The organism is Pseudoalteromonas sp. MMG024 (genome assembly GCF_021654175.1).
Classification (GTDB): Bacteria; Pseudomonadota; Gammaproteobacteria; order Enterobacterales; family Alteromonadaceae; genus Pseudoalteromonas.
This window is the reverse complement of the sequence record NZ_JAKFZO010000003.1, coordinates 115,344-173,014: the sequence shown is the minus strand read 5'-3', so window position 1 is coordinate 173,014 and position 57,671 is coordinate 115,344. Positions and strand designations below refer to the sequence as shown.

At 40.8% G+C, this 57,671-nt stretch carries 61 protein-coding genes and 1 pseudogene (2 of these 62 cut by a window edge); 34 read left to right on the top strand and 28 right to left on the bottom strand.

The genetic code is table 11. The features are described from left to right. Positions 1-222, bottom strand: the beginning of a protein-coding gene (locus L1068_RS04140) for an FHA domain-containing protein (protein ID WP_237129224.1). It extends 702 nt beyond the left edge of the window; the window shows 222 of its 924 coding nt (coding positions 1-222); the start codon lies at positions 220-222; the stop codon falls past the left edge of the window. 98 nt (positions 223-320) lie between these two features. On the opposite strand from L1068_RS04140, the gene L1068_RS04135 reads away from it, so the two are divergent. After that, positions 321-2,951: a serine/threonine-protein kinase gene (locus tag L1068_RS04135; protein WP_237129223.1), complete on the top strand. Its 2,631-nt coding sequence runs from the start codon at positions 321-323 to the stop codon at positions 2,949-2,951. Here the strand turns inward: L1068_RS04135 and L1068_RS04130 are convergent. From L1068_RS04130 to L1068_RS04120, 3 genes are all read right to left on the bottom strand, one after another. Next, the gene (locus L1068_RS04130) at positions 2,938-3,414 is read right to left on the bottom strand and encodes a hypothetical protein (RefSeq protein WP_237129222.1); all 477 of its coding nucleotides are present in this window, start codon (positions 3,412-3,414) and stop codon (positions 2,938-2,940) included. The two genes, L1068_RS04135 and L1068_RS04130, sit on opposite strands and share 14 nt — an antisense overlap. Positions 3,415-3,502: 88 nt before the next feature. Next, the gene (locus L1068_RS04125) at positions 3,503-3,667 is read right to left on the bottom strand and encodes a hypothetical protein (RefSeq protein ID WP_171043603.1); all 165 of its coding nucleotides are present in this window, start codon (positions 3,665-3,667) and stop codon (positions 3,503-3,505) included. An 8-nt stretch (positions 3,668-3,675) separates the two neighbouring features. Beyond that, complete coding sequence (locus L1068_RS04120) at positions 3,676-4,128, bottom strand: hypothetical protein (RefSeq protein WP_237129221.1); 453 nt, start codon at positions 4,126-4,128, stop codon at positions 3,676-3,678. Between the two features lie 381 nt (positions 4,129-4,509). Between L1068_RS04120 and L1068_RS04115 the strand changes: the two genes are divergently transcribed. Beyond that, positions 4,510-6,456, top strand: a complete 1,947-nt coding sequence (locus L1068_RS04115) for a tetratricopeptide repeat protein (RefSeq protein WP_237129220.1) — start codon at positions 4,510-4,512, stop codon at positions 6,454-6,456. Here L1068_RS04115 and L1068_RS04110 read toward each other — a convergent pair. From L1068_RS04110 to L1068_RS04080, 7 genes are all read right to left on the bottom strand, one after another. Further along, positions 6,443-6,637: a hypothetical protein gene (locus L1068_RS04110; RefSeq protein ID WP_237129219.1), complete on the bottom strand. Its 195-nt coding sequence runs from the start codon at positions 6,635-6,637 to the stop codon at positions 6,443-6,445. The genes L1068_RS04115 and L1068_RS04110 overlap by 14 nt on opposite strands. Positions 6,638-6,728: 91 nt before the next feature. Next, entirely contained in the window at positions 6,729-6,923 is a 195-nt protein-coding gene (locus L1068_RS04105) for a hypothetical protein (RefSeq protein ID WP_237129218.1), read from the bottom strand. 1,082 nt (positions 6,924-8,005) lie between these two features. Beyond that, positions 8,006-9,184: an AGE family epimerase/isomerase gene (locus L1068_RS04100; protein ID WP_237129217.1), complete on the bottom strand. Its 1,179-nt coding sequence runs from the start codon at positions 9,182-9,184 to the stop codon at positions 8,006-8,008. A 9-nt stretch (positions 9,185-9,193) separates the two neighbouring features. After that, positions 9,194-10,186, bottom strand: a complete 993-nt coding sequence (locus L1068_RS04095; RefSeq protein ID WP_237129216.1) for a carbohydrate kinase — start codon at positions 10,184-10,186, stop codon at positions 9,194-9,196. After that, entirely contained in the window at positions 10,183-11,391 is a 1,209-nt protein-coding gene (locus L1068_RS04090; RefSeq protein ID WP_237129215.1) for a sugar MFS transporter, read from the bottom strand. The genes L1068_RS04095 and L1068_RS04090 overlap by 4 nt, the downstream gene beginning before the upstream one ends. Then, on the bottom strand, positions 11,391-13,907 hold the full coding sequence (locus tag L1068_RS04085; RefSeq protein WP_237129214.1) for a GH92 family glycosyl hydrolase: 2,517 nt from the start codon (positions 13,905-13,907) through the stop codon (positions 11,391-11,393). The genes L1068_RS04090 and L1068_RS04085 overlap by 1 nt, the downstream gene beginning before the upstream one ends. Before the next feature lie 20 nt (positions 13,908-13,927). Continuing rightward, entirely contained in the window at positions 13,928-16,261 is a 2,334-nt protein-coding gene (locus tag L1068_RS04080; protein ID WP_237129299.1) for a GH92 family glycosyl hydrolase, read from the bottom strand. Between the two features lie 185 nt (positions 16,262-16,446). On the opposite strand from L1068_RS04080, the gene L1068_RS04075 reads away from it, so the two are divergent. Further along, complete coding sequence (locus tag L1068_RS04075) at positions 16,447-17,478, top strand: substrate-binding domain-containing protein (protein ID WP_237129213.1); 1,032 nt, start codon at positions 16,447-16,449, stop codon at positions 17,476-17,478. A 54-nt stretch (positions 17,479-17,532) separates the two neighbouring features. Here L1068_RS04075 and L1068_RS04070 read toward each other — a convergent pair whose 3' ends face one another. Further along, positions 17,533-19,044 (bottom strand): serine hydrolase domain-containing protein, encoded by a 1,512-nt coding sequence (locus L1068_RS04070; protein ID WP_237129212.1) that lies wholly within the window; start codon positions 19,042-19,044, stop codon positions 17,533-17,535. A gap of 203 nt (positions 19,045-19,247) precedes the next feature. On the opposite strand from L1068_RS04070, the gene L1068_RS04065 reads away from it, so the two are divergent. Continuing rightward, positions 19,248-19,628, top strand: a complete 381-nt coding sequence (locus tag L1068_RS04065) for a MerC family mercury resistance protein (protein WP_237129209.1) — start codon at positions 19,248-19,250, stop codon at positions 19,626-19,628. A 94-nt stretch (positions 19,629-19,722) separates the two neighbouring features. Here the strand turns inward: L1068_RS04065 and L1068_RS04060 are convergent, their stop codons facing one another. Beyond that, entirely contained in the window at positions 19,723-20,895 is a 1,173-nt protein-coding gene (locus tag L1068_RS04060) for an MFS transporter (protein WP_237129208.1), read from the bottom strand. Between the two features lie 120 nt (positions 20,896-21,015). Here L1068_RS04060 and L1068_RS04055 point away from each other — a divergent pair, with 120 nt between their 5' ends. Beyond that, positions 21,016-21,813 (top strand): helix-turn-helix transcriptional regulator, encoded by a 798-nt coding sequence (locus L1068_RS04055; protein WP_237129206.1) that lies wholly within the window; start codon positions 21,016-21,018, stop codon positions 21,811-21,813. 21 nt (positions 21,814-21,834) lie between these two features. On the opposite strand, the gene L1068_RS04050 is transcribed toward L1068_RS04055, so the two are convergent. Beyond that, positions 21,835-22,578, bottom strand: coding sequence for a transporter substrate-binding domain-containing protein (locus L1068_RS04050; protein WP_237129204.1), 744 nt, complete (start codon positions 22,576-22,578; stop codon positions 21,835-21,837). A gap of 178 nt (positions 22,579-22,756) precedes the next feature. Here L1068_RS04050 and L1068_RS04045 point away from each other — a divergent pair, with 178 nt between their 5' ends. The 4 genes from L1068_RS04045 to L1068_RS04030 all read left to right on the top strand — a co-directional run bounded on the left by L1068_RS04045 (position 22,757) and on the right by L1068_RS04030 (position 26,141). Next, entirely contained in the window at positions 22,757-23,446 is a 690-nt protein-coding gene (locus L1068_RS04045; RefSeq protein WP_237129202.1) for a hypothetical protein, read from the top strand. 193 nt (positions 23,447-23,639) lie between these two features. After that, entirely contained in the window at positions 23,640-24,377 is a 738-nt protein-coding gene (locus L1068_RS04040; protein WP_010559453.1) for a hypothetical protein, read from the top strand. A 16-nt stretch (positions 24,378-24,393) separates the two neighbouring features. Next, positions 24,394-25,392 (top strand): histidine kinase, encoded by a 999-nt coding sequence (locus tag L1068_RS04035; RefSeq protein ID WP_237129200.1) that lies wholly within the window; start codon positions 24,394-24,396, stop codon positions 25,390-25,392. A 5-nt stretch (positions 25,393-25,397) separates the two neighbouring features. Then, a complete protein-coding gene (locus tag L1068_RS04030; RefSeq protein ID WP_237129198.1) occupies positions 25,398-26,141 on the top strand; it encodes a LytTR family DNA-binding domain-containing protein in 744 nt (247 codons plus the stop codon). An 18-nt stretch (positions 26,142-26,159) separates the two neighbouring features. Here L1068_RS04030 and L1068_RS04025 read toward each other — a convergent pair whose 3' ends face one another. After that, positions 26,160-27,089 (bottom strand): LysR substrate-binding domain-containing protein, encoded by a 930-nt coding sequence (locus tag L1068_RS04025; RefSeq protein ID WP_237129196.1) that lies wholly within the window; start codon positions 27,087-27,089, stop codon positions 26,160-26,162. 125 nt (positions 27,090-27,214) lie between these two features. Between L1068_RS04025 and L1068_RS04020 the strand changes: the two genes are divergently transcribed. After that, positions 27,215-27,985, top strand: coding sequence for an isocitrate lyase/phosphoenolpyruvate mutase family protein (locus L1068_RS04020; protein ID WP_237129195.1), 771 nt, complete (start codon positions 27,215-27,217; stop codon positions 27,983-27,985). Positions 27,986-28,049: 64 nt separating this feature from the next. On the opposite strand, the gene L1068_RS04015 is transcribed toward L1068_RS04020, so the two are convergent. From L1068_RS04015 to L1068_RS03985, 6 genes are all read right to left on the bottom strand, one after another. Beyond that, entirely contained in the window at positions 28,050-28,445 is a 396-nt protein-coding gene (locus L1068_RS04015; protein WP_237129194.1) for a biopolymer transporter ExbD, read from the bottom strand. Between the two features lie 267 nt (positions 28,446-28,712). Further along, the gene (locus L1068_RS04010; protein WP_237129193.1) at positions 28,713-29,048 is read right to left on the bottom strand and encodes a 5-carboxymethyl-2-hydroxymuconate Delta-isomerase; all 336 of its coding nucleotides are present in this window, start codon (positions 29,046-29,048) and stop codon (positions 28,713-28,715) included. Between the two features lie 44 nt (positions 29,049-29,092). Further along, on the bottom strand, positions 29,093-29,395 hold the full coding sequence (locus tag L1068_RS04005; protein ID WP_237129192.1) for a hypothetical protein: 303 nt from the start codon (positions 29,393-29,395) through the stop codon (positions 29,093-29,095). Positions 29,396-30,141: 746 nt separating this feature from the next. Continuing rightward, complete coding sequence (locus L1068_RS03995) at positions 30,142-30,462, bottom strand: DUF2513 domain-containing protein (RefSeq protein ID WP_237129191.1); 321 nt, start codon at positions 30,460-30,462, stop codon at positions 30,142-30,144. Between the two features lie 223 nt (positions 30,463-30,685). Next, complete coding sequence (locus tag L1068_RS03990; protein ID WP_237129190.1) at positions 30,686-31,819, bottom strand: PepSY-associated TM helix domain-containing protein; 1,134 nt, start codon at positions 31,817-31,819, stop codon at positions 30,686-30,688. A gap of 479 nt (positions 31,820-32,298) precedes the next feature. Beyond that, positions 32,299-32,694 carry a VOC family protein gene (locus L1068_RS03985; RefSeq protein WP_237129189.1) on the bottom strand — a complete coding sequence of 132 codons (396 nt, stop codon included), beginning with the start codon at positions 32,692-32,694 and terminating at the stop codon, positions 32,299-32,301. A gap of 15 nt (positions 32,695-32,709) precedes the next feature. Here L1068_RS03985 and L1068_RS03980 point away from each other — a divergent pair, with 15 nt between their 5' ends. Both L1068_RS03980 and L1068_RS03975 read left to right on the top strand, forming a co-directional pair. Beyond that, positions 32,710-32,982: a ribbon-helix-helix domain-containing protein gene (locus L1068_RS03980; RefSeq protein ID WP_237129188.1), complete on the top strand. Its 273-nt coding sequence runs from the start codon at positions 32,710-32,712 to the stop codon at positions 32,980-32,982. A gap of 134 nt (positions 32,983-33,116) precedes the next feature. Beyond that, positions 33,117-33,395 (top strand): superinfection immunity protein, encoded by a 279-nt coding sequence (locus L1068_RS03975; RefSeq protein ID WP_237129186.1) that lies wholly within the window; start codon positions 33,117-33,119, stop codon positions 33,393-33,395. Between the two features lie 86 nt (positions 33,396-33,481). Here the strand turns inward: L1068_RS03975 and L1068_RS03970 are convergent, their stop codons facing one another. Together L1068_RS03970 and L1068_RS03965 are read right to left on the bottom strand one after the other, a co-directional pair. Continuing rightward, positions 33,482-34,054, bottom strand: coding sequence for an outer membrane beta-barrel protein (locus L1068_RS03970; RefSeq protein WP_237129185.1), 573 nt, complete (start codon positions 34,052-34,054; stop codon positions 33,482-33,484). A gap of 187 nt (positions 34,055-34,241) precedes the next feature. Continuing rightward, positions 34,242-35,321: an endonuclease/exonuclease/phosphatase family protein gene (locus tag L1068_RS03965; protein ID WP_237129184.1), complete on the bottom strand. Its 1,080-nt coding sequence runs from the start codon at positions 35,319-35,321 to the stop codon at positions 34,242-34,244. Between the two features lie 458 nt (positions 35,322-35,779). On the opposite strand from L1068_RS03965, the gene L1068_RS03960 reads away from it, so the two are divergent. From L1068_RS03960 to L1068_RS03950, 3 genes are read left to right on the top strand one after another with little or no spacing between them, the layout of a single operon-like run. Then, positions 35,780-36,097, top strand: coding sequence for a DUF883 domain-containing protein (locus tag L1068_RS03960; RefSeq protein ID WP_237129183.1), 318 nt, complete (start codon positions 35,780-35,782; stop codon positions 36,095-36,097). A 15-nt stretch (positions 36,098-36,112) separates the two neighbouring features. Beyond that, on the top strand, positions 36,113-36,538 hold the full coding sequence (locus L1068_RS03955; RefSeq protein ID WP_237129182.1) for a hypothetical protein: 426 nt from the start codon (positions 36,113-36,115) through the stop codon (positions 36,536-36,538). Position 36,539: 1 nt separating this feature from the next. Further along, a complete protein-coding gene (locus L1068_RS03950; RefSeq protein WP_237129181.1) occupies positions 36,540-36,794 on the top strand; it encodes a hypothetical protein in 255 nt (84 codons plus the stop codon). A 10-nt stretch (positions 36,795-36,804) separates the two neighbouring features. Here the strand turns inward: L1068_RS03950 and L1068_RS03945 are convergent, their stop codons facing one another. After that, positions 36,805-37,242 carry an MgtC/SapB family protein gene (locus L1068_RS03945; protein WP_010559434.1) on the bottom strand — a complete coding sequence of 146 codons (438 nt, stop codon included), beginning with the start codon at positions 37,240-37,242 and terminating at the stop codon, positions 36,805-36,807. A 326-nt stretch (positions 37,243-37,568) separates the two neighbouring features. Between L1068_RS03945 and L1068_RS03940 the strand changes: the two genes are divergently transcribed. Together L1068_RS03940 and L1068_RS03935 are read left to right on the top strand one after the other, a co-directional pair. After that, positions 37,569-38,864, top strand: a complete 1,296-nt coding sequence (locus tag L1068_RS03940) for a Glu/Leu/Phe/Val dehydrogenase (RefSeq protein ID WP_237129180.1) — start codon at positions 37,569-37,571, stop codon at positions 38,862-38,864. A gap of 176 nt (positions 38,865-39,040) precedes the next feature. Continuing rightward, positions 39,041-39,730, top strand: coding sequence for an alpha/beta hydrolase (locus L1068_RS03935; RefSeq protein ID WP_237129179.1), 690 nt, complete (start codon positions 39,041-39,043; stop codon positions 39,728-39,730). 19 nt (positions 39,731-39,749) lie between these two features. Here L1068_RS03935 and L1068_RS03930 read toward each other — a convergent pair. The 3 genes and pseudogenes from L1068_RS03930 to L1068_RS03920 form a co-directional block, all read right to left on the bottom strand. Further along, a pseudogene (locus L1068_RS03930) lies at positions 39,750-40,155 on the bottom strand (DUF3291 domain-containing protein). A 90-nt stretch (positions 40,156-40,245) separates the two neighbouring features. Further along, the gene (locus L1068_RS03925) at positions 40,246-40,617 is read right to left on the bottom strand and encodes a VOC family protein (RefSeq protein ID WP_237129178.1); all 372 of its coding nucleotides are present in this window, start codon (positions 40,615-40,617) and stop codon (positions 40,246-40,248) included. A gap of 57 nt (positions 40,618-40,674) precedes the next feature. Further along, on the bottom strand, positions 40,675-41,505 hold the full coding sequence (locus L1068_RS03920) for a mechanosensitive ion channel domain-containing protein (protein ID WP_237129177.1): 831 nt from the start codon (positions 41,503-41,505) through the stop codon (positions 40,675-40,677). A gap of 179 nt (positions 41,506-41,684) precedes the next feature. Between L1068_RS03920 and L1068_RS03915 the strand changes: the two genes are divergently transcribed. From L1068_RS03915 to L1068_RS03905, 3 genes are all read left to right on the top strand, one after another. Then, positions 41,685-42,011, top strand: a complete 327-nt coding sequence (locus tag L1068_RS03915; protein ID WP_100914956.1) for a hypothetical protein — start codon at positions 41,685-41,687, stop codon at positions 42,009-42,011. An 81-nt stretch (positions 42,012-42,092) separates the two neighbouring features. Continuing rightward, the gene (locus L1068_RS03910) at positions 42,093-42,539 is read left to right on the top strand and encodes a YaiI/YqxD family protein (RefSeq protein WP_054980777.1); all 447 of its coding nucleotides are present in this window, start codon (positions 42,093-42,095) and stop codon (positions 42,537-42,539) included. A gap of 31 nt (positions 42,540-42,570) precedes the next feature. Beyond that, positions 42,571-43,950, top strand: coding sequence for an MATE family efflux transporter (locus L1068_RS03905; protein WP_237129176.1), 1,380 nt, complete (start codon positions 42,571-42,573; stop codon positions 43,948-43,950). 26 nt (positions 43,951-43,976) lie between these two features. Here the strand turns inward: L1068_RS03905 and L1068_RS03900 are convergent, their stop codons facing one another. After that, positions 43,977-46,568: an EAL domain-containing protein gene (locus L1068_RS03900; protein ID WP_237129175.1), complete on the bottom strand. Its 2,592-nt coding sequence runs from the start codon at positions 46,566-46,568 to the stop codon at positions 43,977-43,979. Positions 46,569-46,793: 225 nt separating this feature from the next. Between L1068_RS03900 and L1068_RS03895 the strand changes: the two genes are divergently transcribed. The 14 genes from L1068_RS03895 to L1068_RS03830 form a co-directional block, all read left to right on the top strand. Continuing rightward, positions 46,794-48,020: an alpha/beta fold hydrolase gene (locus L1068_RS03895; RefSeq protein ID WP_237129174.1), complete on the top strand. Its 1,227-nt coding sequence runs from the start codon at positions 46,794-46,796 to the stop codon at positions 48,018-48,020. Between the two features lie 154 nt (positions 48,021-48,174). Continuing rightward, positions 48,175-48,906 carry a beta-ketoacyl synthase chain length factor gene (locus L1068_RS03890; protein ID WP_237129173.1) on the top strand — a complete coding sequence of 244 codons (732 nt, stop codon included), beginning with the start codon at positions 48,175-48,177 and terminating at the stop codon, positions 48,904-48,906. After that, positions 48,900-49,673, top strand: coding sequence for a lysophospholipid acyltransferase family protein (locus L1068_RS03885; protein WP_237129172.1), 774 nt, complete (start codon positions 48,900-48,902; stop codon positions 49,671-49,673). Before L1068_RS03890 ends, L1068_RS03885 begins: the two co-directional genes overlap by 7 nt. Continuing rightward, positions 49,666-49,920 (top strand): phosphopantetheine-binding protein, encoded by a 255-nt coding sequence (locus tag L1068_RS03880; protein WP_010559422.1) that lies wholly within the window; start codon positions 49,666-49,668, stop codon positions 49,918-49,920. Before L1068_RS03885 ends, L1068_RS03880 begins: the two co-directional genes overlap by 8 nt. Before the next feature lie 13 nt (positions 49,921-49,933). Then, positions 49,934-50,182, top strand: a complete 249-nt coding sequence (locus L1068_RS03875) for an acyl carrier protein (protein WP_054980773.1) — start codon at positions 49,934-49,936, stop codon at positions 50,180-50,182. 5 nt (positions 50,183-50,187) lie between these two features. Then, positions 50,188-50,787: a hypothetical protein gene (locus L1068_RS03870; RefSeq protein WP_237129171.1), complete on the top strand. Its 600-nt coding sequence runs from the start codon at positions 50,188-50,190 to the stop codon at positions 50,785-50,787. 6 nt (positions 50,788-50,793) lie between these two features. Next, positions 50,794-52,107, top strand: a complete 1,314-nt coding sequence (locus L1068_RS03865; RefSeq protein WP_237129169.1) for an AMP-binding protein — start codon at positions 50,794-50,796, stop codon at positions 52,105-52,107. Continuing rightward, complete coding sequence (locus L1068_RS03860) at positions 52,100-52,456, top strand: thioester dehydrase (protein ID WP_237129168.1); 357 nt, start codon at positions 52,100-52,102, stop codon at positions 52,454-52,456. The genes L1068_RS03865 and L1068_RS03860 overlap by 8 nt, the downstream gene beginning before the upstream one ends. 4 nt (positions 52,457-52,460) lie before the next feature. Continuing rightward, on the top strand, positions 52,461-53,195 hold the full coding sequence (locus L1068_RS03855) for a glycosyltransferase family 2 protein (protein WP_237129167.1): 735 nt from the start codon (positions 52,461-52,463) through the stop codon (positions 53,193-53,195). Between the two features lie 13 nt (positions 53,196-53,208). Further along, the gene (locus L1068_RS03850; protein ID WP_237129298.1) at positions 53,209-54,123 is read left to right on the top strand and encodes an acyltransferase; all 915 of its coding nucleotides are present in this window, start codon (positions 53,209-53,211) and stop codon (positions 54,121-54,123) included. Positions 54,124-54,136: 13 nt separating this feature from the next. Further along, positions 54,137-55,690 (top strand): aromatic amino acid lyase, encoded by a 1,554-nt coding sequence (locus L1068_RS03845; protein ID WP_237129166.1) that lies wholly within the window; start codon positions 54,137-54,139, stop codon positions 55,688-55,690. Further along, on the top strand, positions 55,683-56,114 hold the full coding sequence (locus tag L1068_RS03840; protein WP_010559414.1) for an acyl-CoA thioesterase: 432 nt from the start codon (positions 55,683-55,685) through the stop codon (positions 56,112-56,114). The genes L1068_RS03845 and L1068_RS03840 overlap by 8 nt, the downstream gene beginning before the upstream one ends. After that, positions 56,107-56,646, top strand: a complete 540-nt coding sequence (locus L1068_RS03835; RefSeq protein WP_237129165.1) for an outer membrane lipoprotein carrier protein LolA — start codon at positions 56,107-56,109, stop codon at positions 56,644-56,646. Before L1068_RS03840 ends, L1068_RS03835 begins: the two co-directional genes overlap by 8 nt. 1 nt (position 56,647) lies before the next feature. Further along, positions 56,648-57,671, top strand: partial view of an MMPL family transporter gene (locus tag L1068_RS03830; RefSeq protein WP_237129164.1) — the beginning only. The gene runs 1,220 nt beyond the window's last position; the window shows 1,024 of its 2,244 coding nt (coding positions 1-1,024); its start codon is at positions 56,648-56,650; the stop codon falls past the right edge of the window.

Sequence of the window (57,671 nt, the reverse complement as noted above, 5' to 3'; positions counted from 1 at the left end):
GTGTTTGATGTTTTTAGCAACGCGTTTGCCATTAATGTAAGTACCGTTGGCACTGATGTCTTGTAAAAACCAATTACCTTGTTGCCATTCAATTAAACAATGGCTACGTGAAACCGCAGTTTCTCTAATTAAGGTATGTGCTGTTTCTGGGTGACGGCCAATAATGTGGTGGTCTCGCAGCTGAATTGTTTGCTCTGTAACCGAATTTGTAAATGTACCCATTTTTCCCTCATATCAACGCTTGGTATTGGAATCTTTTGCCGTTATTATGTGGTGTAACTTTGCTTAATTACAATCAACAATAATAAAAGCTTTGCACTATGAGTAAATTATGCCATCACTGTGGCAACGCGTTAGATCTTTCAACCGCTACTTGCACTCGTTGTAACGAAACTAACACGGGCGGTGATATAGAAATAACACAAGTTATTACACCCGCAAGTGATGTGGTAAAAGAAGCTGCTATTGTCACCCACAGAAACCTCAGTGACTTTGAAGTTTTAGGCACGGTTTCAGGTGGTTTTGCCACAATTTTAAAAGCTAAAGATCCTGTGTTGGATCGTATTGTCGCCCTCAAACTTGTACCAAACACGGATAAGCAAAGCGACTTAGTGCAAGAAGCCAAACTCGCCAGTAAATTAAGCCACCCCAATATTGTTACCATCCATGAAATTATTCAAAATGATGAACAGCTTGCCATCGTGATGGAGTGGGTTGACGGCGATAACCTAAAAGCAAAAATCGCCACACAGCTACCATTAAAAGAAAAAGCCCATATTGCGCTGCAGCTGTGCAATACCATTGATTACGCTCATAAAAATGCTATTTTGCACTGTGATATCAAGCCCGATAACATTATGTTTGATATACATAACCAGCTTAAAGTACTCGATTTTGGTTTATCTCATGTACTCGGTGGTGAGTCACAGGCAGCAACAATCGGCTCGCCTGCTTATTTAGCACCTGAGCTGTATTTAGGGCAAAACGCCAGCAAACAAAGCGATTTATTTGCCCTTGGCGCCGTGTTATTTGAGTTATTCTCAGGTGAAAAAGCCTTTGATGGAAAATCACTTGAAGTGATAAAAGCACAAATCACAACAGGTGAAGCCAAAAGTTTAGCTGATAAACACACCCAATTACCTGAAACGATAATCACCCTTATTCAAAACTTGCTGGTGGTTGAGCCATCAAAAAGACCGCCACTTTCAGATTTAATCGATGCATTTACCGATTTAAATGAAGCCTTAGTGCAAAAACCCAACTGGTGGCAGCGACGTGCGCCTTGGCAAAAAGTCAGTCTATCGGCGATGTTATTAGGTGGGATGGCAGTACTTTTACAGCCTATTTTATTTCCACCTACAAATCAGCAGATACTTGAGAAGCGCATTAGCGAGAATAAACGTATTGCAGTATTGCCATTACAAAACATCAATGATGACCCGCAAGTACAGCTGTTTAGCCAAGGCTTAGCGGTAACGTTGAGTACTGAGCTCGGTAAAGTGGGTCGAGAAAAAACCAATAGCTGGGTTATTCCAAGCGCCGAAGTAGCCAAACTGAAAAATTTAACCGTTAACGATGTACATACTCGTTATGGTGCCGATTTAGTATTAACCGGCAGTATTCAACACTTAGGCTCTCAGCGCTTAATCAATTTAGAGCTGATAGACGGTGCATCAGGTGTTGCACTAAAGCAGCAGCAATTTAAGGTAAATGTAAAAGATTTATTTGCCTCAAACCAAACTGTGTTTGCAAAAACAATTACTATGCTAAAGTGGCCAAAAAGTGATATGGCGAGTAAAGGTACTGAGTTTGATGGTGCCTACAAACATTATATTACGGCGATTGGATATTCGTTTCGCTCTGATCAGAAAAATTATATCGATAATGCCATCGAACAGTTTAAACAAGCTATTGACTTAGATAAATATTATGTTGATGCCTATGTGGACCTAGCTTATGCGTATTTGAATAAATTTCATGACACCAAAAGTGAGCAATGGTTATTACATTATGAACAAACTATTAACCAGCTTGCCAAAATCGAACCAACACACATACAAGTTCGTTATTTGTCACATACGCTTGCATTAAGGCGTGGCGAGGCTGAAAAAGCAAGTAAATTGTTAAAAGCTTTAGTGAATGAAAATCACGAAAATGAATATCTGCATTTTGAATTGGCGCGTGCCTACCAGCAACTAAAAGAAAATGCATTAGCAGAGGAAAGTTATAAAGCAGCACTTAAAATCGTGCCTAATCATTGGAAAGTGCTTAATCAGTTAGGGCGCTTATACTATCGGACTGCGCAATACGATAAGGCGATTGCAACCTATCAGCGATTAGTTTCCATAACGCCAAAAAATAGCAACGCCTATATTGGTCTTTCGGCAAGTTTCTATGGCAAAGGTGATTTGCAATCGGCATTAAGCTATGCAAAAGAGGGTAATACTTTAAACCCAACCGCAGCAGGTTATTCTAATATTGGCGGATTTCACTTTATATTGGGTCAATATTCAGAGGCAATTGCAGCCTATAAAATGTCAATTGCAATAGATAAACAAAATTACGTCAGTTGGGGCAATTTGGCGGATTCGTATTGGTTAACTAAACACCCAGATACAAGCTCTACCTACAAACAAGCGGCTGATTTAGCGGAAAAAGTATTTTCAATTAATAAACAAAACAGCCGTGCTAAACTTGCTTGGGCTTATTATAAAGCACGCATCGGTGAAAGCGCGGATGCGTTACAAATACTAGATTCATTATCTCACAGAGACAATGCCACCGAGTTTTATCTTGCCGCGCAGGCTTATGATGCGCTGAATGATACTAAAAGCGCACTTAAAAAATTAAAGTTGGCGATAGCAAAAGGTTACCCAAAAGAGGAGGTGATAACTTCTCCTCTTTGGAAAAACTGGAATGAGCGTGAGCTCAGGTCAATTATTGCGGATTAACATCTTTAACTACAATAATCGGATCCCAACCAATCGTAAACTCTTCTGATTGGCCTTGAATATCAAATTGAGCAATGATAGTCATTGTTACATCTACCGGAAATTGCACATGTGGCAGTGCTTGATAACGAGTAGCATTTGGTTTAACACCTAAGCGTAATGCTTTAAGCGCTGGGTCATGAAACCACTCAAAATAAACTGGTTGACTATCATTATCCGTTGGGTTAACAACAAAATCGACTGTTGTGCCTGGTTTAATCTTAATTGTTGGTGGCTCAAAAGACTTTTCTGACGCATCAATAATTTCGATTAAGTTTTGTGGATCAGTACCTTCTGCAATTTCATAGTTAATGAAAATGTCACCTACCATTGCAAAATTATCTTTGCAATAAACCGTTTGATTTTGGATATTTGTAAAAATACCATTAAGGTCAACGAGTACGTTAACTGTAGGGTTACTCATAAAATTCGTCCTTATTATTCAATGTTTTTTGTTATATCGTTAAGTTGTTATACAACACCTAACATTAACGGCAATTTATTGATTTTCTTTACTTATATTTGAAAATCAATTCTGATGGTACCAACACTTTGTGACGTTTAAACATTTGCGCCAAGGTTTCAGCTTGCTTTGATGGTGCAGATTGCTGCGTTGATTTATTTGGGAATGTCAGCTGAATAAGGGTGTCGTTAATTACCGTATAATGGGTGTTCATAATGGATCCTAAATGACGTGGTAGCTTAAACGCACTGCAATGTCATCAATGTTTTCAGCATTCACTTTCTTAATAATGCCCTGGTATGGTGCGCTGGCGTTTTTTAGCCACTCGGAATAAAGCCCTGTTAAAAACGCGTCACCGTATTCTTGGTGTTCGGGTTTTAAAATAGCACAGAGCGGTGAAATGTAATGTTCAATTACTAAGCCATTGTCTTTTTCAAAAATATTGCAGTGACCCCAGCGACGTTCAAACCAAAATTGGTTTATGTGTTCATTGAGTTCTACTAATGTTAGCTCAGGGTGAATGTCTAACGAGCGGCTGGCATGTTTGCCCATTTTAGTTAAAAACGAAACTCGCTCTTGTGCGGGATAAGATGCTTCTAAGGTATCGAATAACGAACTTACAAAAAATTGCCACTGCCCTGAAATATTTTGTTTTACTAATGATTTTAAATGCATAGCGTATTGCAAAGTAACCTACTCACAGATATAAATCTTATGCATCCAAGAATAGGATAAGGTGCGCATTGGGTGTATCACGTTTTATTACACCAAGGTGATTTGTAAACTGCGACATTATGTCGCATCAAAAAGTAGTAACAGATAAATACAATAAACACTAAAAATTAATAATTAAATTAGTCATATGATTAAATCATTTTTGGTGTGGCATAAGCGATTTGCGTTATTTGCATGTGTGCCATTTATGCTGTGGGCTGCGTCGGGTTTACTGCACCCTTTTATGTCTCATTTTACTAAAGCGGAACGCATTGTTCCCCAGCCAGTTAAGATCAATTCTGCTGCTATTGCACATGATAGAGTGCTAGTAAAGAAAGCGACTTGTTTGCCCTTGGCGCCGTGTTATTTGAGTTATTTTCGGGTGAAAAAGCCTTTGATGGAAAATCACTTGACGTTATAAAAGCACAAATCACAACAGGTGAAGCCAAAAATTTAGCCGATAAAGATACCCAATTACCTGAAACGTTAATCACCCTTATTCAAAACCTGCTGGTGGTTGAGCCTTCAAAAAGGCCAGTTCTTTCAGATTTAATCGATGCATTTACCGATTTAAACGACGCCTTAGTACAAAAACCCAACTGGTGGCAGCGACGCGCACCATGGCAAAAAGTAAGTCTTTCGGCGATGTTTTTAGGTGTGATGGCAATACTTTTACAGCCTATTTTATTCCCGCCTAGCAATCAGCAGATACTTGAGAAGCGCATTAGCGAGAATAAACGTATCGCGGTATTGCCACTACAAAATATTAACGACGACCCGCAAGTACAGCTGTTTAGCCAAGGCTTAGCGGTAACGTTAAGCACTGAGCTTGGCAAAGTGGGTAGAGAAAAAGCCAATAGCTGGGTTATTCCAAGCGCCGAAGTAGCCAAACTTAAAAAATTAACTGTTGATGATGTGCATAAGCGTTATGGTGCCGATTTAGTATTAACGGGCAGTATTCAGCATTTAGGCTCTCAGCGCTTAATCAATTTAGAGCTGATAGACGGCGCATCAGGTGTTGCACTAAAGCAGCAGCAATTTAAGGTAAATGCAAAAGATTTATTTGCTTCAAACCAAGCGGTATTTGACGAAGCTATTACCATGCTGAAGTGGCCAAAAAGTAATATGGCAAGTAAGGGTACTGAGTTTGATGGTGCCTACAAACACTATATTGCTGCAATTGGTTATACTTTTCGCTCAGACCAAAAAAATTATATCGATAATGCCATCGAACAGTTTAAACAAGCTATTGACTTAGATAAATATTATGTTGATGCCTATGTGGACCTAGCTTATGCGTATTTGAATAAATTTCATGACACCAAAAGTGAGCAATGGTTATTACATTATGAACAAACTATTAACCAGCTTGCCAAAATCGAACCAACACACATACAAGTTCGTTATTTGTCACATACGCTTGCATTAAGGCGTGGCGAGGCTGAAAAAGCAAGTAAATTGTTAAAAGCTTTAGTGAATGAAAATCACGAAAATGAATATCTGCATTTTGAATTGGCGCGTGCCTACCAGCAACTAAAAGAAAATGCATTAGCAGAGGAAAGTTATAAAGCAGCACTTAAAATCGTGCCTAATCATTGGAAAGTGCTTAATCAGTTAGGGCGCTTATACTATCGGACTGCGCAATACGATAAGGCGATTGCAACCTATCAGCGATTAGTTTCCATAACGCCAAAAAATAGCAACGCCTATATTGGTCTTTCGGCAAGTTTCTATGGCAAAGGTGATTTGCAATCGGCATTAAGCTATGCAAAAGAGGGTAATACTTTAAACCCAACCGCAGCAGGTTATTCTAATATTGGCGGATTTCACTTTATATTGGGTCAATATTCAGAGGCAATTGCAGCCTATAAAATGTCAATTGCAATAGATAAACAAAATTACGTCAGTTGGGGCAATTTGGCGGATTCGTATTGGTTAACTAAACACCCAGATACAAGCTCTACCTACAAACAAGCGGCTGATTTAGCGGAAAAAGTATTTTCAATTAATAAACAAAACAGCCGTGCTAAACTTGCTTGGGCTTATTATAAAGCACGCATCGGTGAAAGCGCGGATGCATTACAAATACTAGCTTCATTATCGCATCGGGAAAATGCTACCGAATTTTATCTTGCCGCACAGGCCTATGATGCACTAGATGATAACAAGCGCGCACTTATTAAACTAAAGTTGGCGATAGCAAAAGGTTACCCAAAAGAGGAGGCGATAACATCTCCTCTTTGGAAAAACTGGAATGAGCGTGAGCTCAGGTCAATTATTGTGGATTAACGTCTTCCACTTCAACAATCGGGTACAAGGTTGGCATTTCGGTGCTTAGGTCAGCCGTTCCTTGATTAGAACCACCTGTTACTAACGCTATATCGTTGTTAGTAAGGGTAGTAAAAGCTCGCTGTGAGTTAACAGTGTTTGTACTCTTTTTCTTTTTACTGAAAATACGACTAATGTTCATAGTTATATCCTTTTAGTTATGGGTTTTTCCAAAGAGGAGATTGAGATATCACCTCTTTGGAAAAATTAGGATGAGCGTGAGCTCAGGTCAATTATTGAGGATCAACATCTTTAACTACAACAATCGGGTACAAGGTTGGCATTTCGGTGCTTAGGTCAGCCGTTCCTTGATTAGAACCACCTGTTACTAACGCTATATCGTCGTTAGTAAGGCTAGTAAAAGCTCGCTGTGAGTTAACAGTGTTTGTACTCTTTTTCTTTTTGCTGAAAATACGACTAATGTTCATAGTTATATCCTTTTAGTTATGGGATTAGGCAATTGCGTGTAGGCGCAAACTCAAATAAAAAGTCCAGCTGTTCTATTGATAACATTTAAGTAATTAGCTAAAGCTATGTTTTCAAAAACTACCTAATGGCGACTTCTATTATTTTGAAGCCTATCACAACGTTATGATAAATGGTAACTTTTCCTTTGAAGGTGTTTTCTATTTAATGAGATTGGAACTGGATTTTAAAGTGGGTAGGCATGGGAGTGAAAGTGGTAAATGTAGGATGAGAATATAAATGAGCCGTTCATATGCCGTTTGCAGAGAATGCTTGGGGTACTCTCTGGCAGCAATAATAATATATGTGTTGTACATTGATTAAAACCAGTTTAACACCATATTACACCAAATAATCTAATAGTTTGACTTGGTTGCTAGGAGAGACTTCGAGCCTAATTTCCATACTATTTACGCTCTAAAAGCAAGGTACTGCAAATGGGCAATTATTGAGCTTGTTTTCTATATAGCGAATTCGATTTCAACTTTATTGTTAACCACGTATTAGTGGTTGATGTGAACTCAAGATGTTATTATTGGCTGATTATGTCTTTATAAAAAATATTTAATTTCATGGTGTTATAATTTTTTCGTAAGTTTGACGTATGTCTTTCATAATAGTTTTAGGAGATTTTCTGCGAATATTAGTTTGTTATTGCGAGGCAGGAGATGACTATGGAAATTAAAATAGATACAGAAAATTAAAACAGTTAAGAAAATCAAGAACGTGGAGCCAAATGTATTTTGCTGAGGTGAGTGGGCTAAGTTTACGTACTATTCAGCGTATTGGAAAGACAGGCAACGCTTCTCAAAAAAACGGTCAAATCATTATGTGCGATATTAGTACTGAAAGTTGATAATTTGTGTTTACCAGAGCGAACAGAGCAAGTAAGTGGTAAATTGAAAAGCAATATTCTCGCAGTTAGGCTTCATACCGTTAATTGGCGTGCCACGCTAATTGCTTTTCCTATCGCTTTTGCAATCGGCTTTTTACTAAATCGTTAAATATTGGCAAAGCCAAAGTTGTTTTGGCTTTGCCATCTAGATTAGATTGCGATGTCTTCGAGCACATCAAAGCACGCCCCGAGTGTGTGATAATCACATTTAGCACCGGCTTCACTTTTCTTATTACTATATCGTTTGTTATCTTGGGTTAATACACGGAACCAAGCGCCAAATTTATGATCAACAAAATGTTGCCAACAATAAAGCCAAATTGTTTCATAGTATGTTTTAAACTTTTCTTGCTTGGTTACTGTATATAAAAGGGCAGCGGCGGCAAAGCTTTCGGCTTGCACCCAAAAATATTTATCGCTGTCGCAGGTGATGTAATGTGTATCAAAGCCATACACTAAACCGCCATGAGTGTTATCCCATGCGTTAGCAAAGGCAACATCAAATAAGTGCTGCGCTTTTTCAACAAACTTTGGTTTTGCTTCAAAAAAATTAATTTGAAGTAACAACTTAGCCCATTCTGTTTGGTGACCTGGCTGAAAGCCCCATGGGCGATACAGGTTTTTCGCATCGTCTTTGTTGTAGTTAAAATCAGGCAAAAGGGCTGGCGTAAAATGCTCATATACCAAGCCTAAGCTCTGTTCAGATAGTTCAAAACAAAAACGCTCGGCAAGGTGTTGTGCTCGTTTTAAATAGCGGCGTTCATTAGTTGCACTGTAGGCACTAATAAGTGCTTCGCAAATGTGCATATTGGCATTTTGACCGCGGTATTGGCACAGTTCACCATTGACATAAATGGTATCTGCGTAAATGCCTTCGCTCGCTTGCCAAAAACGCGACTCTAATAGCTCAAAGGTTTCATCAATTTTTCGATCGGATGAAATCACGCCAGCTTTGTAGCAATGGGCATAGCACAGTAACACAAAGGCATAGCCATAGGCTTGCTGGGTCATATCTTGTGGTTGGTTATCATCAAGTGTCCACGCGTATTGCTTGGTATTTTCAATCCAATGATGGTTTTCAATGTAATCAAGGCCATGTTTTGCAAGGGCTAAGTATTCGTTATTTTTAAAATGCTTAGCGGCGCGGCAAAAGTTAATCACCATGCGTGTACTGCTCACAAGTTGGCGAAAGCCAGTTTTAAATAATGAGCCATCGTCTAAATAGTTTTGGTAGTAGCCGCCAAGGTCGTTATCGACACATCGGTCGGTATAAAAGTTAACAATCGACTGACTGTGATGTGTTAAAAAATCAGCGTTATAAAAGTTCACGTGCGTTCTCTAAAAAAATGCGCCGGTGAGGGCGCTAAATTGCTGGTTAAAAAGGGTGTCTACCTCGTTTAATGAGGGCAATGCAGGGAATGCGCCTTGACGACTTACGGCAAGCGCACCGGCACAACTGGCAAATGTAATGGCGCTTTTAAGCGCGTTTTCATCGTTTAAAAGTGCGTCTAGGGTGATGCGTTCACTTAATAAATACAAAATTGCACCTATAAAACCGTCACCGCCTGCGGTGGTATCAACCACCTTTGCTTTGGCTGGGCTAATACTGCCTCGGCAATGTTTGGTTATGTATTCAATATCGTCACCGCCATTGGTGATAAGCAGTAGCTCACAAATGCCTTTGAAACAGCGGTTTATATAGCCTTCGGGTTCATTTTGACAAAGTAGTTCGAACTCTTCGCGAGCAAATTTCACCACATGGGCTTTAGCTACAAACTCATTAATAAGCTCGATATTGAGTGTTGAATTTGGCCATAAATTCGCGCGTAGATTGACATCAAAACAGATGGTTAAATTGTTTTCGCTTGCGCGTTCAAGTACCGTTTTTGTGGTGTTTACAGCGTTTTTTTCAGTGAGCGTATTACTGCAAAAATGAACTAATGAAGCGTCTGTAAACCACTGCGATTTGATTTCTTCTGGGCGCAGTTTTAAATCGGCGCTGTCTTTTCGCATAAAGGTAAAACTGCGTTCACCGTGATCATCTAAATGCACAAATGCAAGTGGTGTAGGCGCACGTTTGTGAATAAGCATACAGTCGGTATTTACACCATAATGACGAAGGCTGTTTATTAAAAAATGGCCAAACTGATCATCACCTACTTGCCCAATAAAATGCGCCTTACCACCGAGTTTGGCAAGGGCAACCGCTGCGTTTGCCGGTGCACCGCCTGGAAACTGGCGGTAATCCGATAAATTATTGCCATCTTGGACTTGTTGATTAATTTGTAGAAAATCAATCAAGGCTTCACCGTAACAGAACACCTTGCTCATGCAGGTAACTCCTTTTGAGCGCTAACGCGGTGCTGGCTAATGGCAAAAAATACAATATACAGATACGCAAATACGGGCACTAAAAAGCTAAGTTGTACTGAAAATGCATCGGCAACAACTGCTTGGATTAACGGGAATACCGCACCACCAACAATAGCTTGACACAGTAACCCTGAACCTTTTGCTGTAAGCTGCCCTAAACCGCGAATAGCTAAACTAAAGATGGTTGGGAACATAATCGAGTTAAAAAAGCCAACAGCCAGTACGCTCCACATTGCGATTTTACCGCTGCTAAATACTGTAACAATTAACAGCACAACCGCCATAATGGCATTAAAGGCGAGCACATAACTTGGCGAGAATTGGCGCATTAACGCAGAGCCAATAAAGCGGCCAATCATTGCGCCACCCCAATAATAGGCCACCATATGACCTGCCTGTGCGGTGGTTAAGCCACCGATTTCAGGTGATTCAAAATAGTTTACTAAAAAGCCGCCAATCGATACTTCAGCACCTACATATAAAAAGATGCCAAGCGCGCCTAAAACAAGGTGCTTATGCTGCCAAATTGACTCTTTAGTTTGCGCAGAAGTTTGCTCTTCAAAATCAAGTTTTGGTAATTCAATAAACTTAAAGCAACAAGCAATGGTTATCGCTGTAAGGGCGATTAAAAAATAAGGCAGTTGTACTTGTTCGGCGCCTGCATTTTGCGAAGTCGCCGACAAAATAAAGTAAGTACCAAATAATGGCCCTGCGGTATGACCTAAGGAGTTAATTGCTTGTGCGAGGTTTAAACGACTTGCAGCGTGTTTTTCCTCACCCAAACAGTTCACATATGGGTTTGCCGATACTTGCAGCACGGTAATACCGCCTGCAAGTACAAACAATGCCGCTAAAAATAGCGCATACTCTTTAATGCTGGCTGCCGGAATAAACAGCAGACAGCCAAGGGCAAGGGTGGATAAGCCAATAAACACACCATTGCGATAGCCAAACTTAGCAACCACGCGCCCAGCTAGCGGCGATACTAAAAAGTAAGCACCAAAAAAGCAAAACTGCACCAACATGGCTTGGGTATAACTGAGCGAAAACTCGGCTTTTAAAAACGGGATTAAAATATCGTTAAGTGCAGTGATAAAGCCCCAGATAAAAAACAAGCTGGTCATGGCGTAAAACGCCATGGTTTGATTAATTTGCTTGGCCATTAGGGGTTATCTCCAACAAGCTTAGTTGATGATGTTGAAAACGATGGCGGACGATGCACTTCAGCTTGGCCAAACGCTTTATTTGGCGTAGTGCTCAAGTTAAATTCAAGGTGCTGTGGCGCGCTTACATGGTTTTCGTTAATCCAGCTTTGCATCGACGGTTGGCCGTTTACAGTTAGCGTATCAATGTAAATGTGATCTGCGCTTGCGTTTGGTGCGCTAATGCTAATATTGCCAATTTTTGCTTTCTCAAACGCTGGGCTTGAAAGCACCATATCGGCGCGACCTGGATAAAACGGGTACATGCCAAGGGCTGAGAATACATACCATGACGACATTTGACCTAAATCATCTTGCCCCGGAATGCCAGATACCGTGTTATGCCAAAGTTGTTTCATGGTTTCGCGCACAGTTTGCTGCGTTTTATAGGCTTTACCGGTATACAAATACATCCACGGAGTGGCAATCGACGGCTGGTTTGAGACATCGGCATACTCAGCTGAATCTCGATACAGCACCCAACTACCATCGGGCTTACGGAAGTGATTATCTAAACGTGATGCCATTACCTCATCGCCACCAAGCAGCTCGTTTAGGCCTTGGCCGTTAAACGGTAGCATCCATAAATATTGTGCTGGACTGCCTTCAACAAACAGGTGGCCGCTAAATGGATCAAATTTTTCTTTCCAGCTGCCGTCTTGATTGCGCCCTTGAATATAACCTAATTGCTCTGTGGCATTTGGGTTATAAAGGTTTTTCCAGTAGCTTGAACGTTCAAGCAGCGTTTGACTGTGTTTGGTTTTGCCAAGGCGCGCTGCCAGTTGTGAAAGTGCAAAATCAGCGGATACTTGCTCTAGTGTTTCGCTGGCACCTTCCCACGAATTAGATTGATCTGATAAGTAGTTAAGGCTTAACCATTCATCAAGTGATGGCTTTTGACCGCGACAAAATACTGGGCAGCCAACGTTTGATAAATCATATTCGGTTGGCTCTGTGGCGGCTTTATAAAGCGATTGATAAGCCCCTGCAACATCAAATTTATCAGCGCCAAAGGCTTTAAAGTTGGCAATCGCAATGGTTGATGGGTCGCCACTCATTACCCCTGTTGGGCCATTGTTGTGCGTCCATCTATCCCAAATGCCGTTAAACTGATTGGCTTGATTAAATAGCGATTGGGCAATATCACTTGCCACATTTGGGTGAGTTAAGCTGATTAACTGCAACTGTGAGCGATAGACATCCCAACCAGAAAAATTGGCATACTGCGCCGTTTGGTTAGCGCTAACGGTGTGAACTTGTTGGTCAAAACCGCGGTACTCTCCATTTACATCACTAAAAATATTAGGGTGAAATTGGCTGTGAAACAGCGCCGTATAAAACGTGGTTAATAAATCGCTGTCGTTTGATTTTACTTTTACGCGGCCAAGGGCATCATTCCATGCGGCATAGGCGTTATCTTTTACTTGTGCAAAGCTTTGGCTTGCTTGCTCTTTTTCAAGGTTTTCACGGGCATTTTCAAGGCTTACATACGAAATTCCAACACGCATGGTAACCGGCTCATTAGCATTTACGTCTAAATCAACCCAAAGGCCAGATCCTTTGCCCCATTCTGGCACGCCCGTATCGCCATAACCCATACCACCTTTACTTGAGGTTGCATTAGGTGAGACTGTGTCGTCGACATACGCGCCACTGCCGGTAATGGGTGCATCAATTTTGGCAACAAAATGCAGCGTGTAGTAATCGCGGCTATTGTATTCGCCAAGGTAGCCACAGAAGTTACCACTTGTGACATAACCTGACACTTCGCCTTTGGCTAAATCGACTTTGGTAAACGCATCGCCACTGCCAAGTTGCGAGTAAGCCGTTCTAAAAATAAGTTTTGCCTGTTCTTTTGAGGCAAAGGTAAATTCGGCAATACCAGTGCGGTCGGTGGCAGCTAAACGCACATCTATCCCTGAATCTAGCCCTACTTGGTAATAACCTGGAATGGCCGTTTCATCGTCGTGGCTAAAATTAGCGCCATAGTAGGCGTTAATTTTATCGCTGGCAGGGGAGTGTTTAATTGCTTGATTAAAAGGCAGCACTGGTACATCACCTGATGCACCTAAGCAGCCTGTGCCCGATAAACGGGTAAATGAAAAGCCTTTTAAGCGCGTTGCTTGCCAATTATAGCCGCCGGGCGAAACGGGAATGCGCACATTGTCTTCGTTGATACGTTTACTAATGCCTTCACTTTCTGCCATCAGCGCTTTGGTATACGCGTGCTCAGGGCCAAAATTAAACATACCAAACGGCTTAACCGCACCGGGTACCACGTTTGCGGCTTGGCGATGGTTAAATGGGCCTTTGGTGCCAATAAACGGGTTCACAAATTGCGCTGGGTTTTGCGCATAATCGGTTTGTGCTGTGGCGCTTTTTTCACTTTTGTTGGTATCAGCGTGATGCGTGCCACAGGCGCTTAGCGCCAGCAGCGGGGTTAAAAGCATCAATGAACGAGAGAGAATCTGTTTCATAGTTTTTTCTTATTAAAATTTTAATGCAAAGTATTTGAGTTTTTCGGGTTGCTCAGTGACGGTGGACGCGACGATAGTGCATTGCCAAAGGTTTTATTTGGCTTTGCAGACATGGTGAATTCGAGGGTGCCACCTGAGATAATATCGTCGTGCGTAATGTAACTGCGATTTAATGGTTTGCCATTAAGCGTTACTTGGCTTACAAATTTGTTATCTTTCGATAGGTTCTTTGCAAGCACGGTAAATCGCTTTTTATTGGTAAGTTTTAAGGTGATTTTTGGCAGTTGTGGTGCACCGAGTGAATAACTTAAATCACCCGGTGCAACAGGGTAAAAACCCATCGCCGAAAAGATATACCATGCCGACATTTGCCCTACATCGTCATTACCAGCAAGGCCGTCAGGTTTGTCGGATGATAGAGTATCCATAATTTGGCGAATACGTGCTTGTGTGCGCCATGGCTCACCGGCGTAATTGTATAAATAAGCAATATGATGGCTTGGTTCGTTACCGTGAGCGTATTGGCCAATTAAACCCGCAATGTCTTCATGCTCTTTGATTTTTTCATAGGCAAGTTCCGTTTCAAAAAGCTCATCAAGGCGTGCAATAAAGGCTTTGTCACCACCTTTTAAGTTAATTAAACCGTGCACATCTTGTGGCACATAAAAGCTGTATTGGTAGCTGTTGCCTTCGGTAAATGCGCCCATGTATTTGGCTTCTTGTGGGTCAAAATCTGGGTTCCAAGAACCATCTTTCATGCGCCCGCGCATAAATTTAACACTTGGGTCGAATACATTTTGATAATAAGTTGCACGCTCATAGTACTCAGCTGCAAGTTCCTCGTCGCCAAGTGCTGTTAAAAACTGGCCAATGGCATAATCGTCGTAAGCGTATTCAAGGGTAATCGAGGTTGATTCGGGTAATACATCAAGTGGCACATAGCCATAGTGTTTGTATTCTGGAATCGCATCGTAATGCGGGTGGTTTGCGGTTGCTAAAATGGCTTCTTTAGCAAGGGCAACATCAAAATCTCGAATACCTTTTAGGTAGGCGTCGGCAATAACCGACACCGCATGATAGCCGATCATGGTCCAAGTTTCGTGGCCATGGAATGACCAAATAGGTAGCATTTTGTCATAGCTTTGCTGGTAATGATCAAGCATTGAGGCAATCATGTCAGACACTTTGTCTGGCTCGACATACGCTAGTAGCGGATGAAGTGCGCGGTAGGTATCCCAAAGCGAAAACAAAGTGTAATGGGTGTGATCTTTTGCTTGGTGGATTTCACCATCAACACCGCGGTATTGGCCGTTAACGTCTTGATACACACTTGGCGCTTGCAGCGCATGATAAACCGAGGTGAAAAACTGACGTTTTTGTGAAAGTGAGCCTTCAATGTCAAATTTATCGAGGGATTTATGCCAAACATCGTCTGCTTGCTTTACCACGTTATCGAAATTCCAATGGGGAATTTCACTGTTTAAATTTTCAAGAGCATTGGACTTGCTCACCGCAGAAATACCCACCTTAACTAATAGCGGGTTGCCTTTTAAATTATCAAAATCAGCGACTACTTTAAGGGCTTTGCCTGCAGCTTCTGGAATTTTGTAATTAACAATGGTTGATGGCTTTTTACCGCTGCCTTCGCTTAAACAGCCATTACAGCGATAACGGCTGTTATCGAGGTTAATTAGTTCAATGTCTTTAAAAGGCTTTGAAAACTCAATAGCAAAGTACATTTGACGATTGTTCGCCCAACCATTGGTTGCACGGTAAGCCAAGATAGTGCGGTCGTTGATAACGCGCACATCACTCCAAATTACTTTGTTTTTAAAGTTATAAATGCCATGGGTTAAATCGAGCAGTACGCTGCCTTTGCCGTGTTCTTTAAAGGTGTATTTATGCATGCCAACACGTGTGGTGGCGGTTAATTCAGCATTTATTTTGTAGTCTTCAAGTAAGACTTGGTAATAGCCAGGTTTGGCACTTTCGTTTTGATGGTTAAAGCGTGAGCGGTATCCTGAATCGGGGTTTTTGGCTGTGCCCGCATCTAGTTTTACCTCTCCTGTAATAGGCATCATCAGTAAATCACCTAAATCTGAATGCCCTGTGCCACTAAAATGAGTATGCGAAAAGCCAACAATGGTGGTGTCATCATAATGATAACCCGCGCAGCGCTTGTAAATTTCTGGTTGAGGGTCAACACCGCGAAACACCGAATCGGTATCTGGGCTTAACTGCACCATGCCAAAGGGTACAACGGCACCTGGAAACGTATGGCCATCACCACCGGTGCCAATAAATGGGTCTACATATTGGGTATTTGCCGATACAACAGGGATTGTCAGCATCATTGCACCGCTTGCAAACAGGGTGAAAGCGGTGTTTTTTGTACGTTGCCAGTGCTGGCTTATTGTTTTCATTGTGTGCCTCATGCCGAAATAAAACAAAAATGGAACGTTCCAATTTTTGTTTGAATATACTGATCAGTTTGTTAGAATACAAGCCATAATAACCAAATTTATAGCTGGTAAGCTGAGTGGTAAATCACACCTCTTCATTAAATAAATCACTAAAAGCGTCACCTCAACAGGATGAAAAATCCGTTACAGTTCATGATGTTGCCCGCGTTGCTGGGGTATCTAAATCAACTGTATCGTTAGTTTTACGCGGCAGTGAAAAAGCAAGTGCAAAAGCAAAAGAGAAAGTGCTAAAGGCGATTGAAGAAACCGGTTATGTGTATAACCGAGACGCTGCTGCCATGCGCAGTAAATCATCTGACTTAGTGGCCATTGTTATTAACGATTTAACCAACCCCTATTCGGCGAAATTGGCGGTGGCACTTGAAAAACATGTGCGTCAGTTGGGGCTAATGGCAACACTGGTTAACACCAGTGAAGATGTTGAAACGCAAACGCAAATTGTTGGCAAATTAAAAGAATATCGCGTTAAAGCCTTTATAATTTGTCCTGCACCAAATACTGAAGCGATGTGGCTTGAAGAGCTGCAAACGATGCAAACCCAAGTGGTGAGCATTATGCGTCAAGTAAGCGGCAGCACTATACCTTGCGTAATTCCTGATAATGAAAAGGGGGTTTACACCGCCACCAAAGCACTAATAAAACGTGGCCATAAGCACATTGCGTTTATTGGTGGGGATGATGCGATTTCGGATTATCACCAGCGATTATTAGGTTTTAACAACGCCATAAATGAACACTCAGATGTAAGCTCTTGGGTATTTAATAGTGCGACTAACCGCCAAGGCGGACGATTGGCGATGTCGATGTGCTTAGAAAAAGTGCCTTCAATCGAATCGGTTATGTGCTTTAACGATATTGTGGCTTATGGCGTGATGGAATATTTAGCCGAACAAAATATTAAACCAGGTATGGATATTGGCGTTATTGGTTTTGATGATTTAGACGACTCTAAACTAATGAGTGTGCCGCTAAGTACAGTTAAAATTGACGCGGACGATATAGCCAAAGCGGTGTGTGAAATCTTAAAAGGCGATGAGCCGGAAAACTTAAAACAAGTACCTGTTAGCCTAATTGAGCGTAGCTCTTAAGTTTTAGCTTTGTAAGCATCAGTCGAGAGTGTCTCGGCTGATGCTTAATGCATATTAGTTGTTATTAAGCAGTTTGCTTAGCTGCAACGCATTATGTGAATTTAGCCCCACACTGGCGCTAACAGATTTACGTGTTGCAACGGCTTGCCGACTCACAAAGTAGTCATAGCTTTGCCCTTCATCAGTTGAGACAAAATTAAAAGCTAATTGTTGCTCATTCAGTGTTAAAACAAACATATTAGCAGAGACAGGCGTGAGTGTTTCGCTATAACTTACCCCTTGTGCGTCAAGCGCTGGCATCGAAACCTGTAGCTTGCCCGATATGTTTGTAATGGTTAAATCCAAACCATAAATGGTGTATTCACCAGCGAATTTATCAAATAACTCAGTGTTAACCGCTGGTAATTCAAATGGCTCTGGTTCTGGCAGCACATTTACATGTTTAAGCGCTGCAATCAATGTGCCTGATAAGTTATCTGATTCACCGCTGCTGAGCACTGAAATGGCTAAATCATGATCTGGGAATACATAAAACAAGCTGGTGTAGGCATTCGCATTGCCACCGTGTTCAAAATGCCTAATTGGATACCATTTGTTGTCATACATAAAACCATCGCTGACAAACATGCCATAGCCATAATGAACAGGCAGCGGGTTGGGTATTAATACGTGTTTGCCGCTAAGTGTTTGCGAGGATGCCTGTGTTAGCACATCTTCGTTACCTTTAAGTAAGAGCTTTGCCAAATTAAGCATTTCTGTTGGCGTTGACCAGGTATTGCCCCCTGCAGGCAATACGACTTCTGAGCTAAGTAATTCATCAATACTGGTATGCTTTTTAATTTGATCATTAGCGTCATTAATACTAAGCGCAAAATTACCATCGGCTTTTACTTTTTCATTTGAAAATGTTGAACGTGTCATAGCGAGGGGGGTAAGCACTTCTTGCTCAACATAGCTTGCATAATCAAGCCCACTTTCTAACGCGATAACGGCGCCTAAGTAAGAATAGTTAGGGTTAGAATAGTTGTAGAAAAGACCTGGTTGGTTAAGTACGCCGTTATCAATGGTGTATTCATCTCGCATAAACGAAATTAAATCTGAATCTTCACTAATACCTTCATAGTCATCTTCAAACGCACCTTTGTGAGTCATTAACCATTCAAGTTCAATTGCTTGCCAAAAATCGGTGTGTTCAATAGGGAAGTTTATATTGGGCAAGTGATCAACAAGTTTGTCGTCTAGCGCTAAACGATTTTGTTCAACAAGTTGAAGTGTGGCAATACTGGTAAGTACTTTGGTGGTAGAACCGATTTGAAAAAGGGTATTTTTATCCGCTTTTTCATTACTATTTGGCTGCTTATTGCCAACGGCATCAGCAAAAACAACTTCGCCTTTATGGTAAATAGCAACTGAAATAGCACCCGCATTATTATTGATGCGGTCTTGTTCTGCTTGTTGCATTAATGCTGAGGGCGGGGTTATTGCAACATCATCGTCTTTTTTTGATGAGCCGCCGCAACCAGCAAGTAATAGTGTAAATGTAATTAAAGAGAGCGTGTGTTTCATTCTATATTCCTTGATAAAAAGTAACAGTAAATAGACTATAAAATGCGCAGGGGCTGTTTTCTGTAAGTGTTAGTGAGGCTTTGTGAGAATCTGTTGCTTTGTGTAAGTGTATTGTTGCGATTTTTAGGCTGAACTCATAATCTATATTGATAATAAACTTAGAGATGTTATATTGTTGCATTATTTATTGTGAGAGTCCGTTTGTGCAACAACGTCTAGATAAATTAGCCATTAGTATTTCTTCATTGTGTATTATGCACTGCTTGTTATTGCCAATTGGTATTGTGCTTATCCCTTCAATTGGTTTACAAATGCTTGCTGACGAAGCGTTTCATCAAATGCTGGTTGTGTCAGTGTTATTAACCAGTTGCAGTGCGTTGTTTATGGGCTGCAGACGACATAAAGCATGGCGTGTATTAGGCTGGGGCTTAAGTGGGCTATTACTCTTAATTGCTGCAATATTATTTGGCCATGATTTTGGTGAGCTATTTGAAAAAGGGTTAACCTTGATTGGCTCGCTTTTTGTAATTATTGGGCACATTCAAAACTATCGTTTGTGTAAACAGCTTGAATGTAGCCATTAAACCTGTCCCGAATAAATTCTTGCTTTAAAACATAGTATGCGTGTTAAGTATCTAAAATATTTAAATGCTTAACACGTATCGATTACAGAAAAAGTTACACAAAAGTTGCTTCTTTTCGTGCCAAATGTGGGTTAATAAACTGACTCAATACAAGTGAACAAAACGCAAGCACAGCACCAAAATAAAATACTAATGAATTATCGTAAAGCCACACTAAACCAAAGCTGGCAGGAATAATGACTGCAGCAATATGGTTGATGGTGAAACTTACCCCAGCCGTTGCCGCAATGTCTTCAGGGCGAGCGATTTTCTGGAAGTAGGTTTTTATAGCAATTGCCATCGCAAAAAAGATATGGTCAATCACATATAACACGGCAGCGCCGGTTGCACTTTCGACAATAGCATAGCCAATAAACACAAAAATTAGGCCAATATATTCGATTGATAAGGCGCGCTGTTCGCCAATCTTACCGATCATTTTGCCAATTTTTGGTGCAATAAAAATATTTAGTAAGTGATTTAGCATATAAAGCGCTGAAATTTCAGCAACGCCATAACCAAACTTTTCTACCATTAAAAACCCAGCAAACACCATAAAGATTTGGCGCCTTGCACCTGAGAAAAATGTAAGTAAGTAGAAGAGGGTATACTCTTTTCTTAAAATCAGTTTTTTATGCTGTGAAGTGTGTTGTTGAAACTCTGGGTGAGATAACCAAAGCCAAAGAGTAGCAAGTAAGCCAATGCCGCCAACCAACAAATAAACAAATTGATATGAGGTTGCCATAAAGGTAAATAAGAACCAAATCATGGCAAATGCGCACAGTGATGCAATTGATTTGATAGACAGCAACTTACCGAGCTTTTCAGGCGCTTCGTCTTTACTAAACCACTGCAAACTCAGTGATTGATTAATCGTCTCATAGTAGTGAAAACCAATCGACATAAGTACTGTGGTTGCGTACAAACCATAAACTGTTGGAAATAGCCCCGTAAGTGCTACACCGATTACTAATAGCGCGAGAGAAATAAGTGCAAAGGTTTGCTCTTTTAATACCAGTAATACAAACACCGCAGTAAAGGCAAGAAACCCCGGTATTTCTCGAAGTGACTGTAACATGCCTATGTTGGCGCCGTTAAAATTAGCGGCTTCAATCGCAAAGTTATTTAACAGCGCATTCCACGTTGAAAAGGTAAATGCCATTACTGCACCGGCAATAGCTAAAAAGCTAAAGGGACTGGCTTTATAAGATTTGATAGCGTTAAGCAAAGTGACGCTCCTGTCGGTTTTGAATAAGAACGTTAAAAGTGTAAAGCAGTAACGCTTTGTCATGTTATCGAATATATGACATTCTATTTATAAAATCAGACAAGATTATAATACTCATTAATGAACCAATGGCGCTCAACTCCTTCTCGCTTTAAAAAGAAAACCCTTGTTAGGCCAGTGTTGCCAAGAGCCACCAATATGCCGCCGTGGGAGCATGTAAAAACTCATAAACATACTTGGGGGCAGCTTGCTTATACCAGTAATGGTGTACTCACGCTTTTTACTCCCGAAGGTAAATTTATTATTCCGCCGCAACAGGCGCTTTGGTTACCACCAGGGCTTGAGCATGAGAGTTTTTGTCGCTACGGCGGTAAATTTCGCAGTGTCTATATTGATGAAAAGTATACCGAGCGCTTAGGCACATCTGCCAAATCAATTGAAGTAGACAATGTACTCCGTGCGCTTATTTTAGAGATCTGCACGTGGCAAGATGACTATCAATTAGATGATAAAACTCAGCGTTTTATCGATGTGTTTATTGACCGTATTGAACTTGCCAAAGAAACTAACTTTGTGATGCCACTAAGTGAAGATGTACGTTTAATGCCAATTATTAGTGAGCTTTTAGCCAACCCTGGGAATAAACTCACCATTGAACAGTGGGGTGAAAAGGTGGGTGCATCAAGCCGTACCCTGAGTCGTTTGTTCAATAAGCAAATGAATATGGGCTTTTCACAGTGGAAACAAAAGCTTAAAGCATTTAAAGCGGTAGAGTTATTAGAAGCAGGGTATCGTCAGCAAGATATTGCACATCAACTTGGCTTTGAATCGGTGTCGGCATTTAACACCGCATTTAAACATTATTTTGGTGTCGCCCCAAATGCCTATGTAAAATCACATCTCGTAAATAAAAGCTGACTTATAGTATGGGTTTTGTGATTACTTAGCACCGTATTTAGCCAAAATAGCGTCAATTTTTCCGCTTTTTTGTAGCACCAAAAACGCTTTTTTTAGTTTGCTAACAAGCGTAGGTGAAACGCTCTGTTTGCTGAATGCAAAATAAACCGCAGCCTTGTTTACAATAAGCGGATGAATTTTCAAGTTTGGCATTGCCGTGCCTTGTTGTTGTTCAAACATGATATTGAGTTTGGCCTCAAGGTAACCTGAAATACGCTGTGATTTTAATAAAATGGCTTTGGTTTGATTATTTGTCACCCAAACAATTTTATCTTTATTCCGTTCAGACTGTGCCAAGGAGTTCATAAAGGCTTCACCGTAGAACGACCCTGTTTGAATAGCAACGGGATTATTTAGCGAAAAAAGCTGTGTTACTTGGGTGATTTCTTGACTCATGGGTGGGCTAACAAATACTAAGGTTTCAAAACGTTGCGGACCAACAAAGTAGGCAAACTGCTCGCGTTCGTCGGTTTTAGTAACCGACATCATCAAATCAATTTCACCATTTTCGAGCAACTTAAGCGAGCGTGCCCAAGGTAAATCGACAAAATCGAACTCGCAGTGTGCTTCATTTAATAATAGCTCGGCGAGTTCAACATCGAGCCCTTGCCAGCGGCCAGTAACTTTCTGTGATTGTGCAGAATATTGCTCAACTCGCACGGTAATGTCACATGAAAACAAATCACATGCAAAAAGAACCAGTGCTAAACAAACATACTTGAGCATAAGGGCGGTCACAACAACTAAACGTAAAGTAATAGCCTACCTTAAGCATGGGTTGCTTTAAATCAAAAATGACTACTTTTTTGCGTTGAATCACAAGAGTGGAAATAATTGTTTGAAGCAAAAGATTACATGTGTAATTATTGTGGTTAAGATTACATTTGTAATTAAAAGGATGTATATGAAATATTTAACACTCTTATTGTGTTTATTTTTAACTGCGTGTGCTAATACACAGTTGCATTTAGTGACAAAGGGCTACTCTAAAAATGAAGTTGCTGCCTTAAAAAGTAGCTTGAGCGAGCAACTCATAAAGCAAAAAATTGATGTGGTGTTGAGCGATATTCCACTGCCTGCGATTTTTCCTGATGCATCGCTTGCCTTAAACCCAACCTACAATCAGCCAGAGGTGATAGCGCTGCTTGATAATTGGCTTTTGGCGAACGGCCATAAAACATCGCGCGAATTTCGCTTTAGCGAAGGCAATCATTATTATTCCAAAGCACATTTAGGGCTTTATCTGCGAAAACCAGGCAGTAAAGAACAAGTAGATTTACCGCCTTATTTACGCACACAGTATTGCGATGTTGCCGACGGCACACTCGCGCTTAACAAAGACGGACAAGCGATTTTAGAATACGAACTATTAGGCGATGGCAGCGATAAAATCGATACACTTAGCGGCCAATGGTTATTTGAGAATAATCATCTTACAGTCGATTTTAAAGAAATAAGCCAAACATTTAAGTTGGCAAAGGAAGAAAAACAAACGCATTTAGGCCCGCGCCCCGCTGATGTGTATAAACCCACAAAACAATTGTCAAAAAAGCATATTCTAAACTGTGAATTCTTGATTATTTATATTAATTAGCACTTTTAAACTGCTGATTTCCGCTTATAACGCAGCCAACTTTCGGCTTTTACGAGGGGAAAATCATTTATTTGATTTTTCCCCCTGTTAATTCTTATTTTTCCCCCACTTGTTGTTTTTGCATTAAAACGCGAAGTTTTTGTGGTTAGTCTAGACCCTATCAGCTCATAACGACTAACAGCGAGATAACAACATGAATAACAACAACGTAGAAAAACAACTGACTGTACAAAAACGAATTAACGCAGCACTTAGCATTGGCCTAGTGTCACTGGCGGGCTATGTTGGCCTTGCTAAGCCAACGGTAGCTGAATTTGAAGAAATTAGTGTCGAGCGCTTAAACATTGTAGAGAAAAATGGTTATAACCGCATGGTACTTGCTAACTCAGATAAATCGCCAGGTGCCATTAAGCAAGGTAAAGAAGTGTTTAAACACAATTCACCGCGCCCAGGTATGATCTTCTATAACGATGAAGGTACAGAAAACGGTGGCTTTGTGTTTCGCGGCGAAAAGGTAAACGACAAAGTAAATCACGGTTTGCACATGTCATTTGATCGTTACAACCAAGATCAAACTTTAATGATGCAACACATCGAAATGGATGATTACATGATCACCGGCTTAACAGTGATGGATAGACCAGACAGCGCGATGGACTTTGACATGACCAACCGCTTTATGGAAGCGCAAAAAGCAGGCGATACAAAAACCATGAATGAAATTGAAAACTACATGGTTGAGAATAAATTACTCGGTGCACGTCGCGCATTTTACGGCACGCTAAATGGAGATTCTCGCCTGCAATTAAATGATGCAGATGGTAAAAAACGTATTCAAATGGTCGTAACGAAAGACGGTGAAGCCAAACTAGAGTTTTTAGATGCCAATGGAAAGGTTATTATGCGCCTTCCAGAAACCGCCGAACAATAATAATAGGAATTAGCACGTGCCAAAGGCAATTAATTATCTGGTTCTATTTGTATTTTCATTGTTAATAGTGCTTTACGCAGCACTATTAACAACCCCGAATAGGCAAAGCCTTAATATTCATTTAGATGCGCCGTTTTGGATATTTTTACAGTGCGTAATTGCCCAGTGGCTAACCCTTAAGGTTTATCGCGTTGTAAAACATGGTAACAGCTCAATAACGGCGCACATTGCTAAAGTGTTTTTTGTCAGTAATTTAATGTTTAGTACCTTAGTGACTTCGCTTGTTATAGCGCTTGAAACTGCCATTGGCATTCAGCAAGTCGATAGCATGCACATTGTTGCAACACTTGGTATGAACGCCTTGTTACATGCGTTAGTAGGGGCTTATTCGCTGGCTTTTGAGTTGGTAACAAGACTGCAAAGGCAGCAATTAATTTTGGCGAAAAAAGACAAAGCCTTGCTCGATAGCCAAGTAAAAACTCTGCAACAGCATATCGACCCGCATTTTTTATTTAATAACTTAAATGTATTGTCGGCCTTAATTGTGAAAGATCCCGATGAGGCAGAAGAATATTTAGCCCAGTTCAGCGATATTTATCGTTATATTCTTGAACATAAGTCAAAAAATTTAGTGCCACTTAGCCATGAATTGGCGTTTGCTAACCATTATATGGCACTTATCAATACGCGCTTTAATGGTGCTTACACGCTCAATGTGACACAAGGCGAGGGGACAAACACATCAGAAATTATCCCGTGTGCGCTGCAACTTACCATTGAAAATGTGGTAAAACATAACGCAGCAAGTAGCGATAACCCGCTTGAGATCACGATAGATATTCAAAGCGATTGCATCGTAATTACAAACCCGCTTCGCTTAAAAGAATTTAAAGCACACTCGAGCAAAATCGGTTTGACGCATTTAAATGCCCAGTGCCAAGCCATTTTTAACCAATCAATTTTAGTAGATGAAAGCGACGGTCATTTTTCACTCACATTGCCTCTTGGAGTTTAAGTAGCATGAATATTGTCATTATTGAAGATGAGCCGTTAGCGGCGGAAAAACTGGTTAATTACGTCACGCGTTTTGATGCTAATGCCACTGTGCTAAAAATATGCGACAAGGTCGCCGATGTAATCGCGTTTTTTCAAACTGAACCCGAAGTTGACCTCATTTTTTCTGATATTGAATTGCTCGACGGCCAAGTATTTAACGCCTTTGCGGAAATCGATTTACCTTGTCCGGTTATTTTTACGACCTCGTATAATGCATTTTGGACCGAGGCTTTTGATAACCAAGGCATCGCATACTTATTAAAACCCTTTACCTATAAGCGCTTTACAAATGCGATGACAAATTATGAATCGTTAAAAGCGAACCTTAGTCAAACCAAGAAGCTAATTCAAAATCAAAGTGAAAAACGCTATAAATCCCGTTTTTTACTAAAACACGCCAATGCCGTGAGCATTTTAAATGTAGAAGATGTGGTGTGCATTCGCGCAGCGTCAGGCGTACTTTCGGCGTACGATAGTGCGGGCAATCACCATCTGTTATCGGGCAATTCGATGACCGAGCTTGAAGCCGAGCTTAACCCCGATCACTTTTTTCGACTGAATCGTAGCGATATTGTAAATATTCACTTTGTTACGTCATTTGAAAACTACGGTAAAGAAACGCTGGCGGTAAACGTAAGTCACATTAACGAGGCACTGATCACCAGTAAAACACGCACCAGCGAGTTTAAAAAGTGGTTAGCGAGTTAACGGCGAACAGATTGGATTTCACGTACCAGGTGGGTTGTTGTTACCCGTTGAACTCATTTCACTTTTTAGCCAAGCTGTAAACGCAGCAAGTCGTTGATTACTTTTAAGCGCTGTAGGGTAAACAAAATAGCGCTTTACTGTATTTGGGTGCGCAATATTAATCGGCACACATAATTTGTTCTGTGCAATTAGTTCTTTGCATAAGTACTCTGCTGCTAAGGTAAATCCATGACCGTTTAGCACAGCGTTGATTGCCATATCGGTACTTGGCACATAGGTCCATTTATTATGAGTTTGATAGTCTCGGTTATTCTCTGATTCAAACCAGCTTGCCCAATCATAAGGGTTGGGGTTATCTAAACTTACAAGCCAAGTGCTCAATAGGTCGCTTGCTTCGCTAAACCTCTGTTGTTGCTGAAGCGACATAGCACACACTGGTAACACCTTATCCTCACCAAACTGTTCGCATTGATAATTTTTAGGCGTATGCTGCTCTACTGTTTGCCCAAATCGAATCGCTAAATCAATATCGCTGTTAGCTAAGTCTTCGAAATTAGGTGATGGCACCACGTTTATTTGAATATTGGGATATAAATTTGCAAATTTACTAAGCCTAGGCATTAGCCATAAGTTAGTAAATGCCACAGTGGAAGTAATGGTTAAACTACCAAACAGATCGTTTTCTCGAAGTGTATTAAGTGCCGTTTGCACTGTATTGAGAGCGTTAAATGTGGCCGTGTAGAAGTGCTTACCGTGCTTTGTCAGTACCATGTTTTTGTTTTGTCTGTTAAACAATGTAATACCTATAGCTTGCTCTAATATTCGCATTTGTTGGCTAACTGCGGCTTGTGAAATACATAACTCTTGTGCCGCTAATCCATAACTTTGGTGGCGTGCAGCTGCTTCAAACGTACGTAATAACTTTAGGTTAGGTAGACTTTTAAACATGGCTTTAGGCTATCGTTTTTCAGTATTATAAGTTTATCTTATAATACAAGTCGATTTATATCGTTGGTTTAGTAACACTCTATTACGCACACTACGCCTAACATTTATTTAGTTAGGAAAACATAATGACTTATACACACTTCAATCAACTGCATTTTGGTGAAACAGCAGTATTAATAGCTAACGTGTGGGATGTACCTAGCGCGCTCGCAGCAAAACACGCTGGCTTTAATGCTATTGGTACATCAAGTGCTGCGGTTGCCGCTCAATTTGGCTATGAAGATGGTGAAAGCATGCCGTTTGAAACGTTACTAATGGTTGTTGAACGTATTTTAGTAAATACCGATTTACCACTGACGGTCGATTTGGAATCTGGTTATAGCGATGATCCAGAAGCGGTTGCAGCCAATATTATGCGACTTGCAAACCTAGGTGTCGTAGGTATAAATATTGAAGACAGCAAGGTGAATAACGGTACCCGAGTGCTCAAAAGTGCAGATGAGTTCGCCCGTTTTCTTTCACACATTCAACAGGTATTAAAGCAACATAACTGTGATGTGTTTATAAATGTGCGCACTGATACCTATATTTTAGAGTGCGACGATACACTACAAGAAACCATTAAACGTGGGCAGCTCTATCAGGCAGTTGGCGCAACGGGGCTGTTTGTACCATGCATTACTGACCTTAACGAGATTTCAAAAGTAGGCGAGTGTGTATCATTACCGTTAAATGTGATGTGTATGCCAGATCTAGCTGATTTTGATACGCTAGCGAAGCTAGGAGTAAATCGTATTAGTATGGGGAATTTTGTGTTTGAGAAGCATCAAACTAATTTATCGACACTTTTATCAACAATTAACAAACAAAAACGCTTTACAGCACTTTTCGGTTAAATTAACAGTTTGGGTAATATTTGCTGTGTGAAACAAGGCTAACAATACGGTTAGCCTTTTAATTTTATAGTGCGCTGCCCAGTGATACTGGTGCTGAGGTATAGCCTTTAATTTCATTTAACAAATGCACTAAGGTTTTATGCGTGCTTTCTTTATCGGCAGTTACTGAAATAGCGGTAATGTCGCCATTGGCATCGAGTCGAGCTAAATTAATGGCGATTGAATGTGGGTCAATTTGCTTATTATTTAGCATTACACGATTATCTTCGGTGATGTGAAATTGCGGCGTAACTGTTTGCGTAAGCGTTTGTTTGTTTTCTTTCATACGGTTTAAATCAAGCGCAGTTGGCCGATTAAAGCTGGTGGTAACAATAAAAAAGATAAGCAGAATAAACACAATATCAAGCATTGGGTTCATGTCTACTTCTGCGTTTTGCGTATGAGCGTTTTGTTTGGCCACGTAAGACTCCTCGTTGATTGATATTTTTCCATCAACTTAAGCCTAGGCAATAGTTGTAACTCGCCATTTAACCCATTGTTAATATTAATGTTTAGTTATATTTTAGTTGTACTGATTAGTTACACTTTAGTAAGCGGGAGGGGGTTGGATATTTAGAAAATGACTAGAAAAACTGATACGCGGAGAGATGTATTAACGTTGCGAAACTGAGACGGCCGTGTTTTATTGGCTAAACGCTAACAGTTTCGCTTGTAAAATTCGCAAGCCTTACACAATTACTTTTGCATAGCTAGCACGGTCAATATCTTGCACTTCTACAGAGATTGAGCTGTTTGTCAGTGAAAGACCGCTTAATTTATCTAATACGGTATTTGATAGCATCGTTTTTTGTTCGACTGTGCGCCCTGAGAGTATTTTAAGTGTTACATGCACAAACTTAAGGTCAACAACACCAGTTTTGTACTCTGAAAATGAAGTTGCTCTGACTTTAATATCGCTGCCCGTCGGTTCAAACAATTCAGACGCTAAAGCGCCGCTATGAACAGCTTCAATTAGTATTTTTCCATTAATGTTATCTGAATGCTCAATTACACAATGTGGCATTAGATTCTCCTGTATGTGTTTTTTTCATGGGGTTAAAGGGCTTGTTATACGTTTTTACTACTGATTATATTATCACAGGCATTAGTAACATCGGTCCGATAATACTGTATTGTTTCAGCCAGCTCCTTGTCTGCTTTTATAAGAAAATCAACAGAGCAATTAGGACGAACATGCTTTAAAGGTAAATGGTCTGTTTCTGATTCAATAAGACTGAATACATGATACTCAGTGTCCCAACATTGCCCATATTTTTCGTTGCCAATACGGCACAGTGCAATTATGTTATCTAAGTAGTTTTCATCACTTTCCAGCAATTTTTTTGCGATTTTCGCTGCTTCTTCAGACATTTTTTGATACCAACTATTGAAATGCTCGCATTAAACGTGCCGAACACGGAAGTGGCTTTGTGGTATGTTGGAGCGAATCGGAAACGCAAAGCTACCGGAGTTTTTGGCGTCGTTTTTAATACGTTTGTTACATTTTTGACTGTACATAGCCCAGAATATCGATAGGTTTGCCACCTTGATGGTAATAGTTATCTAAGTTGTAAGCCATATTTTCGAGCGGAGCATCATTATATCCATAGCTTAGGATTTCTTCGATGTACCGAGTTATAAAATTTCTTGCACCAATCAAGTTTCACTGAGCCACATGAACAAGCTCGTGAAAATGTAGCCGAAGGTCATTCGCGTAGTTTTTGTCAAGATAATAAGTATTCTTGTACGTTATTCCACTGACTTCCATGTCAATGAAGGTGCCAAGTCCAACTTCACGTAATTCTGGAAAATCAGGTTTTGGAATTTTATCTACAAGAACAAAATATGATTTTTCTAAGAATCCCTCTGGGAAAAACCAGAAAAATCAGAGCTAAATTTTGTACATAGTATTCGCTGGGATTGATATTCTGTATTTATTGAATCAATCTTTTCTTCAATTAGATGTATCACAACATTACCCAAAGAAATGTAACGCCTCGTTTAGAGGTGAAAATTATTGGTAAAAAAAACGACGAAGGAGTGCAGTTTACTGTTTTTGCGATCCTTTGGTTTAGGAACTTGTCAGGTAGCAAGTGCATCGGTAATTAATTTTTTTGCTAATGCAGTAATGACAGAGCGACACCTTTTTCTCTCGAGGAACTCTTAATTTTATTCCACGTTGTATCTGCTCTTACTTTATCCAAAAACTCATGACCGTCCCATGTTAATTCAAATGGTAATACTCGGACTACTCGAGCACTTGTTCCCGATGTAATAGGTTCGCACCTTAGAAAACCTGCATCATTAAGTAATCTGCAGTGATATGCGATTTGAGCTTTATCAAAACCGGCTATTTCTGGATATTCTAACATTGCTGAATCTGGCTTATTTTCAAATAGAAATAGCAAGCTTCTTATTAATTCAAAATCGCGATTCATCAAAACACTCCATTTGATACTAACAGCTTATTAGTGCGCATTTCGATTTAAGGAAGTTATCCACATCCATAAATCTTCAGGCTAATAACTGTTTTATTTAATAATTTCCGTAGGTTACCAATAGTTTTTGATGTGGGTAATGTAAAATTGGTTTGAAAAAGACGTGGAGCTGGCACATAAAAAAAGGCTAACCCTCTGGTTAGCCTTTTATAGTTTGATGATATTAAGCTGTTTCTAGCGCTAGTTTTGCTTTGCGTGCGCGATAGTTTTGCCAGCGGCGCCACGATAGCATAATGCCTGTATAAACGAGCAAACAGGCTAATAATGAGGCGAGGCCTGCGATGGTTTGGCCGATAATGCCGTACGCTTCGCCTGTGTGTAAAAAGCGAATGTAACTACTTGCTTTGCGGTAGCTTGATAGGTCGTCAAATGTGAGAGTTTGCAATACCTTGCCAGACTGGGTATCGATTGTTACCGTTAAGCGTTTTTGTGGCTCGCCCCCTGTACCGGTATCAAGGCTAAACGCTATTTTATCCATAGGTTTAGTAGCAAGTGTAAACTGTGCGCGTTGCCATTCTGGTGTGTGGTTAATTGCATTTTCAAATAGCAAATTAAGCGATTTTGGTGTGCCGTTATTTAATGGCGACACTTTTAGCTGCTCGACTTTCGCACCGTTAGATACCATTTCTTTTAGGGTGTTTCCCGGCCATTTAAAAGAGAAAAAGAACGCAGTTGCAATGAGTACCGCAAGTACCGGCGCTAAATAAATGCCATACACATTATGCCATTGGTAATCGCGCGCATTGGTGTTTGGGTAAGACTTAGCAAAAGTAAGCTTTTGTTTAAACGCACGTTTGTTAAAGCGTTTTGGTAACCACAAATAAAGGCCCGAAAGCACTAACACAAAGAAAATAATATTAGCGATGCCATTAACCCAGCGACCTGTCTCACTAAACTTACCATCAAGGGTTAGCCAGCGATGAAAAGCGCGTAATTTACGCATGAATGTTTTGGTGGCAAGCCCTGGTTCGTTAATTTTTTCACCGTTGTATGGGTTTAAATAGGCAAGGGTTTTGCGGCCTTCTTTAATTTGAATAAAGGCGTTTTGTTCGTTTCTAATCGCAATACTTAACGGCTTTTTATGCTCTAAGGTATTGGCAATAGCCTTGATTTGTTCAAGCGTCAGTTTTTGTGTGTTAGCAGAAGGTGCTTGGGGATAATCGTGTTGCTCTGCGCTATGAATAATCTGGCGTTCATAGGTAAGTAGCGCACCGGTGGCCGACATTAAAAAAATAAATAGGGCAGCGATGCAACCAATAATTAGGTGAAGCCAAAAAAAGGCTTTTCTTATACTCATATTTTATTGCTCATTATAACGGTAGCGGCGAGCTAAGCTTGTGTAACTCGCTGCTTTACATATTTGATTGACGGACCAAATGTGCTTTAAACGCTTCAGTGAGGCAAAATGTGGCGGACAAGCTGTATTTTTAAGTTAGCCGTTTAATTTTGCTTTAAGTAAACGTTATTTTCTTTAAAGGTTGCGGGCATTCTAAGCAAGCGGCAATAAAATTGGAATAGTTAATGATAATAATTATTGTTAATTTTGCACTATAGGAACTATTACCTTAAACGTTCCCGTTCTAGACTAAGTACTTGTTTTATAATTAAATGTATTAACTGGTTAGCGTTTTATTAAAGCGATAAATATTGTTGCATGTAGAATTAAGTACGCTGGCAAAAGTGAAATGTGAGTTAATACGCAAAATGGCGATTTTGCGTATTAGAAGACGCGAACACAGCGTAAGCATTTGTTTTACTCTGTATCCGCATTGTGATTTAGTTAAACGTATCTGAACGCTCAATTACTTCAATCGCGTAACCGTTTGGATCGTTGATGAAAAAGAATTTCGCAACGAGTGAATCACCGTTATAAAACTCTTTAACGTCTTTTGGTTGATAACCAAGAGAGACTGCTTTTTGATGTAGTGCTTCTATATTTTCGGCGCTTACTGCGAGGTGGCCGTATCCGTTACCCAAATCATACTGTGCTTTTTGGTCAAAATTTACAGTCAGTTCAAGTTCAAAATCTGACTCATCATTACCTAAGTAAATTAAGCAAAAGCTATCGAAAGTAATCCGGCGTTTTTCTGTTAAGTTAAGTATGTTTTGATAGAATTGAAGTGACTTTGATTCGTCTACTACGCGGATCATACTGTGAATCATTTTTGCCATTGTTAGGAATACCTTATGTGTGAATTATATGCTCAAGAGCCGCAAACATCTTACGATAGCACTAAGCGTTCAATACGCATTCAGGGGGTGGTGACAAGTATTTCGCTAGAAAATAAAATCTGGCAAATTCTCGAGCGTATAGCAGCCGATGAAAAAGTAACAGTGCCGGAGTTTATTTCCACCTTGTATCAAGAAGTAATTGAACGCCATGGCAGTGTTAAAAATCTCGCATCAATGCTGCGTGTAACGTGTTTAACCTATGCGCTAAATAGTAAACCACTTTGTTAATTAACGGGTAGTATCTAGGTACTACATTGGGTGTTAACCATTAATCACCGCATTTTGCCGCTTAGCATTTTTTGCCAAGTTATTTCTCATAGCCAAGTAGTCTGGCCCCAGTTACTTTTATTGAGAATACGATTATGGAAACATTTACTTTTTTTGAAGATCTTTTTGCCAACGCAGACCCGGTGTTTATTTTAGCAGTTGCATTAGCAAGCTTAGTTTTATGGTTTTTACCGGCAGTTCTGGCGTTTTTCTTTAATCGCAAACATTCAAAATTAATCGCAGCGGCATGTGTGCCAGCGGGTTTTTCACTTATTGCGTGGTCGGGCCTGATGATTTGGGCTGTTACCGGGAAAAGTGTTGAAAAAGCGGTGACTAAATCGCGCAAACCAGTGTCATCAAGCGAAGCAAGCTAATATAAAACGCCCTTTTTACAGCATTAGCAGTAAAAAGGGCGAAAATATTAAAAATCATCAGCGGCCGTTAGCGCTGATTTTATTGGTTAAAAGGTGTATTGCACCGAAAGACTTGCGTAGTCGACTTCACCATTAAATTTATCTACATTTGAAAAAATGCCAATCTCATTATCTTCAAATTCAAAGTCGTAGCGGGTGTAATCTAGATTAAGTTGCCAGTTTTTTGAAATAGCAAATGATGCACCAGCGCCGTAAAATAGATCATTGCCATCAAGTGATAGCGTATTATCAAAGCCACTTAAATCGGCATCCCACCAATAATTACCGCCTTTTACAAACAGCGTTATACGTTCAGTAACAGGTAAACCAAGCTTAAGTCCTAACGTATAACCATCGAGTTTGGTGTTAAAGGTATCGTTGCCAAGCTTACCAAAATCCAAATAGCCCGCTTCTAAACTGATCATTTGATTAAATTGAGTGCCAATAAATACATTGTAAGCGTCGTCATCATCAAAATCATCGCCACCGCTGGCACTTATTAATCCATAACCACCACCCACATAAACACCGCGATGATCTACATCAGATTCTTCTTTCGCAAGAGCTGGTGCTACTAAAATTGACGATAAGATTAATGATAATAATGATGTGCTTTTCATAGTAAATCCTTGTTAATGTTAAACCTTTAAAGTCAACCTAAGGTAGCAAACAGTGTTCCAATAATTTTTTATTTAAAATTCATGGAGTTATGGTTTTGTCAGGAACTTTTACGTATTTACTTTTGTAGCAACAACACAGTGTATGAATATTTTACAGACTGAAAGTCTGCAATAACAATAAGTTAAATTACGGCTTATTAGGTTTGGGTACATCTTGGATATTTACGCCCTCTTGCTGCGTTAGGCACTCCGCGGCTTTTTGATCCTCTTTATCTGCATCAACATGACTGTCTTGCGATGTTGCTTCATATACTAAGGTTGTTAGTAACGGAAAATGGTCAGAGCCAATGGATGGCAAACGGGTGATTTTATGTAAGGTAAAGTGCTCGCTATGAAACACATGATCTAAAGGCCAACGGGCAAACCAATACTTGGTGTGGAATGTATTAAACATGCCTCGGCCAATTCTTGGATCAAGTAACCCACTTATCTTTCTAAATAGCCGAGTTGTATAAGACCAAGCTACGTCGTTAAGATCGCCCGAAACCAAAATTGGTTGGTTTGATTTTGCTATTTTTTTTGCCACCACAATTAGCTCAGCATCACGTTCAGATGAATAGGTATTTTCCGAAGGGCTTGGCGGTGCAGGATGTAAAAAGTGAGCTTGTAGCTTAACGCCGTTTTTTAGTGTAAATAACGCATGGATTGATGGTACGTATTGTTCAACTAAATATTCGATGCGTTCATCACCTATGGGTAATGCTGAGAAAACATGCATACCATAAAGATTATCTAGTGGGCAGTTGACGTGGTAGGGGTAGCGTTTTGTTATGCCCTTGAGTGCATCCTCCCACCACCTATCGGATTCTAGCGTAACAATAATGTCGGGCTTATGTGTTTTTATGAGTTGAATAAGTGCTTTTGCGTTGCGGTTTGTCATCAATACGTTTGTGTTGAGAATTGTTATCTCGTCTAATGCACTGTGTTTAGAGGCCGCTTTCACCTCTGTTGGCCAGCATCGCGTGTAAGGCAATATCCACAATAAGTGCCAAATTATCGCGCAGAGTGTTAAAACAGGTAGTACGTAAAATATGTTGGGCTTATCACCCAATATGAATATTTGCCATATCAGTAAACTTATCCCAAGCGCACACAACTGAACCCTTGGAAAATCAAATACCCTAATTACCCAATGCGACTTTCGCACTGTCGGAATTAACGTTGCTGCTATAAATAAAACCGTTAGCGTAATAAGTGTCGCAATCATTGAAATTCCTTATTTAAGTGGCGCGCTTTAGTGATGACTAAGTACAGATTCATTGCACTATAAGTTAGCTGATAGCCCAAACTTTGCGCATTTTTATATTTTAAAGATGGGTAACACCTTCTAACTAATCAATTGTTGTGCCACTGTACATTTATCCGTAGCAATTAACTTGTTATGACGTTTAGCGTTGTTTTAACGCCTTATAACTCAACAAGAAGTAAGTTTTAGGCAGAAAGGCACACGGACTTGCTGCCGAGGGGGGTTACGCGTTTGAAACGTAATCCTTGCACAGTGGTTTGAAAAATTTACCAGTAGATATGTAAAAGATTCACATAAGCTCTCATAAAATAACACGGTAAATATTTAAGTCATTGATTGTATTGGTTTTTAAAGTTGGTTTTATTGTTGCATCAAGTCTAAGCAAGATATTTTTACACGACAAAAGAAGGAAACTTGTAATGGCTACATCTAATCAAAATGCATCGAATTCAAAAGCTAAGCAAAACGCATCAAATGGTCATCCGATTGCCGATAAATTGAATAGCTCTATGCATGACTCAGTCGATACCATCACTGAAAAAGTTGGCACAGCAGAAGAAACATTGCGTGAAACTGCGCATTCAAGCTCTGAAACCCTATCTCAAAAGCAGCAAGAAATGAAAGTTAAGTGGGAAAAGTCAACCGTTAAAAAATACGCGGTAGAAAACCCAGTAGCAACAGCGGGTATTGCATTTTCACTCGGTATGTTGGTGTCTGCAATTATTAAACGTAAATAATATAGGTTTAAGACGATGGACAACATGGGTCCCGAGCAGGGCGGTTTTAACAATCAAAGCGAGCCAAATCAGAAGCCTGAAAACGAGGCGAAGCTGACGCAAACATTCGAAAGCGTAACAGCATTGCTTGAAAGTAAAATTGCCAAGCTCATTACGTCAAAAAATCTAGTAGTGGCTGAGGCTAAAGTTAGCCTTAGCGCTGCGCTACTCTCATTCGCGATTTGTTTAACACTGGTCGTGATTGTCAGTGTTATTTGGCTCTTGCTTAATGCAGTGGTTGGACTAACTTTCTATAAAATGTATCCCAGTTTAGCCTTGGTAATTGGCAGCTTGTTACTTTCTAACAGTGCATTAGCGGTATGGCTATTTATTCAGCTTAAGCGTATATGGCATCGCGTGGGGTTTAAAGCGAGTGCGTCTTTACTTTTAAACGGAGACTAACATGGAGTTTTTACTTAAAGATGATCTGCACCAACTTGAAAAAGCAAAAGCCGAATACCTCGCGGTAAAGGCGTTTGATGACTACAACACACAAGTTGCAAAAACGAATGTGAAATCGATCTTATCGTCAAAAGAAGGGCTTATGGCATCTTTTGGGGCGGGGTTTGTAAAAGGGTTAATGGATAACCCTGATAACCAAAAATGCGGTTCATCCCATTCTGATCTAATTAAAATTATCAGTTTATTAATCAAGTAACGCGCTATTGTTATTTAGCATTTTGTTTAGGCTTGAGTACTTCAGAGAATTGAAAGATTAAAAACCCAATAAACGATAGAACAATACTAATTTCATAGCGACTGTATGCTACCGATACACCAATTGCACCTGTATTCCAAAGTCCGGCTGCGGTAGCTGTGCCTTTAACGCTGTCTTTGTCTCTGAAAATAGCACCGCCACCGATAAATCCCATACCTGTGATAATGCCATACATTACCCTTGCTTCGGCGTCAGAACCTTCAAACACATTAATACCAACCAGCATAAAAGCGCACGAGGCAATGGTTACGAGTGGAAATGTTCGAAGACCAGCGCCGTTTTCTCTTGATTCACGGTTTAATGCAATCGGTAACGACAGCAAAAAAGCAATACCAAGTTGCTTGAAGTGAAACATTATTAAGGTGAAATCTAAGTCTATCTCGAACATCCGTTTCTCATTTTTATAATTGGTTTAATACACAGTGTACGCAGGCAAACTGATCGTAACGTTACAAAACAGTGTATTGGATAAGGTCTTTAATAAAACCAAACACTTACATAAATACGCAGCGTGTCGAATAGGGTCTCACTCGTCTAAAACAGTGTAACGTAATTTATTAACCAAAGTCGATTGGCAACGATGTGATGCGTTTAACCACATGCGTTGTTACTGTTACCCTAAAGTAGCCTAGACTGTATAGGTCAAAACGCTCTATATTTTAGACAATTAAGATAATGACTGTTTATTGAAGTGTTCATAATTAAGGATAGTGTATGAGTAATTCTGTATTGGTAAGTGCAATAGAGCGCTTGCAACGAATTGGCGAGCAAGCAAATACCTCAAAGCAAGTGATTGAAGCACTGAGTCACCCACACGCCACATTAGCGTGTAATTTACCCGTACGTTTAGACAGTGGCCGTTTAGCTTATTTTAAAGGCTATCGTTGCCGTTATAACGATATCTTAGGCCCGTGCAAAGGCGGTATTCGCTTTCATCAAGCGGTGAATCAAGACGAAGTAGAAGCGCTCGCGTTTTGGATGACACTAAAATGTGCTGTGGTGGGGTTACCGTTAGGTGGCGGTAAGGGTGGGGTTACCGTGAACCCAAAAACGCTATCGCCTATGGAACTTGAACGATTATCGCGAGCGTATGTGTGTGCGATGGCCGATTTTATTGGCCCCGATACTGATATTCCAGCACCCGATGTTTACACCAACGCACGTATTATGGGTTGGATGATGGACGAATACGAAAAAATAACGCGCAGTAAAGCGCCCGCGGTAATCACCGGAAAACCGATATCGTTAGGCGGTAGTTTAGGGCGCGAAAGTGCAACAGGTCGTGGGGCGTTTATTTGTACGCAAATGTTGGTGAAAAAGCTTGGCTTAAACCCACAAGAGCTTACTGTGGCAATACAGGGTTTTGGTAACGGTGGTTACCACTGCGCTAAACTGCTGCAGCAAGCAGGCTTTAATATCGTTGCTATAAGCGATTCGCAAGGGGGGATTTATCGAGAACAAGGACTGGATGTCGATAGTATTTTCCAAGAAAAGCAGCGCAGCAAAAAACTCTCGGCTGTGTACTGCGAACAAGCGGTGTGCGAAGTGCAAGAGTTTAAACACATTAGCAATCAAGAACTGCTTACTTTAGATGTTGATATTTTGATCCCTGCAGCGCTCGATAGTGTGATCACCCGTGAGAATGCCAATGATGTGCGCGCTAAGTACATTGTTGAAATTGCTAATGGCCCCGTTGAAAGCGAGGCGGATAGTGTTTTGCAGCAAAATAACGTAACAGTGGTGCCGGATATTTTGGCAAATGCTGGTGGTGTTATCGTAAGTTATTTTGAATGGCTGCAAAACAGACAAGGCGAGCAATGGTCACTCGATAAAGTAGAAGAAAAGCTGCATCAAAAGCTTGAAAAAGCGTTTGAAAATGCTTGGCAAATCTATCAAGATAAAGACATTACACTACGCGACAGTGTATATAACGTAGCGTTGCGTGCTTTAACCGAAGCCATTGAAGCGCACGGCACCACCGATTACTTTAATGCACAATCGAAACGTTAATAATCGTTTTGGCTATTAAGTTGAATTCGTTAAGCGCGATTCACAATCGCGCTTTTTACACTTAAGTATGTATTACTTTTTTGTCTTGTTTCGTTTTCTTACAAATTGGCGATATACAAACAGCTTTTGTATTAATAAACTAAGCGCATAATTTATATAATAAAAATAAACTCTATATGAAGCTTTTTCCTCGTTTAAATGCCTTTTCTTTGGTTCTTTGTGCACTTCTTTCAAGCTTTGTAAATGCCGCTGAGATTGTCGAAAAGTTACCTGAGCAATATGAACCAAGCGATAAATTTGTTTTCTACTCCCATGGTTATATTGTTGAAGGAGAGAACCCAACGCCCGTTGAAGTCAAAAATGGTTGGGGTTTGTATGATTTTCCAAAGGTAAAGCAAGCGCTTGCTGATGATCGCTACACGTTAGTTGCGATTCATCGTAAAAAGAACACCGATCCATTTGAATATGCAAAAGCGCAAAGTGCGACAATCCGAAACATGATTAAAAATGGGGTGCCCGCCAACAACATTACCTTGATTGGTTTTTCACGTGGCGCGTTTATTACGGGATTAATGTCAAACCATCTAGCTGATTTTGGCGTAAATACTGTATTACTAGCTGGTTGCGGTCGCTTAATCTCACGCAAACATGACGATATAAAAGTATATGGGCATGTTTTATCAGTGTATGAAAAAACCGATAAATCAAATACCTGCAAAAAGTTAAAAGACAAAAGTTGGCAGGTACAATCATTTAAAGAAATCGCGATAAATACCGGTTTATCGCATGGCGCGTTTTACCGCCCATTGCCACAGTGGATTCTGCCGGTAAAAACGTGGATGAAAGAGAAAATGGATATTCGCTAAATTGCGCTGAGCACACCAATTAGCTGGTGGCTTCTTCGCATAAATCGCGTGGTGTAAAGTTTGCTTTAAAGCTAAATGCATAAGGCGTATCACCGTGCTCACGAAGATGGTTTAGTCGTGATATCGCTTCGCTTAGTGATGGAATATGGCCATCTTCTACCCACCAAAGCACGTAATTATCTTCATTTAGCTTTTCAAACCACTCGTTTTTCCTGCGCATAAAGTCACGATGGTTGGTTCTAAACATAAAAGTTTTTAAGGCTATCGACATTTTGCCAAACCGACATATTGACCAGCATATTAGGGTTTTCAAAAGCTTGAATACTGGTTGCATCGCCAGAATCATCTTTAAGGCGCCATACAAAACCTTCGGTTTGTTCAGCAAGAGCGTTAACTTTGTCTAAATTATTGACAAAGTCACTAATTTCAGGGGCGTCAAGTGCGTATTATGCAAGCGCGATATTAAGTTTAGCTAATTGCATCGTTATCCTTAGTTCGTTGTAACGGTATAAAAATTAGTTTTTAACACGCCACGGCGGGTTTAAACGGTTTTCTCCTGCCCAATAAAGCTTGATTTTATTGCCTGAAGGGTCAAATAACACGGCTTCTCGCCACAGGTATCGTTGATCAGTTGGTAGCTGCGAAAATATAACGCCTTTTTCTTGTAATTCGGCAACCCAGTTATCGAGCTGTGCATGTTCAAAATAAATCGTGGAGCCATTAACGGCATTTTCTTCAAGTGACAGCGAAAATGTTGAATCGCCCTCTGGGCAGGCAAAACGCGCATAATGCGGTGTGTCGACAATAAGTTCAAAACCGAGCGTTTGGTAAAACCTAACGGCATCACTCATTTGCGTTACCGGTAATGTTACTTGGTTTAAATTCATTTAAATCCTTAAAACTAAACTGTAGGCATGCCTTTTAAACGCATGCCTACACGTTATCTATTTGTTCTCATTAACTAAAATAACTTTACGGTGAGGGAATGGAATTTCAATATTGGCATCATCAAGTGCTTTTTTAATTTGCTCGGGTACCGAATATAAAATATCGAAATAATGTTCACCATGACAAAACGGACGTACTAAAAAATCAACCGAACTGTTATTGAGGGTTTCAACTTCAACAAAAGGTTTAGGGTCATTCAAAATATGTGGGTGCGCGTCTAATACCTTATTAATAACTGCGCGAGCAGCGTCGATGTTCTCGTCATAGGCGATGCCAAAGCGCATATCAACACCACGAATCTCATGGTGAGAGTGATTGACAATTTTATTGCCCCAGATATCGCTATTAGGAATGATAATTCGCTGGTTATCAAAGGTTTGTAAAATGGTGGTGAACATGTCTATTTCAGCCACTTTACCGAATTGGTCGCCTGTTTCAATAAAATCATCCACTTTATACGGCCTAAATATAAGCAGCATTACACCTGCTGCAAGGTTTGATAATGTGCCTTGCAGTGCCAAACCAACCGCAAGCCCAGCGGCACCTAGCAGTGCAATTATTGAGGCTGTTTGCACGCCAAAACGGTTTAACACCGCAATACCGACAAATGCCAAAATGGTGTATTTAGCCACACTGCCAAAAAACTTAAACAAGGTATCGTCTAGTTGTACATGACGATTAGAAATTTTGATGATGGCTTTATTTACTTTGCCGGCAAGCCAAATACCAATAATTAAAATGGCGAAGGCAAGTAATAGGTTAGTTGCCCAATCAAGTGCTGTTGGCAGATATTGATTGAGATCGAGCTGAGCGATAAATTCTTCCATGTTTTGTTAACCTGACGTTAAAAACTATACACTAGGCTATCTTAAACTGTGCTTCAAGAGCCATAGCTATAATTTATACACATAGAAAGTTTATTAAACATTAACTTGCGGTTTGCAGTGTTACATCACATAGTTTGTAAAGTAGTTTTATTCTATGTTGCGTGTTTAAAGGAAGAGGTATGTCCTATTTGAAATTAGCAATACGCTTTCGTTTAGAGCCTGGGTGTTTAGGGCCAACGGGTACTGATTACATTGAAGATTTTTGCCGATTGATAAATCGGGTTGATTTTACTTATCCATTTGTCACCCTTGATGTGATCCCTCGCTATGATAAAACCTTGCCTGAATGGGAGTTTTTACTGAACGGTAAGTTAATTTCAGAAGAGCAAGCGGAACGTGTGTTAAGCGTAAATGACTTTACTGTCGACAGCATGGAAGAGCAGGTAGAACAGTTCCTTACCCTAAAAGTAGAGCAGTTTATGTTGTCGCTTAAAAATAAGCGTTAACACATTTCGCCGTTAAGAATCACTCGCATTTAGTTAGTCGCTTCCGTATACTGCATTTTTATTTAAGAGCCTAGGAACTTTATGAATATCTGGGTCGATGCAGATGCATGCCCTGTTGCAATTAAAGAGATTTTATTTCGTGCAGCAGAGCGTACACAGATCAACACAACCTTTATTGCTAACCACAGTTTCCGCATTCCACCGTCTCGTTTTATCAAGCGATTACAGGTAGAAAAAGGATTTGATGTTGCCGATAACGAAATTGCTAAACGTGTAGTCGCGGGCGATTTAGTGATTACGCAAGATATTCCACTCGCCGATGAAGTGATCACTAAAGAAGCGATTGCACTCACCCCGCGCGGCGAGTTATTAACCGCAAGTAACATTAAAGCGCGTTTAAATATGCGTGATTTTTTTGATACTTTGCGTGCCAGTGGCGTTGAAACAGGTGGCCCGAGCGCGTTATCAAACACCGATAAAAAAGCCTTTGCTGATGAACTCGATAAAGCGCTTGCAAGGCTCGGTTAGCCTTATTATTTAAAAGGACAGTTGCGCAGTTATGCACGATCTTACGAAAGGAAGCATTCCAAAACACATTATTTCAATGGCAGTGCCAATCGCCATTGGTCTGCTTATTCAAACGCTGTATTTCTTAGTTGATTTGTATTTTGTTGGTCAACTAGGCAGTGCCGCGATTGCCGCTGTGAGCAATGCATCAAGTGTGTTTTTCTTTGTTATGGCATTAACGCAAGTACTCAATATTGGCTGTGCAACACTAGTATCGCATGCGGTCGGGCGCAAAAAGCAGCGCCAAGCCAGTCACGTATTTAATCAAACGTTAGCGCTTGCCAATTGGGCAACCCTGTTTTGTGCAGCGATAGGCTACGCATTTGGTCACGTATTTTTTGCGTTTATGACCGCCGACATTGCTACACAAGCATTAGCCGAGAGTTACTTTTATTGGTTTTTACCGTCGTTACTGCTGCAGTTTGTATTTACCGCATTAAGCGCTGCGCTGCGCGGTACTGGTATTGTAAAACCGGTTATGTCGATTTCGGTGATTGGTATTATCGCTAACATTATTCTATCGCCTATTCTGATAACGGGGTGGGGGCTTGGCATTGAGCTCGGTGTCGTTGGCGCGGGTCTGGCGAGCAGTATTTCAATGTTGCTATCGTTTGTGCTTTTGGTGCGTTATTTCAATAAACAAGAGCAATATCTTCAAGTGCGCTGGTTATCGTTTGCGTTAAAAGCGAAAACGATACGCAAAATCCTTAATATTGGTTTACCGTCGGGCGGCGAATTTTTACTGACCTTCTTGTATATGTCGTTGATTTATTGGGCGCTTAGTCGTGTATCTGCTGAAGCACAAGCCGGCTTTGGTTTAGGTGGGCGTATTATGCAATCGCTTTTTTTACCGGTTATGGCCATTGCCTTTGCCGCGCCTGCCATCGCTGGACAAAACTTCGCAGCGCGAAAAATCTCACGCGTGTACGAAACCTTTCACATCACCGCGTTTTTAACGTGCTCATTAATGGGTATGTTAATGGTACTGTGTTTATGGGTACCTGAGCTATTTGTCACCGGTTTTAGTGACAATGCCAACGTGGTGTTAGTTGCAGCAACGTTCTTGAGTTTTGTTGGCCTTAATTTTGTTCCTGCTGGCTATGTATTTGCCATTTCAGGCATGTTTCAAGCGCTTGGAAATACGTGGCCCGCGTTACTGAGCACCTTTGTGCGCTTGTCACTGTTTGCGGTTTCAGTTATTTATTTAGTGAATCAAGACGATTTTTACATTGAACAAATTTGGTATTGTTCAATTGTTACTGTGTTTATTCAAGCTTTGGTCAGCCACCTGTTAATTCGTCGTGAATTTAATAAAAAGCTGGTTAAAGCGCCAAGTAACACGCCAGAGCAAACTTGCGCCGTGGCAAAATAAATCAGTGGTATAGCTGAAAGAGTATGCTAACTGTTGTGCTCAGTGAGTAATTCTTTAATCGTTAACGCATCAACGGGCTTGGCAAACCAATAGCCTTGAATTAGCGAGCAATCCGATGCGGTTAACCAGTGCATCTGCGCATTGAGCTCAACGCCTTCGGCAATTACTTCAAGCTTTAAGCTCTTACTCATTGCAATAATGGCTTTGGTAAGTGCTTGGCTTTCGGCGTTATGTTCAATGTCTTTAATAAAGCTTCTATCAATTTTGAGTTTATGCACTGGGAATTTCTTTAGGTAGCTGAGCGATGAATAGCCGGTGCCAAAATCATCAATGGCTATTTTGACGCCTAAATTAGCTAACATAGTGAGCTGGGCAATGGTTTTTTTATCGTTTTCAATAAGTAAGCTTTCGGTAATCTCTAATATCAGCTTGTTACTCGGCAAGCCACTGACTTCAATCGCATTTTTAATAGTGGCAATAAAATCATCACGCTGGAATTGAACAGTAGAAATGTTAACGCTAATACCGGGCGCATTTTCATATTCATCTTGCCATTTTGCTGCGGTAATACAGGCATGTTCTAAAACGAACTCCCCAATATTGGCGATTACACCAATTTCTTCAGCAAGCTCAATAAAGTGGTCAGGTGAAACAAGGCCCTTGGTAGGGTGATGCCAGCGCACTAATGCTTCACACGCATAAATAACATTATGCTTAGCATCAAAAATGGGTTGATAATCAATGAAAAACTGTTGGTTATCTATCGCGGTTCGTAATTCGCTCTCAAGGGTACGTCTTTTTTGTGCTTTTTCGTCCATTTCGGCAGTAAAAAATTGAAAATTATTTTTACCTTTTGCTTTCGCTTTATACATGGCGCTATCGGCTTTTCGCATCAGTGTTTCAACGTCTTGCCCGTCGTTTGGATAAGTTGTAATACCGATGCTAGCGGAGACAAACCCTTGTGCGTTATCAAGTTGATAAGGGGTGGCTATTGCCGACTGAATTTTATGGGCGACTCGATCAACTTTAAACTGATTATTATCGCTTGCGATAAGTACCGCAAACTCATCACCACCCAAGCGAGAAATAGTATCTGATTTACGTAAGGTTTCGGTTAGGCGCGTTGCTGTTTGCTGTAAAAGGGTATCGCCTTGTGAATGACCTAGGGTATCGTTAACGTGCTTAAAACCATCTAAGTCGATAAACAATAGCGCCAGAAATGAGTTCTCGCGCTGTGCTTTATTAAGTGCTTGCTCAAAACGATCTGAGAATAAGTTGCGGTTTGCAAGCCCAGTAAGTGAGTCAAAGTTAGCTTGCTGGTAAATTTTATTTTCTGCCTTTTTACGTGTTGTGATGTCGCTAAACAGTGCCACAAACGCATCAATCTCGCCGTTAGTATCGCGAAGGGCGGTGATTGAAAGCCATTCATAATAAAGCTCACCGTTTTTACGGCGATTGCAAATTTCGCCTTGCCATTGGTTATTTTCATCAAGTTGGTGCTGCATATTGGCGTAAAAAGGTTCTGTTTGCAGGTCGGAACTCAGTATATCAGGTGTCCTATTCAGCACTTCGTCACTGTTATAGCCGGTTATTTCTGTAAAGGCTTCATTGACTGCTTGAATTCTATAATTTTTATCACAAATCATCACTGCTTCATTGGCGGTACGAAATACAGTTGATGTAAGCCTAAGCTGTTTCTCATCCTGCTTTTGTTTTGAAATATCATTGAGAATAAGTACATAGCCGTCTTTCTTTTGCTGTTTATTTAAAAGCGGATAAAGATGCACATGGAGCCAGTGGTGCGCTTGTCCTAAATTAATGCGGTCAACCCAAGGGGTATTAGTGCTAATTGCGTTATCAAATTCGTCGCTGCGCTGCGTTAAATTACGTAATTCATCAAATAAACTTTGTTTACTTGATGATAATTTTGCAAAAAACGCACTTTCAGAATGCTTATTTTGATAATCAATATAACCCTGTAAGTCGGTTGTGATAATTGCAGAGGGGCTTTGCTCCACTATTTGGCTGAGTTTGGTACTGTATTTTTGCGCTTTTCGGGTGATGCGTAGCAAATAGGTTAAAAACAGTGCAAGCGCAATTAGTACCACTAATCCGGCAATATAAATGGCATGTATTTTATTATTTTTGATTTTAATAATCGCTACTTGGCTATCAACCATTTGTTCTAGGTTTTTTTGGTATTGCCAAATCTCACTTTGATATTGCCGTTGTGTGGAAATGTCTTTAATGACCGAATAGAGCAGTGTTGCACCATCAAACTCGATGGGTATTGAGTAAACTGCAACGGTTTTAATATCACCCGCAGCTGTTTGATGGCGAAAGATAAAATAGTTGCGCTTTTGTCGATGGGCGTTTTCACGCTCTTCTGCGACTTGCTCTGCGGTAAATAAGTTAATTTCTTGAATGGTTTTACTTTGCAGTGCTTGCGAGCTGTAGCCATAAAAATCTGCCGCGGCCTGATTGGCTTTTATAATTTTTCCTGATTTTGGCTCGATCAACAGCATCACAGCGGTGTGATCATCAAAAATTTGCTCAAATTCGGTATTGGCAAATAAGAAAAGCGGAAAAAATAACAAAAAAGCAAATACTACGGGCATAATTAGTTAAATTTGGCTAACGACGGTACATTATTCAACTATAGTCGTAATTATTGCAATAAGTTGATGTAATTAATCGTTAACAAAAGGGTGTACGATCACGTTTATCGCGCTACACATGATGTAATAGCACAATTATCATGTAGATGTTGCGCCTTTGCTGATTGTGATAATAAGATATTTATAAACAGGTAAGTTGCGTGTGACTAGCGCGAAGGGAATTCGATGAGACATATTTTACTGCTTTGCTGTGTTTTGAGCTTAATTGGCTGTCAGCATTTTCGCCAGGCTAAACAACAATCTCAATTACTCGACAGTGTTGCTGAAATAAATGGCCGAGTTGATTATCAATCTAATGCAGATGGTGGCGAACTCGTAGTTACTGTATTAAGCCGTAACGACAACACCTTCTCGATTGAGAATCAGAAACTACTTGATAGCAGCGGGCGGTTTAAATTCTACCTAAAACCAGGCACTTATTACGTTGCTGTATACCAAGACAGTAATCACAATTTGACCTACGACGACAATGAAACAGGCGTTGCTTATGTTGACTCGGTTGGCATGTTACAAGCAATTACGCTTAACGATAAAGCCACATACAAAGCCAAACCAATTCACTTCGCAAAGCCCGTTAAAAAGGGTTATGCGGTTCAATACAGTGATAATTACAATGTTAATAATATCGGCAAGTTAGCGAATTTAGAGCACGCTATGTTTGATGCCCATAATGTTGATATGGGGTTTTGGCGACCGCTTGATTTTCTTGCACAAGTGGAATCTGGTTTATTTATGTTGTCTCCGTATAACGCTAAAAAAGAGCCGCTTATTCTAGTGCACGGCATGATGGGCAACCCGCGCGAATTTTCCGATTTAGTCGCGGCGCTTGAAGATTCTGACTATCAAGTGTGGGTGTTGTACTATCCAAGTGGCGTAGGATTGCATTTGGTTAAAGACTATCTGCTAGAAAGCATTGACGTTATGCAAAAACGCTATGGTTTTGATGCGGTTTCGGTGCTAGCGCACAGTATGGGTGGGCTGATTACTCGAGGTTACGCACTGAGTCATCAAGGTCATGCACGTAACTATAAAATTAATCATTTCATTACGGTAAACAGTCCTTTATTGGGTATGCAAAGTGCTCGAAAAGGGATTGAAAGTTCGCCCCTTGTAATTAACTCATGGCATGATGTTGCAACTAACAGTGACTATGTTAATCAGTTGCATACTCAGGCACTGCAGCCAGAAATTAATTACGCTTTGGTATTTTCCTATCAAGACGGTGCAAGTGATGATGGCGTTGTGTCATTATCCAGTCAAATACCGCTAAATATTCAGCGTGAAGCAAATCAAATGATGGGCTTTAATGCATCGCATGCAGGGGTGTTGAAAGAGCCAAAGTTTATTCATTTTATTATGAGCACGCTGTCAAATTCAGCATCCGCTAACTGAAACATGCTATTAACATGTCGTTAAATACAGTTATTTGAGTTAAAAATAGTCTAAAGTACGCATAAATTTAACATTCTTGCGTTTTAGCATTGCTTCTTTTGCGCAGTTTTTTTATAGTTTCGCCTCATTTTCAAACAACATGGACGCACATCACATGAAAATGGTGCTCTCACATTTTAATTATTGGTGTAAAGCTAAGGACGAAGCACAGCTCGCCAACGCAAAAATTGAAATGTTTGATCCAACGAGCAAAAGTCCACAATTGGATTGGGTGCCAGCAATGCAGCGCCGACGACTCAGTCACTATGCAAAAATGGCGTTGTTTGTTGCAGCAAATAGCGCTGAGAAAAGTGATGCGGAATCAATGCCTGTTGTATTTGCGTCGCAACATGGTGATTTTCACCGTACATCAAGCATTTTAAAAGACTTAGCTCACCAAGAAGTGATCAGCCCAACATCGTTTGGCTTGTCTGTTCACAATGCAGTTATTGGGCTTTATTCGATTTTAACGAATAATCAACAGCCAATGAACAGTATCGCAGCCGGCGAAAACACCCTGCTGATGGCATTAATTGAAGCAAGCATTCAGCTAAATAATCCGAATATATCCGAAGTACTCGTTGTGTATTGCGATCAACCACTACCAGATGATTATGCACGATTTGACGATGTGAATAGTTGTGATTTGGCATGTGCATTTGTTGTATCTAAAGACAATGAACAGGGTATTACGCTGTCGTTAACTCCTAGCGATACGCCTAACAATACACCGTTACAGGCAAAACAGTTTGTGGAATTTTTAGCGACAAACAAAACCAACGACGCGCTTGTGCTCGGCAGTCAAAGTGCATGGCACTTGCATATTGATGAGGTAACGCCTTGTTAACCAAGCTAGGACGCTGCTGGCGCATTGTCGCAACCGGTTTTTGTTTTGCGGTGTTTGGCTTAGGTGGATTGTTAGTTCCGCTAATTGTATTGCCTATTCAGTACCTTATTTATCGCGATGAAGAAAAACGCCGCAAGGCAGCGCGCTATACAGTGCATTTGCTGTTTAAGTTTTTCGTTGGCTTGATGGGCGCATTGGGAATCTTTAAATTCACTATTGCTGATCGTACTCAGTTTGCCAATTTAACAGGCAAGTTAATACTTGCTAATCACCCGACCTTGATTGATGTCGTGGTACTTATTTCGCTTATTCCCAATGCAGATTGTGTCGTTAAAGCACATTTATTTAGTAACCCATTTATGCGAGGTGTGATAAAATCCACCGGTTATATAAGCAATGAAAGCCCTGAGGGCTTACTATCGGATTGTGCAGCATCACTTGCTGCGGGAAACAACTTAATCGTGTTTCCTGAGGGCACTCGTACGACACCTGGTCAAGCGTTAAAATTTAAACGAGGTGCGGCAAATATCGCACTGCGCTGTCGTGCTGATATCGTTTCTGTGTTAATTCATGTTGCACCGTCAACGTTAACTAAGTCAGAAATGTGGTACGAAGTGGCACCTACGCAGGCTAAATTTGATCTCGCAATGACGAAACAACAATTGCAATTACCCTGTTTTGAAGCGTCGAAATTGACGCAGCATGCGCGTAGTTTTACGCGCGATATGCAGGCATTTTTTCAAGGAGAATTAGACAGCTATGAGTGATTTAAAAATTAAAATCAAGAAGCTCATTATTGAATCATTAGATTTAGAAGATATTACCGTTGATGACATTAACGACAGCGAACCACTTTTTATTGATGGTTTGGGTCTTGATAGCATTGATGCGCTAGAGCTTGGCTTAGCGATTAAAAAAGAGTTTGATATTAAAATTGACGCAAACTCAGAAGAAACAAAGCAGCATTTTGCATCGGTTGATGCGTTAGCAGCGTTTATTGAACAAAACGCATAACAGCGGGTAGGGTATGAAAACACAACAAGAAATCTTCGCAGTATTAACTGATATCTTGGTGGAAGAATTTGAAATAGATCAAGGCGATATTTCGCTTGAGGCACACCTTTATCAAGATTTAGATCTCGACAGTATTGATGCCGTTGATCTGGTGGTGAAATTGCGTGAAATCACAGGACAAAAGATTGATCCTGAAGCGTTTAAGCAAGTACGCACTGTAGAAGATGTGGTAAACGAAGTAAGCAAGTTGGTTTCAGCGTAAAACACATGATAAAAGCAATACTGAATACAGTATTCATTGTATTATTACTGGCCTACCCAGTGCTTATTTATTTTGGCCTGCAGTATGCGAGTATTTCCAGTATTGCACCTGTTTTACTCATCGCCATTGTTGGTCGCTATGTATTTACACGGGCGGCTAGTAGCACCATGCCATGGCTTCTACCGGCAACGGTATTAGGCAGCGTATGTGTCGCATTGGCGTGGTTACTTGATAACAGCAAGGTAACCTTGTTTTACCCTGTGCTTATTTCAGGCACTATGCTTGTCACGTTTGCGTATTCATTGTTCAAAGGGCCTACGGTGATAGAAACCTTTGCGCTACTCGATGAAAAACGTAAAAGCAAAGACAAGCAAAATGTAACATTACCAGAACATGTTGTTGCCTATACGCGAAATGTCACCAAAGTGTGGTGCGTATTCTTTAGCATTAATATTGCACTTGCATGTTACACCATATACCTTGGAGATATTGCGCTTTGGACGCTATACAACGGATTGATTGCGTACATTTTAATGGGCGTACTAATGGCAGGTGAGTTACTTGTTCGTCATGTTGTAAAGCAGCGTCACGAGTTTGATCATTAAATTAGTATGCATACAACCAGCCCTTCGATTTTAGATAGAGATATCTGTGCTAATGCGGTAACGGCACTTGCCAATCAATTACGCGTGTTTAAACAGCAAACTGGTGCGCAGTCTTTGGTGTTATACCATGCTGCAAGTGATGTGTTTTTGGTACGTTTGCTGGCGGCCGCACATGCAGGTTTTGATGTTATATTTCCAGCCAACGGACAGCCAGAGAATATCCAGATCGCCAGTGAAGATGCCGACTATGTGTTGGTCGATGAATTTAGCGGCGACAAACACCTTTCACTGGATTCCCTTAGTTTTGCTGAATCGTTACAGCAATCTGCCGCTGCGTTAACGCTACCAGAATCTGGAAAACTTACATTTTATACTTCTGGCTCAACAGGTTACGGTAAGCCTGTGGTAAAGTCTTGGCAGCATATTAATGCTGAGCTTACAAATTTGTGCAATACCTTTGTATTTGATTCTGATTGCCAAATTGTTGCGACGGTATCTCATCAGCACATTTATGGTCTGCTATTTAAGTTATTTTGGCCGTTACATGCGAATTACACAGTAAACCTCACATTTGTTGAATTTCCTGAGCAATTACGCGCCTTAGTCGCGACACAGCCTTCGGTTATTATTACTAGTCCCGCATTTATTGACCGTCTTATTCGTGACAATGTATGTGTTTCAGTTAAACACAATATTGCGGGGGTATTTTCATCAGGCGGACCGCTTAGTGATAACAGTGCAGTGACCTTGTTTCAACAATTGGGCGTTGCGGCAACGCAAATATATGGCAGCACTGAAACGGGTGGCATTGCGTATCGCCAAGTCTCTGAGTTTAAAACTGAACCATGGCAGTGCTTTGACGGTATAACGGTATTAAAGCATCAGCAGCAGCTTGCAGTTAAATCGCCTTATTTTGATGATGCAATGTTTGTCACGCAAGATTGTGGTGAGATTTTAGAAGATGGACGCTTTAGTTTGTCAGGTCGCTTGGACCGCACCATTAAACTTGAAGAAAAACGCGTTAATTTAGATGCACTTGAGCGTGTATTAAGCGACGATAATGCGATTACCCAGTGTAAAGTGGTTTTGTTAACGCAAGGATTTCGCCAGCAACTGGGATTAGTTGCACAATTGTCGGCCGCTGGGCTTGGCGAATTGAATAAAAACGGTAAACTAGCGCTCAATAAGCGCTTAAAGCAAGTACTTGCTGGGCAGTTTGAGGCGGTGTGCATGCCACGTAAATTTCGTTATGTGGATGAGTTGCCAGTTAACAGCCAAGGTAAGTACGTATTTGCAGAATTGGAGAAGTTATTTGACTAAGTTACAAGAATCATTACCAGAAGTACGCGCCATTGAAGAGCAAGACGATACGGTAAAACTCACCCTTTGGGTTGACGGTAGTTTAGATTATTTTAACGGTCACTTTCCACAAGCACCGATTTTAGCCGGTGTTGTGCAATTAGATTGGGCAGTAAAATACGCACAGCAACACTTTTCGTTAAGTTCCGCGCTGGTTGATTCTGTTGAAGTATTGAAGTTTCAAGTGGTGATTGTTGCAAATTCAGAGGTTGAGCTTACTCTCATCAAGAAAAACGACAGCAAATTTACCTTTAGCTTTCATTCAGAACATGGTCAGCATTCATCAGGCCGCGTAGTGGTGCACAGCTAACATTATGCACGCGTGTATTGTTATCCCAAATTATAACCATGTTACTGTGATTGAATCGGTTTTAACGGAGCTAAGTGCCCTCGATTTACCGATTATTATGGTTAATGATGGCTCAACAGCGGATGCGGGCGCTGTCATGCGTCAATGCGAATCTCAGTTTCCGCTATTAACCTTGATTGAGCACAGTGAAAATCAGGGCAAAGGTGGCGCTGTTCAAACGGGTTTACTGACAGCCGATAAATTGGGTTATAGCCACGCAATACAAGTTGATGCCGACGGTCAACACGACCTAACCGATATTCAAACCTTAATCTACCTTGGCAAAAAGTATCCCGACAGTGTCATTAGCGGCCAGCCTATTTACGATGAATCTGTACCGAAAGTGCGTTTATACAGTCGTTACATTACTCATTTTTGGGTGTGGATTGAAACTTTATCGTTCAGTATAAAAGATTCAATGTGTGGCTTTCGCTGTTATCCAGTGAAAGAAACTGCAGCGCTGCTGCGTGATAAACAGCTTGGCAAGCGCATGGATTTTGATATTGAAATCATGGTGCGCCTATTCTGGCGTGGTACGCCAAGTCGGTTTATGCCAACGAAAGTTATCTACCCAGAAGGCGGTAGTTCACACTTTCGCGCCTTTGAAGATAACGTGCTAATTAGCTGGATGCATACACGCTTATTCTTCGGTATGTTACCGCGCATACCATTGCTGCTTTGGAGAAAACTGCGTGGCTAAACATTGGTCGACAATGCAAGAGCGCGGTACCTTGCTTGGTATGCGTATTTTACTAGGCTTTTATCGTTTGGTAGGGCGTCGTGTATTGTGGTTAATGTTGTTTCCTGTGGTGTTTTATTTTTACTGCACAGGTAAAACGCAACGTGCGGCGAGCATCGCGTTTTTAAACCAAGTGGCTCAGCATAAAAATCAGCCAGTCAATGCTGGTTTTTGGCATGGGTTAAAACATTTTTGCAAATTTGCTGATTCTGCGTTTGATAAAATTGACGCGTGGCTTGGCAAAATCCCACTCGACGCCATTCAATATCAAAATCATGAAGAATTTGCTGAATTACAAAAAAGTAAGCAAGGGGCCATTTTCATTGGCTCGCACTTAGGTAATTTGGAAGTATGTCGGGCGCTCAGTCAAGGCCGTTACTCAGTAACCATAAACGTTTTAGTGTTTACCCATCATGCAGTTGAATTTAATAAGGTGCTGCAACAAATCAATGCCGATGCCAAAGTAAACCTCATCCAAGTTACGGATATGAGCCCTACCTTGGCGATTTTACTGAAGCAAAAAATTGATGATGGCGAAGTAATAGTGATTGTTGGTGACCGCACTAGCTCAAGCGTCGCTGGCAGGGTAAACTATTGTAATTTCATGGGTAAACCAGCACCGTTTTCGCAAGGGCCATTTATTCTCGCGAGTTTACTCGAATGCCCGGTGTATTATTTATTTTGTTTAAAGGCGCATAACCGCTATTTAGTTATCTTTGAAAAAGTTGCGGATAAGTTAAAATTTAGCCGTAAAACACGACAGCAGGATCTACAAACAACAATTCAGCATTTTTCAGATCGTCTGAGTTTTTTTGCGAGTCAGTATCCTTACCAATGGTTTAATTTTTATGATTTTTGGACTGACGACAGTAAAGTCAGCCGAGATTAGTTCGGAGTAAGAAGTGATTAATCAACAGCAAACAGGGCCACTGACGTTCGGCCAAGGACCGCTTTCAATTGAAGATATTGTCGCGATAGCAAAAGGACACACACAGGCTAAGCTGTCGAATGATACCGGATTTACTCAACGCATTGACGCAGGCGTTGCCTTTTTAGATAAATTACTCGCAGAAGACGGCGTAATTTACGGTGTAACAACCGGATACGGCGATTCCGTAACGCGCGCCGTACCACTATCGCTAGTAAATGAGTTACCACTGCATTTAACGCGTTTTCACGGCTGTGGTTTAGGCGATGTATTTTCGAAAGAGCAGGGCCGCGCAATACTCGCGACCCGATTAAACTCTTTAGCACAAGGTTACTCGGGTGTTAGTTGGGATATGCTGACGCTGTTAAAAGAATACCTAAACCACGATGTTGTGCCTGTTATCCCACAAGAAGGTTCAGTGGGAGCAAGTGGTGATTTAACCCCACTTTCATACGTTGCCGGCGCCTTGGTTGGCGAACGCGATGTGTATTTTAATGGTGAAGTGGCAAATAGTGGCGATGTGATGAAAGCTCTCAACCTAACGCCGCTTACGTTAAGACCTAAAGAAGGCTTGGCGATTATGAACGGTACTGCGGTGATGACAGCACTTGCATGCCTTGCTTACGACCGCGCCGAATACCTTGTCAAACTTGCTACTCGCCTTACGTCACTTGCAAGTTTAGGTTTAATGGGGAATTCACACCATTTCGATGATATTTTATTCTCGGTAAAACCGCATGCAGGTCAACAACAAGTGGCTGCTTGGATCCGTGACGACCTAAATTATCACACTCATCCGCGTAATGCCGACCGTCTACAAGACCGTTATTCTATTCGCTGTGCGCCGCACATTATTGGCGTGCTAGCGGATACGTTACCTTGGTTACGTCAGTTGATTGAAAATGAGCTAAACTCGGCAAACGATAACCCAATTATTGATGGTATTGGTGAACACGTGTTGCACGGTGGTCATTTTTACGGTGGCCATATTGCAATGGCAATGGATACGCTGAAAACGGCGGTTGCTAACTTAGCTGATTTGGCCGACCGTCAAATTGCGTCATTAGTTGATAGTAAGTTTAACAATGGTTTGCCAAGTAACTTATCAAATGGCGATCCAGAGCGTCAGTACATTAATCATGGTTTTAAAGCAGTGCAAATTGGCGCATCTGCATATACTGCTGAGGCGTTAAAACTAACGATGCCGGCAAGTGTATTCTCTCGCTCTACTGAATGTCATAACCAAGATAAAGTGAGCATGGGCACCATTGCAGCGCGTGACGCACTGCGCGTTATTCAGTTAACTGAGCAAGTATTAGCGAGTACGTTGTTAGCGTCAATTCAAGCATTGCGCATTCGTAAAGAGCGTGGCGAAGTTGATGCCGACAGTCTTGCTAATGGATTAACCGAAATGTATCAAGACATTACTGGTTATTTCCCGAATCTTGATGAAGACCGCCCGCTTGAGCGTACCTTGCGTGACACAGTCAATGCAATTCAACAGCAGAAATGGAAGTTATATGAATAGTCGAGATGCGCTATTAACTACGCAGGTTGAAATTGATGTACCGTTTCACGATTGCGACCCAATGCAAGTGGTGTGGCACGGTAACTATGCCCGTTACTTTGAGGTAGCGCGTTGTGAATTGTTACGCTTGTTTGATTACGATTATGATGAAATGGCAGCCTCTGGCTTTATGTGGCCGATCATCGATATGCGTTGTAAATACATTAAACCTGCGCGTTTTCGCCAAGTGATTGTGGTAACAGCGTATTTAAAAGAGTACGAAAACCGCATCAAAATTGATTATGTGATCAGCTGTAAAGAAACGGGCGAAAAGCTTACAAAAGGCTATTCAGTTCAGGTTGCGGTGGGCATTAGTGATGGTGAAATGCAGTATGTGAGTCCGCCAGCACTGATTGAAAAACTATCGAAGGTGTTAGATGCGTAGCGCATTGTTAGTTTGTATTGCGTTTGCGGCATTTTTTTTACACGCAAATACCACGCTTGTTGACGCGTTTAGTGAGCTAAAGCTGGTTAATCAGAGCAAGGTTAGCGGACAATTTGAGCAACACAAAAAAATTAAAGTGTTGAAAAACAGTATTGTTTCCGCTGGTAGCTTTAGTGCCGATCAAAGCGGCTTTGTGTGGCAGCAAAAAATACCGATTGCTTCAACAATTCGCATGGATGAACACGGCATTTACAGCAAAGATCATCGCGGAAATGAAAGCCAAATGACGAATGCTGATCTTTATATTCCGCTGCTACAAGCATTGTTATTGCAAGATCCAGTTAAGTTATCTGACTATTTACAGGTTCAATCGGTGGCAGATACTTGCATAAACTTGTCGGCAAATGAGCCGCTTGACCAAGTGTTTAGTGCGGTAAAACTGTGCGGCACAGGCACCATCTCGAGAATTGTGCTCAGCGAGCAAGCAGGGCATACCACTGAGATCAATTTAACCTATGCTTCGGCTAATTAAGTTGAATTCTCAAAGAATTACTATCGCGCTTGCCTTTGTTGTTATTGCTGCGTTGTTTTGTGCAATTATCGCAAAGCAGTTCACCAGTGGTGACACACAATTTAGCAGTGATATTTTAGCGGTGGTGCCACAATCTGATGTAATTGCGTCTCCTGCGATTACTCACGCGAAGACAATTATACAGCAGCGCTCATCTGGGCAGCTGGTATTTAGTAGTGGCAACAAACACGCGTTACTCGCGTTTAAGCAAAGATTAGCGCAAAATGCAGCGCTGACGTACATCCCGCCACCTGATATTAAGCTCGACGAAGTGGTGGCGTTTTACTCCCGTTATCCCGGCAGTCTAATGTCGAGTAGTTATCCTAGCCAACTGTCAGAGCCCAGTGAATTACTCAACTACACTTTGGCGGAATTAACCAAGCCAGACAGTACCTTAAGCGCAAGCTCATTATCAAGTGACCCAACATTAGCATTGGCAAGTTTTCTAAATGGTGTGTCGCATATGGGCAGTATGGGGCAGCAAGATGGCTTGTTTAAAGTTCAGTTGTCACGGGCGAAACAACAGGTTTTTGCCGTGGATGACGCGCACAAAACCTTTTACCTTGCGCGTTTTATGCTAACTGAAAACGGCGCAGACTTTTCGCAAAGTATCGCATTAACGCAACAAATTACGGATTTAATTAGCCAGTTTGAGACTGAATACAACAGCCGTATTTATTTCTCAGGTTTTGCGTTTCATGGCAGTGAAAATGCACAACAAGCAGAATATGAAATTTCGACATTTGGCATCATTAGCTTAGTTGCTGTGGTGTTGTTAGTAATCGTATTTTTTAGAAATTTAATTGTTATTGGGCTGATGCTGGTGACAATTTTAAACGCCTGCATTTGGGGCATGGCTGCGCTGGTATTGGTTTTCGATAACATTGAATTGATTGGCTTAGTGTTTTCGGTGACCTTAATTGGCGTCGCCATTGATTACTTATTCCATGTGCTGTGCGCCGAAAAAAACACGATTACAACGAGCT

Bases quoted from the DNA above. Each gene is read 5' to 3' on its own strand.
- L1068_RS04135 (WP_237129223.1), top strand. From the start codon at position 321: ATGAGTAAATTATGCCATCACTGTGGCAACGCGTTAGATCTTTCAACC.
- L1068_RS04130 (WP_237129222.1), bottom strand. From the start codon at position 3,414: ATGAGTAACCCTACAGTTAACGTACTCGTTGACCTTAATGGTATTTTT.
- L1068_RS04125 (WP_171043603.1), bottom strand. From the start codon at position 3,667: ATGAACACCCATTATACGGTAATTAACGACACCCTTATTCAGCTGACA.
- L1068_RS04120 (WP_237129221.1), bottom strand. From the start codon at position 4,128: ATGCATTTAAAATCATTAGTAAAACAAAATATTTCAGGGCAGTGGCAA.
- L1068_RS04110 (WP_237129219.1), bottom strand. From the start codon at position 6,637: ATGAACATTAGTCGTATTTTCAGTAAAAAGAAAAAGAGTACAAACACT.
- L1068_RS04105 (WP_237129218.1), bottom strand. From the start codon at position 6,923: ATGAACATTAGTCGTATTTTCAGCAAAAAGAAAAAGAGTACAAACACT.
- L1068_RS04095 (WP_237129216.1), bottom strand. From the start codon at position 10,186: ATGAGCAAGGTGTTCTGTTACGGTGAAGCCTTGATTGATTTTCTACAA.
- L1068_RS04090 (WP_237129215.1), bottom strand. From the start codon at position 11,391: ATGGCCAAGCAAATTAATCAAACCATGGCGTTTTACGCCATGACCAGC.
- L1068_RS04085 (WP_237129214.1), bottom strand. From the start codon at position 13,907: ATGAAACAGATTCTCTCTCGTTCATTGATGCTTTTAACCCCGCTGCTG.
- L1068_RS04080 (WP_237129299.1), bottom strand. From the start codon at position 16,261: ATGATGCTGACAATCCCTGTTGTATCGGCAAATACCCAATATGTAGAC.
- L1068_RS04070 (WP_237129212.1), bottom strand. From the start codon at position 19,044: ATGAAACACACGCTCTCTTTAATTACATTTACACTATTACTTGCTGGT.
- L1068_RS04055 (WP_237129206.1), top strand. From the start codon at position 21,016: ATGAACCAATGGCGCTCAACTCCTTCTCGCTTTAAAAAGAAAACCCTT.
- L1068_RS04050 (WP_237129204.1), bottom strand. From the start codon at position 22,578: ATGCTCAAGTATGTTTGTTTAGCACTGGTTCTTTTTGCATGTGATTTG.
- L1068_RS04045 (WP_237129202.1), top strand. From the start codon at position 22,757: ATGAAATATTTAACACTCTTATTGTGTTTATTTTTAACTGCGTGTGCT.
- L1068_RS04040 (WP_010559453.1), top strand. From the start codon at position 23,640: ATGAATAACAACAACGTAGAAAAACAACTGACTGTACAAAAACGAATT.
- L1068_RS04030 (WP_237129198.1), top strand. From the start codon at position 25,398: ATGAATATTGTCATTATTGAAGATGAGCCGTTAGCGGCGGAAAAACTG.
- L1068_RS04025 (WP_237129196.1), bottom strand. From the start codon at position 27,089: ATGTTTAAAAGTCTACCTAACCTAAAGTTATTACGTACGTTTGAAGCA.
- L1068_RS04020 (WP_237129195.1), top strand. From the start codon at position 27,215: ATGACTTATACACACTTCAATCAACTGCATTTTGGTGAAACAGCAGTA.
- L1068_RS04010 (WP_237129193.1), bottom strand. From the start codon at position 29,048: ATGCCACATTGTGTAATTGAGCATTCAGATAACATTAATGGAAAAATA.
- L1068_RS04005 (WP_237129192.1), bottom strand. From the start codon at position 29,395: ATGTCTGAAGAAGCAGCGAAAATCGCAAAAAAATTGCTGGAAAGTGAT.
- L1068_RS03995 (WP_237129191.1), bottom strand. From the start codon at position 30,462: ATGAATCGCGATTTTGAATTAATAAGAAGCTTGCTATTTCTATTTGAA.
- L1068_RS03990 (WP_237129190.1), bottom strand. From the start codon at position 31,819: ATGAGTATAAGAAAAGCCTTTTTTTGGCTTCACCTAATTATTGGTTGC.
- L1068_RS03985 (WP_237129189.1), bottom strand. From the start codon at position 32,694: ATGGCAAAAATGATTCACAGTATGATCCGCGTAGTAGACGAATCAAAG.
- L1068_RS03980 (WP_237129188.1), top strand. From the start codon at position 32,710: ATGTGTGAATTATATGCTCAAGAGCCGCAAACATCTTACGATAGCACT.
- L1068_RS03975 (WP_237129186.1), top strand. From the start codon at position 33,117: ATGGAAACATTTACTTTTTTTGAAGATCTTTTTGCCAACGCAGACCCG.
- L1068_RS03970 (WP_237129185.1), bottom strand. From the start codon at position 34,054: ATGAAAAGCACATCATTATTATCATTAATCTTATCGTCAATTTTAGTA.
- L1068_RS03965 (WP_237129184.1), bottom strand. From the start codon at position 35,321: ATGATTGCGACACTTATTACGCTAACGGTTTTATTTATAGCAGCAACG.
- L1068_RS03960 (WP_237129183.1), top strand. From the start codon at position 35,780: ATGGCTACATCTAATCAAAATGCATCGAATTCAAAAGCTAAGCAAAAC.
- L1068_RS03955 (WP_237129182.1), top strand. From the start codon at position 36,113: ATGGACAACATGGGTCCCGAGCAGGGCGGTTTTAACAATCAAAGCGAG.
- L1068_RS03950 (WP_237129181.1), top strand. From the start codon at position 36,540: ATGGAGTTTTTACTTAAAGATGATCTGCACCAACTTGAAAAAGCAAAA.
- L1068_RS03945 (WP_010559434.1), bottom strand. From the start codon at position 37,242: ATGTTCGAGATAGACTTAGATTTCACCTTAATAATGTTTCACTTCAAG.
- L1068_RS03940 (WP_237129180.1), top strand. From the start codon at position 37,569: ATGAGTAATTCTGTATTGGTAAGTGCAATAGAGCGCTTGCAACGAATT.
- L1068_RS03935 (WP_237129179.1), top strand. From the start codon at position 39,041: ATGAAGCTTTTTCCTCGTTTAAATGCCTTTTCTTTGGTTCTTTGTGCA.
- L1068_RS03925 (WP_237129178.1), bottom strand. From the start codon at position 40,617: ATGAATTTAAACCAAGTAACATTACCGGTAACGCAAATGAGTGATGCC.
- L1068_RS03920 (WP_237129177.1), bottom strand. From the start codon at position 41,505: ATGGAAGAATTTATCGCTCAGCTCGATCTCAATCAATATCTGCCAACA.
- L1068_RS03915 (WP_100914956.1), top strand. From the start codon at position 41,685: ATGTCCTATTTGAAATTAGCAATACGCTTTCGTTTAGAGCCTGGGTGT.
- L1068_RS03910 (WP_054980777.1), top strand. From the start codon at position 42,093: ATGAATATCTGGGTCGATGCAGATGCATGCCCTGTTGCAATTAAAGAG.
- L1068_RS03905 (WP_237129176.1), top strand. From the start codon at position 42,571: ATGCACGATCTTACGAAAGGAAGCATTCCAAAACACATTATTTCAATG.
- L1068_RS03900 (WP_237129175.1), bottom strand. From the start codon at position 46,568: ATGCCCGTAGTATTTGCTTTTTTGTTATTTTTTCCGCTTTTCTTATTT.
- L1068_RS03895 (WP_237129174.1), top strand. From the start codon at position 46,794: ATGAGACATATTTTACTGCTTTGCTGTGTTTTGAGCTTAATTGGCTGT.
- L1068_RS03890 (WP_237129173.1), top strand. From the start codon at position 48,175: ATGAAAATGGTGCTCTCACATTTTAATTATTGGTGTAAAGCTAAGGAC.
- L1068_RS03880 (WP_010559422.1), top strand. From the start codon at position 49,666: ATGAGTGATTTAAAAATTAAAATCAAGAAGCTCATTATTGAATCATTA.
- L1068_RS03875 (WP_054980773.1), top strand. From the start codon at position 49,934: ATGAAAACACAACAAGAAATCTTCGCAGTATTAACTGATATCTTGGTG.
- L1068_RS03870 (WP_237129171.1), top strand. From the start codon at position 50,188: ATGATAAAAGCAATACTGAATACAGTATTCATTGTATTATTACTGGCC.
- L1068_RS03865 (WP_237129169.1), top strand. From the start codon at position 50,794: ATGCATACAACCAGCCCTTCGATTTTAGATAGAGATATCTGTGCTAAT.
- L1068_RS03855 (WP_237129167.1), top strand. From the start codon at position 52,461: ATGCACGCGTGTATTGTTATCCCAAATTATAACCATGTTACTGTGATT.
- L1068_RS03850 (WP_237129298.1), top strand. From the start codon at position 53,209: ATGCAAGAGCGCGGTACCTTGCTTGGTATGCGTATTTTACTAGGCTTT.
- L1068_RS03840 (WP_010559414.1), top strand. From the start codon at position 55,683: ATGAATAGTCGAGATGCGCTATTAACTACGCAGGTTGAAATTGATGTA.
- L1068_RS03835 (WP_237129165.1), top strand. From the start codon at position 56,107: ATGCGTAGCGCATTGTTAGTTTGTATTGCGTTTGCGGCATTTTTTTTA.